Origin of the sequence: Halomonas sediminis (assembly GCF_044871105.1) — a bacterium.
Taxonomy (GTDB): Bacteria; Pseudomonadota; Gammaproteobacteria; order Pseudomonadales; family Halomonadaceae; genus Vreelandella; species Vreelandella zhuhanensis.
Map to the genome: position 1 here is coordinate 3,042,783 of NZ_CP085246.1, position 57,671 is coordinate 3,100,453.

At 56.9% G+C, this 57,671-nt stretch carries 49 protein-coding genes, 3 tRNA genes and 3 rRNA genes (2 of these 55 cut by a window edge); 30 read left to right on the top strand and 25 right to left on the bottom strand.

What is annotated here, in order from left to right; genetic code table 11:
- The 4 genes from dctP to LG290_RS14370 form a co-directional block, all read left to right on the top strand.
- Positions 1-1,087, top strand: the 3' portion of a protein-coding gene (gene dctP, locus LG290_RS14355; RefSeq protein ID WP_499835381.1) for a TRAP transporter substrate-binding protein DctP. The gene continues 17 nt to the left of window position 1, outside the view; only the last 1,087 of its 1,104 coding nucleotides appear in the window; its start codon lies beyond the left edge, outside the window; it ends in the stop codon at positions 1,085-1,087.
- A 67-nt stretch (positions 1,088-1,154) separates the two neighbouring features.
- Positions 1,155-1,655 (top strand): TRAP transporter small permease subunit, encoded by a 501-nt coding sequence (locus LG290_RS14360; RefSeq protein WP_499835382.1) that lies wholly within the window; start codon positions 1,155-1,157, stop codon positions 1,653-1,655.
- Complete coding sequence (locus tag LG290_RS14365; protein WP_499835383.1) at positions 1,652-2,983, top strand: TRAP transporter large permease; 1,332 nt, start codon at positions 1,652-1,654, stop codon at positions 2,981-2,983. Before LG290_RS14360 ends, LG290_RS14365 begins: the two co-directional genes overlap by 4 nt.
- Positions 2,984-3,293: 310 nt before the next feature.
- Complete coding sequence (locus LG290_RS14370; RefSeq protein ID WP_499837118.1) at positions 3,294-4,910, top strand: ABC transporter permease; 1,617 nt, start codon at positions 3,294-3,296, stop codon at positions 4,908-4,910.
- Here LG290_RS14370 and LG290_RS14375 read toward each other — a convergent pair.
- Positions 4,863-5,990 carry an ABC transporter ATP-binding protein gene (locus LG290_RS14375; RefSeq protein WP_499835384.1) on the bottom strand — a complete coding sequence of 376 codons (1,128 nt, stop codon included), beginning with the start codon at positions 5,988-5,990 and terminating at the stop codon, positions 4,863-4,865. The two genes, LG290_RS14370 and LG290_RS14375, sit on opposite strands and share 48 nt — an antisense overlap.
- A gap of 270 nt (positions 5,991-6,260) precedes the next feature.
- Here LG290_RS14375 and LG290_RS14380 point away from each other — a divergent pair, with 270 nt between their 5' ends.
- A complete protein-coding gene (locus LG290_RS14380) occupies positions 6,261-7,289 on the top strand; it encodes a Fe(3+) ABC transporter substrate-binding protein (RefSeq protein ID WP_499835385.1) in 1,029 nt (342 codons plus the stop codon).
- Positions 7,290-7,389: 100 nt separating this feature from the next.
- Here the strand turns inward: LG290_RS14380 and polA are convergent, their stop codons facing one another.
- On the bottom strand, positions 7,390-10,179 hold the full coding sequence (gene polA, locus LG290_RS14385; RefSeq protein WP_499835386.1) for a DNA polymerase I: 2,790 nt from the start codon (positions 10,177-10,179) through the stop codon (positions 7,390-7,392).
- Positions 10,180-10,349: 170 nt separating this feature from the next.
- Between polA and LG290_RS14390 the strand changes: the two genes are divergently transcribed.
- Positions 10,350-11,309 (top strand): homoserine kinase, encoded by a 960-nt coding sequence (locus tag LG290_RS14390; protein WP_499835387.1) that lies wholly within the window; start codon positions 10,350-10,352, stop codon positions 11,307-11,309.
- Positions 11,306-13,225, top strand: a complete 1,920-nt coding sequence (gene speA / locus LG290_RS14395; RefSeq protein ID WP_160419014.1) for a biosynthetic arginine decarboxylase — start codon at positions 11,306-11,308, stop codon at positions 13,223-13,225. Before LG290_RS14390 ends, speA begins: the two co-directional genes overlap by 4 nt.
- A 6-nt stretch (positions 13,226-13,231) precedes the next feature.
- On the opposite strand, the gene LG290_RS14400 is transcribed toward speA, so the two are convergent.
- From LG290_RS14400 to LG290_RS14440, 9 genes are all read right to left on the bottom strand, one after another.
- Entirely contained in the window at positions 13,232-13,897 is a 666-nt protein-coding gene (locus LG290_RS14400) for a fumarylacetoacetate hydrolase family protein (RefSeq protein ID WP_499835388.1), read from the bottom strand.
- A 114-nt stretch (positions 13,898-14,011) separates the two neighbouring features.
- A complete protein-coding gene (gene thpD, locus LG290_RS14405; protein WP_499835389.1) occupies positions 14,012-14,995 on the bottom strand; it encodes an ectoine hydroxylase in 984 nt (327 codons plus the stop codon).
- A 472-nt stretch (positions 14,996-15,467) separates the two neighbouring features.
- Positions 15,468-15,543: transfer RNA gene (locus tag LG290_RS14410), tRNA-Thr, on the bottom strand.
- Positions 15,544-15,603: 60 nt separating this feature from the next.
- Positions 15,604-15,678: transfer RNA gene (locus tag LG290_RS14415), tRNA-Gln, on the bottom strand.
- Positions 15,679-15,684: 6 nt separating this feature from the next.
- Positions 15,685-15,760, bottom strand: a tRNA-Phe gene (locus LG290_RS14420).
- Positions 15,761-15,842: 82 nt separating this feature from the next.
- Positions 15,843-16,115, bottom strand: coding sequence for an oxidative damage protection protein (locus LG290_RS14425; RefSeq protein ID WP_160419011.1), 273 nt, complete (start codon positions 16,113-16,115; stop codon positions 15,843-15,845).
- A gap of 34 nt (positions 16,116-16,149) precedes the next feature.
- Positions 16,150-17,244: an A/G-specific adenine glycosylase gene (mutY, locus tag LG290_RS14430; RefSeq protein WP_499835390.1), complete on the bottom strand. Its 1,095-nt coding sequence runs from the start codon at positions 17,242-17,244 to the stop codon at positions 16,150-16,152.
- Positions 17,245-17,363: 119 nt separating this feature from the next.
- On the bottom strand, positions 17,364-19,706 hold the full coding sequence (locus LG290_RS14435) for an AsmA family protein (protein WP_499835391.1): 2,343 nt from the start codon (positions 19,704-19,706) through the stop codon (positions 17,364-17,366).
- A 7-nt stretch (positions 19,707-19,713) separates the two neighbouring features.
- A complete protein-coding gene (locus tag LG290_RS14440; protein ID WP_499835392.1) occupies positions 19,714-20,205 on the bottom strand; it encodes an acetyl-CoA sensor PanZ family protein in 492 nt (163 codons plus the stop codon).
- A 208-nt stretch (positions 20,206-20,413) separates the two neighbouring features.
- On the opposite strand from LG290_RS14440, the gene hisB reads away from it, so the two are divergent.
- The 4 genes from hisB to hisF are packed head-to-tail and all read left to right on the top strand — an operon-like array spanning position 20,414 to position 23,245.
- Complete coding sequence (gene hisB, locus LG290_RS14445) at positions 20,414-21,007, top strand: imidazoleglycerol-phosphate dehydratase HisB (protein WP_499835393.1); 594 nt, start codon at positions 20,414-20,416, stop codon at positions 21,005-21,007.
- Positions 21,008-21,041: 34 nt separating this feature from the next.
- A complete protein-coding gene (gene hisH / locus LG290_RS14450) occupies positions 21,042-21,683 on the top strand; it encodes an imidazole glycerol phosphate synthase subunit HisH (RefSeq protein ID WP_499835394.1) in 642 nt (213 codons plus the stop codon).
- 39 nt (positions 21,684-21,722) lie between these two features.
- Positions 21,723-22,475, top strand: coding sequence for a 1-(5-phosphoribosyl)-5-[(5-phosphoribosylamino)methylideneamino]imidazole-4-carboxamide isomerase (hisA, locus tag LG290_RS14455; RefSeq protein WP_160419005.1), 753 nt, complete (start codon positions 21,723-21,725; stop codon positions 22,473-22,475).
- Entirely contained in the window at positions 22,472-23,245 is a 774-nt protein-coding gene (gene hisF / locus LG290_RS14460) for an imidazole glycerol phosphate synthase subunit HisF (RefSeq protein ID WP_499835395.1), read from the top strand. Before hisA ends, hisF begins: the two co-directional genes overlap by 4 nt.
- 10 nt (positions 23,246-23,255) lie before the next feature.
- On the opposite strand, the gene LG290_RS14465 is transcribed toward hisF, so the two are convergent.
- On the bottom strand, positions 23,256-23,846 hold the full coding sequence (locus LG290_RS14465; RefSeq protein WP_499835396.1) for a YjaG family protein: 591 nt from the start codon (positions 23,844-23,846) through the stop codon (positions 23,256-23,258).
- 123 nt (positions 23,847-23,969) lie between these two features.
- Here LG290_RS14465 and LG290_RS14470 point away from each other — a divergent pair, with 123 nt between their 5' ends.
- Positions 23,970-24,656 (top strand): type 1 glutamine amidotransferase, encoded by a 687-nt coding sequence (locus tag LG290_RS14470; protein WP_499835397.1) that lies wholly within the window; start codon positions 23,970-23,972, stop codon positions 24,654-24,656.
- 11 nt (positions 24,657-24,667) lie between these two features.
- Here the strand turns inward: LG290_RS14470 and mnmH are convergent, their stop codons facing one another.
- The 4 genes from mnmH to LG290_RS14490 all read right to left on the bottom strand — a co-directional run bounded on the left by mnmH (position 24,668) and on the right by LG290_RS14490 (position 28,771).
- A complete protein-coding gene (mnmH, locus tag LG290_RS14475) occupies positions 24,668-25,762 on the bottom strand; it encodes a tRNA 2-selenouridine(34) synthase MnmH (protein ID WP_499835398.1) in 1,095 nt (364 codons plus the stop codon).
- Positions 25,759-26,796, bottom strand: coding sequence for a selenide, water dikinase SelD (selD, locus tag LG290_RS14480; RefSeq protein ID WP_160419000.1), 1,038 nt, complete (start codon positions 26,794-26,796; stop codon positions 25,759-25,761). Before selD ends, mnmH begins: the two co-directional genes overlap by 4 nt.
- Positions 26,797-26,855: 59 nt before the next feature.
- Positions 26,856-28,232 carry a DNA repair protein RadA gene (radA, locus tag LG290_RS14485; RefSeq protein WP_499835399.1) on the bottom strand — a complete coding sequence of 459 codons (1,377 nt, stop codon included), beginning with the start codon at positions 28,230-28,232 and terminating at the stop codon, positions 26,856-26,858.
- An 89-nt stretch (positions 28,233-28,321) separates the two neighbouring features.
- Positions 28,322-28,771 (bottom strand): copper resistance protein NlpE N-terminal domain-containing protein, encoded by a 450-nt coding sequence (locus LG290_RS14490; RefSeq protein ID WP_160418998.1) that lies wholly within the window; start codon positions 28,769-28,771, stop codon positions 28,322-28,324.
- A gap of 195 nt (positions 28,772-28,966) precedes the next feature.
- Here LG290_RS14490 and hisC point away from each other — a divergent pair, with 195 nt between their 5' ends.
- Positions 28,967-30,028: a histidinol-phosphate transaminase gene (gene hisC, locus LG290_RS14495; protein WP_499835400.1), complete on the top strand. Its 1,062-nt coding sequence runs from the start codon at positions 28,967-28,969 to the stop codon at positions 30,026-30,028.
- Positions 30,029-30,272: 244 nt separating this feature from the next.
- Here the strand turns inward: hisC and rrf are convergent.
- The 4 genes from rrf to tyrS form a co-directional block, all read right to left on the bottom strand.
- Positions 30,273-30,388 (bottom strand): 5S ribosomal RNA (gene rrf, locus LG290_RS14500).
- A gap of 91 nt (positions 30,389-30,479) precedes the next feature.
- Positions 30,480-33,370: ribosomal RNA gene (locus LG290_RS14505) — 23S ribosomal RNA — on the bottom strand.
- A gap of 216 nt (positions 33,371-33,586) precedes the next feature.
- Positions 33,587-35,120: ribosomal RNA gene (locus tag LG290_RS14510) — 16S ribosomal RNA — on the bottom strand.
- Together the 16S, 23S and 5S rRNA genes form the textbook arrangement of a ribosomal RNA operon.
- A 470-nt stretch (positions 35,121-35,590) precedes the next feature.
- Complete coding sequence (gene tyrS, locus LG290_RS14515) at positions 35,591-36,790, bottom strand: tyrosine--tRNA ligase (RefSeq protein WP_499835401.1); 1,200 nt, start codon at positions 36,788-36,790, stop codon at positions 35,591-35,593.
- Positions 36,791-36,910: 120 nt separating this feature from the next.
- Between tyrS and LG290_RS14520 the strand changes: the two genes are divergently transcribed.
- Positions 36,911-38,059, top strand: a complete 1,149-nt coding sequence (locus LG290_RS14520) for an anhydro-N-acetylmuramic acid kinase (RefSeq protein ID WP_499835402.1) — start codon at positions 36,911-36,913, stop codon at positions 38,057-38,059.
- A 1-nt stretch (position 38,060) separates the two neighbouring features.
- Here LG290_RS14520 and LG290_RS14525 read toward each other — a convergent pair whose 3' ends face one another.
- The gene (locus tag LG290_RS14525) at positions 38,061-39,227 is read right to left on the bottom strand and encodes a PilT/PilU family type 4a pilus ATPase (RefSeq protein ID WP_499835403.1); all 1,167 of its coding nucleotides are present in this window, start codon (positions 39,225-39,227) and stop codon (positions 38,061-38,063) included.
- 42 nt (positions 39,228-39,269) lie between these two features.
- Positions 39,270-40,304: a type IV pilus twitching motility protein PilT gene (locus tag LG290_RS14530; protein ID WP_499835404.1), complete on the bottom strand. Its 1,035-nt coding sequence runs from the start codon at positions 40,302-40,304 to the stop codon at positions 39,270-39,272.
- A 35-nt stretch (positions 40,305-40,339) separates the two neighbouring features.
- On the opposite strand from LG290_RS14530, the gene LG290_RS14535 reads away from it, so the two are divergent.
- From LG290_RS14535 to LG290_RS14560, 6 genes are all read left to right on the top strand, one after another.
- The gene (locus LG290_RS14535) at positions 40,340-41,044 is read left to right on the top strand and encodes a YggS family pyridoxal phosphate-dependent enzyme (RefSeq protein WP_499835405.1); all 705 of its coding nucleotides are present in this window, start codon (positions 40,340-40,342) and stop codon (positions 41,042-41,044) included.
- 78 nt (positions 41,045-41,122) lie between these two features.
- On the top strand, positions 41,123-41,947 hold the full coding sequence (proC, locus tag LG290_RS14540) for a pyrroline-5-carboxylate reductase (protein ID WP_499835406.1): 825 nt from the start codon (positions 41,123-41,125) through the stop codon (positions 41,945-41,947).
- Between the two features lie 48 nt (positions 41,948-41,995).
- Entirely contained in the window at positions 41,996-42,589 is a 594-nt protein-coding gene (locus LG290_RS14545; protein WP_499835407.1) for a YggT family protein, read from the top strand.
- A gap of 30 nt (positions 42,590-42,619) precedes the next feature.
- Entirely contained in the window at positions 42,620-43,804 is a 1,185-nt protein-coding gene (gene metX, locus LG290_RS14550) for a homoserine O-succinyltransferase MetX (protein WP_499835408.1), read from the top strand.
- Positions 43,804-44,400, top strand: coding sequence for a methionine biosynthesis protein MetW (gene metW / locus LG290_RS14555; protein ID WP_114486833.1), 597 nt, complete (start codon positions 43,804-43,806; stop codon positions 44,398-44,400). Before metX ends, metW begins: the two co-directional genes overlap by 1 nt.
- A 27-nt stretch (positions 44,401-44,427) precedes the next feature.
- Positions 44,428-44,883: a DUF4426 domain-containing protein gene (locus LG290_RS14560; RefSeq protein WP_499835409.1), complete on the top strand. Its 456-nt coding sequence runs from the start codon at positions 44,428-44,430 to the stop codon at positions 44,881-44,883.
- Here the strand turns inward: LG290_RS14560 and sfsA are convergent.
- Positions 44,855-45,622, bottom strand: a complete 768-nt coding sequence (gene sfsA, locus LG290_RS14565; protein ID WP_499835410.1) for a DNA/RNA nuclease SfsA — start codon at positions 45,620-45,622, stop codon at positions 44,855-44,857. The genes LG290_RS14560 and sfsA overlap by 29 nt on opposite strands.
- Positions 45,622-46,782, bottom strand: coding sequence for an aminotransferase class I/II-fold pyridoxal phosphate-dependent enzyme (locus LG290_RS14570; protein WP_499835411.1), 1,161 nt, complete (start codon positions 46,780-46,782; stop codon positions 45,622-45,624). Before LG290_RS14570 ends, sfsA begins: the two co-directional genes overlap by 1 nt.
- 151 nt (positions 46,783-46,933) lie before the next feature.
- Between LG290_RS14570 and dksA the strand changes: the two genes are divergently transcribed.
- From dksA to LG290_RS14595, 5 genes are all read left to right on the top strand, one after another.
- Positions 46,934-47,371: an RNA polymerase-binding protein DksA gene (gene dksA / locus LG290_RS14575; RefSeq protein ID WP_114486795.1), complete on the top strand. Its 438-nt coding sequence runs from the start codon at positions 46,934-46,936 to the stop codon at positions 47,369-47,371.
- An 87-nt stretch (positions 47,372-47,458) separates the two neighbouring features.
- Positions 47,459-48,358, top strand: coding sequence for a tRNA glutamyl-Q(34) synthetase GluQRS (gluQRS, locus tag LG290_RS14580; protein WP_499835412.1), 900 nt, complete (start codon positions 47,459-47,461; stop codon positions 48,356-48,358).
- Positions 48,359-48,364: 6 nt separating this feature from the next.
- On the top strand, positions 48,365-48,541 hold the full coding sequence (locus LG290_RS14585) for a hypothetical protein (RefSeq protein WP_181870735.1): 177 nt from the start codon (positions 48,365-48,367) through the stop codon (positions 48,539-48,541).
- Positions 48,531-51,443 carry an ATP-binding protein gene (locus tag LG290_RS14590; RefSeq protein ID WP_499835413.1) on the top strand — a complete coding sequence of 971 codons (2,913 nt, stop codon included), beginning with the start codon at positions 48,531-48,533 and terminating at the stop codon, positions 51,441-51,443. Before LG290_RS14585 ends, LG290_RS14590 begins: the two co-directional genes overlap by 11 nt.
- A gap of 16 nt (positions 51,444-51,459) precedes the next feature.
- A complete protein-coding gene (locus tag LG290_RS14595; protein ID WP_499835414.1) occupies positions 51,460-52,836 on the top strand; it encodes a sigma-54-dependent transcriptional regulator in 1,377 nt (458 codons plus the stop codon).
- Positions 52,837-53,407: 571 nt separating this feature from the next.
- Here LG290_RS14595 and LG290_RS14600 read toward each other — a convergent pair.
- Complete coding sequence (locus LG290_RS14600) at positions 53,408-53,587, bottom strand: hypothetical protein (protein WP_499835415.1); 180 nt, start codon at positions 53,585-53,587, stop codon at positions 53,408-53,410.
- 96 nt (positions 53,588-53,683) lie between these two features.
- Between LG290_RS14600 and pcnB the strand changes: the two genes are divergently transcribed.
- From pcnB to panD, 5 genes are all read left to right on the top strand, one after another.
- Positions 53,684-55,078, top strand: coding sequence for a polynucleotide adenylyltransferase PcnB (gene pcnB, locus LG290_RS14605; protein WP_160418049.1), 1,395 nt, complete (start codon positions 53,684-53,686; stop codon positions 55,076-55,078).
- Between the two features lie 5 nt (positions 55,079-55,083).
- On the top strand, positions 55,084-55,614 hold the full coding sequence (gene folK / locus LG290_RS14610; RefSeq protein WP_499835416.1) for a 2-amino-4-hydroxy-6-hydroxymethyldihydropteridine diphosphokinase: 531 nt from the start codon (positions 55,084-55,086) through the stop codon (positions 55,612-55,614).
- Positions 55,615-55,711: 97 nt separating this feature from the next.
- A complete protein-coding gene (gene panB / locus LG290_RS14615; RefSeq protein WP_499835417.1) occupies positions 55,712-56,503 on the top strand; it encodes a 3-methyl-2-oxobutanoate hydroxymethyltransferase in 792 nt (263 codons plus the stop codon).
- 112 nt (positions 56,504-56,615) lie between these two features.
- The gene (panC, locus tag LG290_RS14620; protein WP_499835418.1) at positions 56,616-57,518 is read left to right on the top strand and encodes a pantoate--beta-alanine ligase; all 903 of its coding nucleotides are present in this window, start codon (positions 56,616-56,618) and stop codon (positions 57,516-57,518) included.
- 11 nt (positions 57,519-57,529) lie between these two features.
- Positions 57,530-57,671 carry the beginning of an aspartate 1-decarboxylase gene (gene panD / locus LG290_RS14625; protein WP_499835419.1) on the top strand. It continues 239 nt past the right edge of the window, so 142 of the gene's 381 nt are visible here — the first part of the coding sequence; the start codon lies at positions 57,530-57,532; its stop codon lies beyond the right edge, outside the window.

Consider the following 57,671-nt stretch of genomic DNA (forward strand, 5'->3'; position numbering starts at 1 on the left):
ATTTGCCATCACCGGCCTCGCCGCCGGTATCGCCCTTGCCGCCCTCTCCACAACCGCCCAGGCCCAGGAACGCTGGACCATGACTACCACCTGGCCGGACAACCTGGCACTGATCGAAATCGATCGTCACTGGGCTGAACTGGTCAACAAACTGGCCGGTGACGAGCTGGAAATCAACTTCCGTGCCGGCGGCACCCTGATGCCCGGCACCGAGGTGTTCGATGCCACCGAAACCGGCAGCATTGAAGCCGCGGGTGATTGGCCCGGTTACTGGGCCGGCCGCAGCCCGGCCTTTTCGCCGTTAGCCACTACCACCAGCCTGTTCAACGGCGTGGATTACCTGAACTGGATTCAACAATGGGGCGGTTTCGACCTCTACCAGGAAGTCTACGGCAACTACAATATGGTCTACCTGCCGTACGGGATCACCAATAACGAATCCGGTTTCATGGGACGTACCCCCATCGAAAGCCTGGCCGACCTCGACGGCAAGCGCATCCGTCTTTCCGGACGTGACCAAGGGCGCGTTCTGGAAGAACTCGGCGGCTCGCAGGTCACCCTCGCCGGCGGTGAAGTCTATCAGGCCATCGAGCGCGGTGTGATTGATGCCGGTGAATTTTCCACACCGGGCGTCGACTACGAGGCCGGTTTTGCTGAAGTGGCTGAATACTGGGCCACGCCGGGCTGGCACCAGTCTGCCAGTGTCTTCGGTGTCATGATCAACAAGGATGCCTGGGACGCACTTTCCGAAGAGACCCAAGACAAGCTGAAGATCGCTGCCGAAGCCACCATGGCCTGGTCGCTTTCCTGGTCCGAACGGGGTTCCACCGAAGGCACCATCAAGTTCCAGGAAGCCGGTGTCGAAATCAACCAGTTCTCTGACGAAGACCTCGCACGCATTCAGGACATCACCAATGAAGTGATCGTCCGCGGCGCCTGTGAAGATCCGATGCATGCCAAGGTTTATCATTCCATGGTCAGCTACATGGAGCATTATGCTAACTGGCGTGATATCACCGCGCCGTTCAACATGAGCCGTACCATCGACAACCTGCCCTCACTGGAAGAAATCGAAGCCTGCCTGTAAGGCGCTCAACGCCGCCTCGATGCCTGGCATCGGGGCGGTTTTTTCGTATTGATTGCGGAGTTCCTCCATGAATGCAATTGCCAAGGCGATCGATACGCTCAATGAAGTGTTCGGGCGAATCATTGCGCCGCTGATTGCGATTATCGCGCTCATAGTCCTTTACGATATTGCATTGCGCTTCTTCACCGGTCGCCCCAGCGACTGGGCTTTCGACATCACCAAGATGCTGTTCGGAGCGCATTTCATGCTGATGGCGGCCTATGGACTGCGCCATCATGCTCACGTCGAGGTCGACGTGGTCAAACGGTTACTCTCACGCAAGAAGCAGGCGATACTCGATATTATCGGCTACCTGATCTTCTTCGTGCCCTTCATGTGGATGCTGATCAGCCTCGGCTGGAGTTTCTTCATGCGTTCGTTCAGCCGTGGCGAAACCACCTATGGCATGGTCGCGATCCCGGTTTACCCGATTAAAGGCGTCATCTTCGTGGCGGCGGTACTGATCCTGCTGCAAGGCATCGCGATCTTCATCCGGGCTATTCAGCAACTGCGGGAGGAACAGGCATGAATTTAAGTCCGGAAATGCTCACTCTGGTGATGTTCGCCGGGTTGATGGTGGGGCTGTTCATGGGTCACCCCTTGGCGTTTGTGCTAGGCGGCGTTGCGGTCATTGGCGCCCTTGTGGGTCCTGGCCTGAATGTGATGGGTACCCTGATCAACAACATCTATGGCAATGCCATGGATAACTACGTACTGGTGGCGATCCCGCTGTTCGTGTTGATGGCGCGGTTTCTGAACGACTCGGGGGTCACCGAGAAGATGTTCGATGCCATGCGCCTGTTGCTCGCTAACCTGCAGGGCGGCCTGGCATTGACGGTGGTCATCGTGTCGGTGCTGCTGGCCGCAACCACCGGCATCGTGGGCGCCTCGATAGCCGTGATGGGCATGATCGCCCTGGTGCCGATGCTCAAGTATGGCTACAACAAGGAGCTGAGTGCCGGGGTGATCATGGCCAGCGGCTGTCTGGGCATCCTGATTCCGCCCAGCATCATGCTGATCCTGATGGCCAGCTACTCGCCGGTCTCGGTAGGAGCGCTGTTTGCGGGGGCCCTGGTGCCGGGGTTGATGCTGGGGGTGATGTACGCGCTCTATGTGCTGATCATCTGCTACATCAAGCCCGAGTACGGCCCGAAGGTGCCGGCGGAAGAACGCGCCCAGACTAGCACCGGCGAACTGCTGATCATGCTGTTCAAGTATGTTCTGCCGCCCATGGCATTGATCCTCGGGGTATTGGGGGCCTTGTTCACCGGGGTGGCCACGGCCACGGAAGCCTCGGCCATCGGGGTATTCATCGCCTTTCTGCTGTTCATGATCTTTGGCGACCGCAAACTCAAGACCTGCTACAACACCCTGATCGATGCCAGCAAGACCACCACCATGGTCATGCTGGTCCTAGTCGGGGCCACGGCCTTCACCGGGGTGTTCTCCCGCGGTGGTGGCATGAGCGTAATCAGCGACCTGGTGCTGGCCATGCCCGGTGGCACCACCGGGGCCTTGATCCTGATGCTGTTTCTGGTGTTCATCCTGGGCATGTTCCTCGACTGGACCGGCATCGTGCTGCTCAGCTTCCCGATCATGTTGCCCATCGTCGAGGCCATGGGGATCGATATGCTGTGGTTCGTGGTGATGGTCGCGGTGGTGCTGCAGACCTCGTTTTTGACACCGCCGTTCGGCTACGCCCTATTCTATCTCAAAGGGGTGGCACCGCCCGGGGTGGAAATCGTCGATCTGTACAAGGCGGTGATTCCGTTCGTGGCCTTGATCATCCTGGCATGCCTGTTGATGGCCTTCTTCCCCTGGTTGATTACCGGTTTGCCGGCCATCTTGCTGGGTTAATTGTTTTCTTTGGGTTGGCCCCATCCGAGTTGATGAGCAGGGATTAATAACCACAATGCCCGCCGCTGAAAAGCGGCGGGCATTGTGGTTCATGGTCCAGGTTGCGTTCATAGGCCTGACACAGGCTGCAGGCATAGACACTGAGTGATACTATTCTCATCCGCCATCCAATTACATTCAGCTGGTTTTCGCCCTACCTACCGGAAGGAGTTACCGCTTGGCCCGTTCAGCCGCTCTACGACGCCCATCACTTACTCGACGATTATCCCTGCGCTTCAATGCCTGGAGCGCTTTGACCATTGTCATTGCCATGATCGTAGCCCTGCCGGTGATAACGGTACTTGCGCATATTTTCATGCCCACCGATGGGATCTGGCAGCACCTCGCCAGTACCGTCCTGGGTCGCTATCTGAGCAATACCCTTTTTCTGGTGGTAACGGTGGGCATGGGCACTTTCGTGATCGGTACCGGCACCGCCTGGCTGGTGGTGATGTGCCGTTTTCCAGGGCGTCGACTTTTCGAATGGGCCTTATTGCTGCCGTTAGCGGTGCCGACCTATGTCATTGCTTATGCCTACACCGATTTTCTGCAGTATGCCGGGCCGTTGCAAAGCTGGTTGCGAGCGGTCTTCGAATGGGGTCGGGACGATTACTACTTTCCCAATATCCGTTCGCTGGGGGGTGCGGCCACGCTGATCACGCTAGTGCTTTATCCGTATGTCTATATGCTGGCGCGGGTCGCTTTTCTCGAACAATCGGTCTGCGTTCTGGATGTGGGACGAACCTTGGGACGCGGCCCTTGGCGGCTATTCAGCAGCGTCGCATTGCCCTTGGCGCGCCCGGCGATTGTCGGCGGGGTTTCGCTGGTACTGATGGAGACACTCAACGAATTCGGCGCGGTGCAATACTTTGGCGTGGATACCTTTACCACCGGGATCTATCGCACCTGGTTCGGCATGGGCGAACAAGTAGCTGCCGCCCAGCTGGCCGCCTGCCTGCTAGCGTTCATCATTGTACTTGTGCTATTGGAGCGCTGGTCGCGAGGCAAGCGGCGTTACTTTCATACATCAAGCCGCTATCAGCAACTACCTGAATACCAGCTCGACGGTTGGCGCAGCCTTGCCGCTTTTAGCGCCTGCAGCTTGCCAATATTGATCGGCTTTCTGATCCCCAGTGGCCTTCTGGGTCACCTTGCCGTGCGCCAGGGTGACAGACTGTTTGGCACACAGTTTCTTGAATTTGCCGCTAACAGCCTGGTGTTGGCGACAGCAGCCGCAGCAGTGGCCGTCGGCTTAGCGCTTATCCTGAGCTATGGGGTACGCCTTCATCCCGGCCCGGTAACGCGCAGTGCCACTCGCATTGCGGCCATGGGGTATGCCGTGCCCGGCTCGGTCGTCGCGGTAGGCATCTTGATCCCTTTCGCTTGGCTGGATGATCAGCTCAATAGTTTCTTGCGTGAGCATTATGGCATCATTGCCGGACTGGTATTCAGTGGCTCCGCCTTTATTCTGGTGTATGCCTACGTAGTGCGCTTTTTGGCCGTCTCGTTCAATACACTGGAAGCCAGTCTGGGCAAGGTAACTCCCAGTATGGATGCGGCCTCACGAACCTTGGGCCAAACGCCGGGTGGCACCCTGCGCCGAGTGCATACCCCCATCATGCGCGGCAGTCTATTGGCCGCCGGAATTTTGGTATTCGTCGATGTCATGAAGGAGCTGCCGGCAACGATTATTCTGCGGCCTTTCAACTTCGATACATTGGCGGTGCGTGCTCACAACCTGGCCGCGGATGAACGGCTTGCCGAAGCCTCCACCGCCTCATTGACCATTGTGGCGGTGGGTATCATTCCGGTCATTCTGCTGAGTGTGGCCATGCGCCGCTCACGCCCTGGAAGCGGCCAGGTCGAGAGGAAAGATAAACACCTGTGAAGGATCCAGTTGAATCGAAACCGGCTGTCCTTCTGCGGGAAGAAAAACCCCGGGCATCCGGGCATGCAGGTGCGCCTCATGGCCCTGTATATCGTGGGCACAGATATGTAACAAACTGGTGCGACCCAGCAATTTGGCCATGATGATGTGGCTACGCCGATGCAGCGCCGGCTCGTCAAGCTCGATTATATTCAGCGCTTCGGGGCGGATCATCACTTGCACGCGACAGCCTTCTTCTAACCCCGGGGCCGCCACCGACCCGACCGGGGTTTCCACCGCTCCATTCTTCACTTCGCCTTCCAGATCATTGACGTCGCCGAAGAAGGACACCACGAAAGGATGCTGGGGCGCACAGTAAAGCTCGCGGGGCGTTCCCATCTGCAGGACATGCCCTTCGTGCATCAGGGCGATGCGGTCGGCCATGAACATGGCTTCTTCGGGGTCGTGAGTCACCAACAGCGCACCCGCTCCTACCTTCTTTAACAAGTGCAGCGTATCGTCGCGGATGCGATCGCGCAGCCGCGCATCCAGACTTGAAAACGGCTCATCCAGCAGCATCAACTGCGGCTCCGGCGCCAATGCCCGGGCCAACGCAATACGCTGCTGCTGCCCCCCTGAAAGGGTGTGCGGATAGGTGGAGGCAAACTGCTTCATGCCCAGCTGCTCGAGTAGCTCCATACCGCGCCGACGACGCTCACGCCCGGGCATGGACTTGAGGCCGAAGGTAATGTTCTCGAGCACAGTAAGGTGAGGAAATAACGCTGAATCCTGGAATGCCAAACCCACGTTGCGCTTTTCCGGCGGCACATGCGCCATACCGGGAGCACTGATAGTGGTGCCATTGAAGGCCATGCTGCCCTGTTGCAGCACCTCAAGACCAGCAACGATACGTAACAAAGTGGTCTTGCCACACCCCGAAGGGCCGAGTAGGCAAACCACCTCCCCCGGCTGCATTTCCAGACTGATGTCTTCCAGGGCAACGTGCTGGCCATAAGCATGACGAATGTTGTGCATGGCGAGTACCGGCGCCTGGCCTGACGCAGGATGCTCGACAGCGGAGAGATTCAGTTGGCTATTCATAGTGAAATCGGCTCGACTGTACGAGAGAAATGTTGCTTTCCATGATAACGCGAAACGTTCGTAAATACGTTGCGATTGTACTCCCATTTACATTTACACAACACAGAGCGCTTTTAGGAGTCCCCGCTTATTAGCTGAGCGAAAACTGACTCATATCATTTTCGTGCGCAGGACATAGTTGACAAGATAGGAGACAAAGCGCTTCAATAGCAAAATCGAATGCAACGTATTATCATTCAACATTCAATACCCATTACCAAGAGGCTTACAATGTTCACGCACTCTCGTCTCGTCCTGCCGTTCGCGGCCCTGATCACCGGCGCTGCTTTTGCCACCAATGCATCCGCCGAGGAAGTGAACCTCTACTCCGCGCGCCACTACGACTCTGATCAAGCATTGTATGATGCGTTCACCGAAGAAACTGGTATCGAGGTCAACATTCTCGAAGGCGATTCCGACCAACTTATCGAACGTATTCTGCGTGAAGGCGCGGCTAGTCCCGCTGATGTGATGATGACCGTGGATGCTGGCCGCTTGTGGCGCGCCGAACAGGATGGCATCTTCGAAGGCATCGAATCCGAGGTTCTCAACGAGCGCCTGCCTGAAGCCATGCGTCACCCGGAAGGCAAATGGTTTGGTTTCAGCCAGCGCGCTCGCGTTATCTTCTATAACCGCGATGCCATCGATCCCAGCGAAATCACTCGCTACGAAGATCTCGCCGATCCCAAATTCGAAGGCCAGGTCTGCATTCGTTCCTCAAACAATATCTACAATCAGTCGCTCCTCGCCTCCATGATCGCGCACCATGGTGAAGAAGGTGCCCAAGAATGGGTGCAAGGCGTGGTCGACAACATGGCTCGCCAGCCGCAAGGTGGCGACACGGACCAGATTCGTGGCGTGGCCAGCGGCGAGTGCGACCTGGCGGTTGCCAACCACTACTATTACGTACGCCTGCTGGAATCCGACAACGAGGCTGACCGTGAAGCTGCTGAGAAAGTCGGCATCATCTTCCCCAACCAGGATGGCCGCGGCACTCACATTAACGTTGGCGGTGCCGGTGTAGTGAAAGATGCACCGCATCATGACAATGCTGTTCGCTTCCTGGAGTTTCTGGCATCCGACGACGCTCAGGAAATCTTCGCTGCCGGCAACAATGAATTCCCGGTCGTGGAAGGCGTGGAAAAAGCTGAGGTACTGGAATCCTGGGGCGACTTCAAGCGAGATGAGCTGAATATCAGCATCCTGGGTGAAAACAATCCTGAAGCCGTGCGCATTTTCGACCGTGTCGGCTGGCGCTAAGCGCTAGACCTTACCGGTTCGTCAAAAGGCCCGCAGAGCAATCTGCGGGCCTTTTGTTTGGAACAAGCGCGCTTGAGAAACAGGCCCTTTTGAGACAGCCCTAGTGCGCCTCATCCCAGTTGGCGCCACTTTGCGCTTCCACCAGCAGGGGAACGCTTAGCTGAGCGGCGTGCTGCATGCGTGTTTTGACTTCGTCGATAAAGTCCGCGACTTGAGCATCAGCCACTTCAAACACTAGTTCATCGTGAACCTGCATGACCATCAGGGCTTGAATGTTTTCTTTTGCGAGCCAGGCATGAATGTCGATCATGGCGCGCTTGATGATATCCGCAGCGGTGCCTTGCATGGGAGCGTTAATCGCCATACGTTCGGCACCTAGGCGACGATTACGGTTCTGGGCGTGAATTTCCGGCAGATACAGGCGGCGGCCGGACACGGTTTCCACGAAACCATCCGCTGCCGCCTGAGCTCGAATCCGGTCCATGTAGCGCGCCACACCGGGATAACGGTCGAAATAGCGGTCAATGTAGGTCTGGGCCTGGTTGCGCTCGATGTGTAACTGACGCGATAACCCCCAGGCACTCATGCCATAGATCAGCCCGAAATTGATGGCCTTGGCGCTGCGGCGCTGGTCACCGCTGACCTTGTCCAGTGCCACACCGAACACTTCCGCGGCGGTTGCGCTGTGAATATCGCGCCCCTCGGCAAAGGCATCGAGCAACCCCTTGTCTTCGGAAAGATGCGCCATGATGCGCAGCTCTATCTGAGAATAATCCGCGGCCACTATCTGGTAGCCGGGGCGCGCCACGAAGGCCTGACGAATCTTGCGACCCTCTTCGCTGCGAATGGGTATGTTCTGCAGATTAGGGTCCGAGGACGACAAACGCCCTGTCGCGGTGATCGCCTGGTGATAGCTGGTATGCACCCGGCCGGTGGCCTTGTTGATCAAACGCGGCAGCTTATCGGTATAGGTCGATTTCAGCTTGGCCAAGCCGCGATGCTCCATGATCACCTTGGGCAGAGGGTAATCCAGCGCCAGCTCTTCGAGTACCGCTTCGGCCGTGGAAGGCGCTCCCTTGGGGGTTTTCTTGTTGGCGGGAATTTTCAGTTCCTCAAACAGGATCTGGGCCAACTGCTTGGGCGAGCCCAGGTTGAATTCACGCCCTGCCAACTCATGGGCCTTGAGTTCCAGCTCACGAATACGTTCGGTCAACTGCAGGCTCTGCTCATGCAAGCGCTCGGTATCCAGGGCCACCCCGTTGCGCTCGATACGCGAGAGTACCTTGATCAACGGCAACTCCAGATCATCGAGCACCTGCGCAAGGCGCCCTTGCGCTTCCAGGCGGGGACGCAATTCGTGCTGAAGCCGCAGGGTGATATCCACATCCTCGCAGGCATAAGGCACCGCCTGTTCCAGAGCGACCTGATTGAAGGTGAGCTGCTTGGCACCCTTGCCGGCAACCTCTTCGAATGTGGTGGTCTTTTCGCCCAGATACTGCAGGGCGAGAGAATCCATGTCATGTCGCGTGGCGGTGGAATTGAGCACGTAAGAGGCCAGCATGGTATCGGCGAATGGCCCGACCACGTCAATGGCGTAATTGGCCAACACCGAAATGTCGTACTTGAGATTTTGACCGATCTTGGTTCTGGCGGGACTTTCCCATAACGGTTTGAGCGCGGCTAGCACCGCCTGGCGATCAAGCTGGGCGGGCACGTCCAGGTAATCATGCGCCAGCGGAATATAGGCTGCCTCACCGGCTTCAAGCGCCAGCCCCACCCCGACAATTTCCGCTTCCATGTAATTGAGGCTGGTAGTTTCCAAGTCGAAGCAGAAGCTATCCGCGGCCTCCAGACGCGCAAGCCAGGTATCCAATTTGCGCTGAGTCACGATCACCTGATCGAGGCGCTGACTGGACGTGGAACTCGTGCCAGCATTGGGCGTTGCGCTACCCCCCTCCTTGGCTACCCCCGGCACCGGCTTGCCGCCCGCCACATCATCCACGCCTTCATCCTTGCCTTCCAGCAACTCGCCAAGCCAGGCCTTGAATTCCAGCTCGCGGTAACGCTTCATCAGTGCTTCCCGATCCGGGTGCGCAATGTCAAGATCATCCAGCCCCACCGGCAAGTCGCAATCGGTCTTGATGGTAGCAAGCTGATACGACAGGAATGCCTGGTCGCGATGGGCCTCGAGCTTCTTGGGAAGGGTCTTGGCACCTCGAAAGTCCAACGTCTTGACCTTTTCCAGGTCGGCGTAGATGGCTTCCAGCCCGCCGCCGATACCCTGCAACAAACCCAGCGCCGTCTTCCCCCCCACACCGGGCACGCCGGGAATGTTGTCGACCTTATCCCCCATCAAGGCCAGGTAATCGATGATCAGCTCTGGCGGCAGGCCGAATTTTTCCTTTACTCCGGCCACGTCCAATGTTTCGTTCTTCATGGTGTTGACCAAGGTAATATGCTCATTGACCAACTGTGCCATGTCCTTGTCACCGGTGGAGATCACCGCCTCGCGCCCGGCCTGGGTGGCTTGGTGGGCAAGAGTCCCGATAACGTCGTCGGCCTCGACCCCTTCGATACATAAAAGCGGCAAGCCCAGTGCCTTGACGCAGGCATGCAGGGGCTCAACTTGGCTACGCAGGTCATCCGGCATCGGTGGACGGTGTGCCTTGTAGTCGGCATAGAGATCATCGCGGAATGTCTTGCCGGGAGCATCGAACACCACGGCCATGGGACTGTTCGGGTAGTCCTTGATCAAGCGCTTGAGCATATTGAGCACACCTTTGACAGCACCGGTCGGCTGGCCGTCGGAGGTCATCAGCGGTGGCAAAGCATGAAAGGCGCGGTATAGATAGGATGAGCCATCAACAAGAACGATAGGGACGCTGGCCATAAACAAGATCCGTCAATACAGGGAGAATAATGCGCTCATGATACGCGCTGATGTCACAGCCTGCAGCGTCAACCGTCATCTGAATCCCTGCATCGAGATGCAACACAGTGCTGCCAACTCAAGGAGCTAGCCGCTACAATAGCCGGCTTAGCAACCTGGGCGAGATTCTCATGGCTGTATTCACTCCGCTTGGCGACGCACAGGTCGCAGCGTTTCTGGAAAGCTTCGACGTCGGCACTCTGACAACGCTTAAAGGCGTGGCCGGCGGTACGGAAAATTCCACGTTTTTTGTCACCACTGACCGTCGTGAACTGGTGCTTACCCTGTTTGAACAGGGCGAGCACGAGGAACTGCCATTTTTCGTGGACCTGCTCGACTACCTCGACGAGCACCGGCTGCCGGTTCCCGGCACCATCCATGACCGTGAAGGCATTGCCTTGCATAGCCTGGCCGGAAAACCAGCGCTACTGTTCCCGCGGCTTCCGGGGCGTCATCCTGAGGCACCCAACCTGAACCAATGTCAGGCACTGGGCGATACGCTGGGACGCATGCATGTCATCTCTCAGCATTTTCCCGGCCATCGCCCGAACCCTCGCGACTTGCACTGGATGCGTGCCATGCATCATAAGGTGCTGATCTACTTGAGCCCGGACGACCAGAACCTGATGAAAGATGAGGTCGACGCCTTCGAGAGCGCTTTTATCGAGCATCCGGTGCTGCCCCAGGGCGCGCTGCACGGCGATCTATTCCGGGATAACACCCTGTTCGAAGGCGACAAACTCGGCGGCATCATCGATTTTTATAATGGCTGTACCGGCGACCTGCTGTTCGATCTGGCCATTGTCATCAATGACTGGGCTACCCAGGACGATGGGCATCTGAATGAAGAACGCCACGATGCCATCTTACAGGCTTATCAGGCACGTCGGCCGCTGAACGCGGATGAGCGGGCAGTGTGGCCGGTGATGCTGCGCATGACGGCATTGCGTTACTGGCTTTCGCGGCTGCTGGTGATCTACGTCGACCCACCGGCGCATGATCTGACCCCCCACGACCCCGAGCGCTTTCGCACCATCCTGACGTCGCGCCTGGCCCACGGCGCCCTTCCCCTTCCAGAGGCACCTTCATGAGTTTCATGGCATCCGCTTCCGGCCCTGCACAACGCGCCCGCCGCACCTGGAATATCGACCAATGGGGCAGCGGCTATTTCGATGTCAACGACCAGGGCGATGCCCTGGTGCGGCCCCTGGGTAGCGACATCCAAGGCCCGGCATTGCCATTGGCCGCCTTGGTGAAACAGCTCAAGGCCGCCGGCTTGCGCTTGCCGGTTCTGGTGCGCTTCAGCGATATCCTGCATGACCGTGTCGAGCAACTCTGTGCGGCCTTCGATAGCGCCATGGCGGATACCGACTATCAGGGAGGTTATACCGCCGTCTATCCGATCAAGGTCAACCAGCAGCGCCGGGTGGTGGAAGAAATTCTGGCCACTACCGAGCGCGGTAAGGGCCGAGTCGGTCTGGAGGCGGGTAGCAAGCCGGAGTTGCTGGCGGTATTGGCACTTTCCAGCGAAGGCTCCTCCTTGATCGTGTGCAACGGTTACAAAGATCGCGAATATATCCGCCTGGCCTTGCTGGGAGAAAAGCTCGGCCACCGGGTATATCTGGTCGTGGAAAAGCTCTCCGAACTGGAGATGATCCTGGAAGAAGGGCAACGCCTGGGCGTCACGCCGCGTATCGGACTGCGGGCACGCCTGGCCTCGGTTGGCAAGGGTAAATGGCAGAATACCGGCGGCGAGAAATCCAAGTTCGGCCTTACCGCCGCCCAGATTCTCAAGGTGGTGGAAACCCTACGCGAACAGGATGCCTTGGGTAGCCTGCAGTTGGTGCATTTTCATCTGGGGTCGCAGATTGCCAATATCCGCGATATCCAACGCGGCCTGCGCGAATGCGCGCGTTTCTATCAGAACCTGCTCGCCTTGGGCGCACCCATCGACAGCGTCGACGTAGGGGGTGGCTTGGGTATCGACTACGAAGGCACGCGTTCGCGCAGCTTCTGTTCAGCCAACTATTCGATGCGGGAATATGCGCGAAATGTGGTGACCGCTTTTGCCCAGCTGTGTCGCGAAGAAAATCTACCGCACCCCCATTTGATCAGCGAGTCCGGCCGGGCCTTGACGGCCCATCATGCGGTGTTGATCACCAATGTTATCGGTGAAGAGCGCATTGCCGAGTCTCCGCCTGAAAAGCGCCTGGCCGACGATATTCACGTCGCCGAGCTGTGGCAAGTTTACGAGCGTCTGGCCGACGATCAGGAACCTCGCGTCCTGGCGGAAGCCTGGCACGACCTGCTGCAAACCGTCAGTGAGCTACAGGAACGCTTCGTGATGGGCCTGAGCGATATTTCCGCTCGCGCCGAAGGCGAAGGCGTCTACCTCGCCGCCTGTGTGCGACTGCGCGCCAAACTCGATACGCGTAACCGTGCCCATCGTGAAATTGCCGACGAGCTCGCCGAAAAGCTCGCCGACAAGCTATTCGTCAACTTCTCACTGTTTCAGTCGGTGCCCGATGTGTGGGGAATCGAACAGATATTTCCGGTACTACCGTTGACCGGGCTGGATAAGGAGCCCACCCGGCGCGCGGTGATTCAGGACATCACCTGTGATTCCGACGGGAGAATCGATAGCTACGTCGATGGCCAAGGGGTGGAAAGCACCCTTCCGCTACCCGAATGGAAAAACGCTGACGAGCGCTTGCTCGGATTTTTTCTGGTCGGGGCTTACCAGGAAATTCTCGGCGACCTGCATAACCTCTTCGGCGATACCGATTCCATTGATGCCGCCCTTGATAATAATGGCGACTGGGTACTCTCCAACCCCTTGGCTGGGGATACCGTGGCCGATGTCTTGGCCTACGTGAATTTCGATGCCGAAGCACTCAAGGCCAAGCTTGCCCAACAGCTCGCTGCAAGCCGGTTGCCTGACACCGAGCAGGCCCGCCTGCTCGCCGACTTGGGTGAGAGCCTCGAGGGTTACACCTACCTGGAGTGAAACGCCTTATTCGATCACTCTCGTGGCCACGTCAAGTCCTCCGGTCAAGGATAGACGCAACTCGGCACCCCGCGGCAACTCACCGACACCCGCGGGGGTGCCGGTGAGAATGACATCACCGGGCTGCAGGGTGAAGTGGCGGCTCATTTCGGCCACCAGTATCGGCACTGAAAACAGCATGTCCGAGCCTTCCCCGTGCTGGCGTTCTTCGCCATTGATTTCCAAGCTGAAGGCCAAGGCATTCCAGTTGGGCACCCGCGACAGCGGCAAGAAGGCAGACAGCGGGCAGGCACCGTCAAATCCTTTGGCGACTTCCCAGGGATGTCCCTTTTCCTTCAACTGGCTCTGCTTGTCCCGCAAGGTAAGGTCGAGGGCCAAGCCAATCCCGACAATCGCTCGCTCGGCTTCGTCACTACTGGCCTGAGTCAATGTTTCGCCTATCAACAGCGCCAACTCAACTTCGTAATGCACGCTCCCACGTGCAAACGGTGGGTCCAGCGTTTCCGTTAGATCCACCGCACTGGTTGACGGCTTGATGAACAAAAGCGGCTCGGTGGGTATCGGATTGTTCAATTCCTTGGCGTGGTCAGAGTAATTGCGACCCACGCAGACGATTTTGCCCAAGGCGTGGGGGAACACCTGGCCATCGGTAAACTGTGGAACAAAGTGCATGGTGGGTAGCCTCCTTATCATTATACGGCCGCGCTCATGACGACGGACGCAACAGTCTACTCCACCTGAGACAAGGTTCCACAGCCCGGCAGGTAATTCGCCACCACCGATGTATCAGGCGTGCCAGCACTCGCCCGGTTCATGCGCCAGAAAGCGTGGCCGCGACTGTCTCGCGGCAAAGGGTTTCTGGCAGCGGTTATCCACCCGATTATAAACAAAGAACGCATTGCTACGCGGATCCGGCGACATATTGGCATTGGAGGCATGCAAGACGTTGCAATCAAACAATAACAGTCCTCCCGCTTCCCCCGTCGCCGCTTCGATGCCACCCCCTGCCTCAATCAGCCGGGTAAGTGCTTCATTGTTCGGCACCCCGGCTTGCTGATTTTTGAGGGAGTTACGGTAGTTGTCTTGCGGCGTTTCTCCCAGGCATGGCACGAATACCTTGTGTGAGCCGGGAACCAGCATCAAAGGGCCGTTGAAGTGATGATTATCGGTAAGAATCAAGGAGGCACTTACCGCATGCATGGCCGGCATACCATCTTCGGCATGCCAGGTTTCAAAGTCCGAATGCCAGCTAAATCCTTTACCCGCAAACCCCGGCTTGTAGTTGATCCGGGACTGATGCACATACGCCTCGCCGCCGAGTATCTGCTCCACTCTATCCGTCAAACGCTTGTCACGCGCCAACTGGCTCAACCGCTCCGAGAGGAAATGTACCGCAAACAGGGAGCGAATTTCCTTGCCTTGCGGCTCGGTAACACTGAAATCACGCCCCGGGTAATCCTCATGGCGCATTAAATACCGTAATTCTTCACGCAGGCCTTCAAGCTCTTTCCCGCTGACAAAATTGGGCAAAAATAGAAAGCCTTTCTCTTCAAACTCATCCAGCTGCGCTTGGGTGAAGGGACCGGGAAGTGCTTGCCCCTTGACCACCTCTTCGCGACGCTTTAACCAGAGCGATTCAGGCGGGCGAGAAAGCCGCGTGGGATAAGGGTCCGGCGAGCGCACGTCGGTGTTCTGCCAAGCCAGCAAATCGGACGTTTCCGTGTACTGTTTCTGGGTAGAAAATCTGAGTGATGTCTTTGGCAATGGCATCTTGCTCAACTCCTTGTCGGTTTGTCATACATCCGCCAGTCAGTTGTTTCTAAAAACAATGCCACGCAAGGCCTACGCCACTTTCTCTCTGACGCTTTACCTTACGTTGTCCTTTTTTCATCAAGCATCCAAAAAGCCTGGGCTCAACGAATTTCATCGACAGGATATGTAACTGCATGAACTCAGCAACAGCTAATGGAGATGCGTAGAGTCTTCTGTGACTCAGCTACTACGCTAGGGAGCTTTCGCCTAAAAAACATTAACTCACGTTATGAGATGCGCCAGGAACGAGGAATTTCAGCTAAAGATGTTCTAACCAAACGAGCGGAGAAAGTAATATTTATTCCGTCCGGCCATGCTTGGAATGCTGCCTTCAATCAATGTGTGGACACTTTGTAGACAAACACAAAAAAACCGCCATCGAGGGCGGTTATTTCTTCTTCTGTAACTCATTGAGTTATCAGGTTTTTCTTGGTGCCGACACCAGGAGTCGAACCCGGGACCTACTGATTACAAGTCAGTTGCTCTACCAACTGAGCTATGTCGGCTTTTGCACTTTACAAAGCCGGAACGTCACACAGTTCCAACTCTAAATTCTGTGTTGACGATGGCTGGGGTACCAGGACTCGAACCTGGGAATGCCGATACCAAAAACCGGTGCCTTACCACTTGGCTATACCCCAGCAGTGTGGTGGCCAGAGACGGAATCGAACCGCCGACACGGGGATTTTCAATCCCCTGCTCTACCGACTGAGCTATCTGGCCGCTGCCAACGGTGCGTATTAAACTAAAAATCCGGTTCTTCGTCAACACTTTTGTGCAACTTTACTCCTGTCCTGCGTTCCGTTCATTTCTCGCGCGGGACGTAACCCTCCGCCTGATCGGTTTCTTGATTATCAAGAAAGCGCTCCATCTGTTCCATCAGGTAGGCTCGCGCTTCGGGCTCAAGCATGTTGAGATGTTTTTCATTGATCAGGCGTGTCTGCAAGGCCTGCCATTCATCCCAAGCTTTTTTGGAGACGGTGGCTTGGATCTCCTGACCTTTCTTGCCCGGTAAGGGCGGAAACGGCAATGCTTCCAAGTCTTGCTGATACTTACGGCAAAATACCGTTTGGCTCATGAATCTCTCCTTGCTGTTTATGCGGTGCGACATCTCAGGCATGGCCCGGCAGTGGGTTAAGGGCAAACGGTAGCTGGCGCTCAAGCAGCGCTTTTACCGGGGCCGCCAACCCTAGTTCCGGCGGTCGTTCCAGGTCGTACCAGACACCGCCTTCTCTTACTTCATTCAGCGTATCGCACTCCGCCGGTCGCGGGGTAATTTCCAGACGAAAATGACTGAAGGTATGGGTAAACATTGGCTCCGCGGAGCCGAGTGACGGATTGATCGTGTGCTGAGCAAGCCACTCCCACAGCTGGGACTCCTCCTCGAACTGAGGCAGGCTCCAGAGTCCTCCCCATAATCCTGCTGGCGGCCTCTGTTCCAGCCATATGCGGCTCCTGGCATCCTGTAGCACCAACATCAGAGTCTGGCGTACCGGCAATGCCTTCTTGGGTTTGGAAACCGGAAAACAATGTGTTTCATGGCGAGCATAGGCGAGGCACTCTTGCTGAAAAGGACAACGTCCGCACTCAGGCTGGCTACGCCGGCACAGGGTGGCCCCGAAATCCATCATCGCCTGGGTGTAATCGGCAACTCGGCGTTGGGGGGTATAGTGGTCCGCCAACGCCCATAACCGGCGCTCCACCGCAGGCTTGCCCGGCCAGCCCTCTACCGCATGTAGCCGGCTAAGCGAACGTTTGACATTGCCATCAAGAATCACTGCACGCCGTCCGGCACTCTGAGCAATAATCGCACCGGCAGTTGACCGACCTATACCTGGGAGAGCTGTCAATGTCTCGACGCTTTCAAGGGGCATCTCGCCGTCATGTTGCGCAACAACAATGCGCGCAGCCCGGTGCAGATTGCGCGCACGTGCGTAATAACCCAGGCCCGTCCATAAGTGCAGCACTTCGTCCTGATCGGCCTTCGCTAACATCTCCAAGGTGGGAAAGCGCGTCATGAAACGGTCGAAATAGCCAATCACGGTGGCAACTTGGGTTTGCTGCAACATGATTTCCGACACCCAGACCCGGTAGGCTGTCCGTGGCTGTTGCCAAGGTAAGTCATGTCTGCCGTATTGATCGAACCAGTGCAGCAACCGCTGTTGAAATGTAGCAGGCGCCATGATCGGCGCCGGTTCCTGAGCCATGCTGTCTCCTCGCGTTATGGCACCACTCTCGAAAACCCACTGCTATAAAACAGTGCCGGCCTTCAAGCCGGCACGAAACCTATTTTCAAGCACTCACTTTTTCAGATGCTCACTTTGTTTCAGTTAAACAAGCGCCGTAAACCGTCGCGAATTTCTTCAGCGGCTCCTTCACCCAGTTTCTCGTCCAACCGTTCAAGCGCATCGTCCATGCGACCTTCAACCTCTTTATTGATCCGTTCACCGGCTTCAGTACGTAGAAGCTCCGTCAGCGAGTCTTGAAAGGCATTTCGATCAAACCGGCACCATTGATCGCGCGCGTCATTGACATGCCCTTCACAGCGAACCGGTAACGTGAGACGTTCAAGCTGAGGGCTGACACGGCAAGCGGCATCAGCGGTATTTACAATACGGGTATTGGCACGGGCATCGAAACGCAGGCTATTGAGATCGAACTCTCCTTCTCCCTGTACTTGAATGCCCGGCAAGGCAATCAGCAGGTCTTTACTTTGTATCAACCCGTTGCTTACATCGAAAGTGGCATCAAAACGTTCAAAGCGCGTGTCGCTATGCCATTCACGGGCGGTGCCTTCGCCTTCAAGTTGGGCCACGAGCTCGCATACTTCGCGCGAGACGTTGATATCGAGTATCGCACCGTCGCTAAGCCGGGCGTCAATCGTGCCGTTTAAATGGCGCACCAGTGAATCGCGGGTATTGCCCCTTGAGGTAAGGTCTCCTTCCAGTTCTACACGACCCCCTATAGGAGAAGCCTCTTCACTGAGGGCTTCAAGCAAGGCGTCCACCTGTACTCTTGAAACACTCGGTTGCAATGCCCATTGCAAAATAGTATCTCGGCTATCCAGGCGCCCGGTAGCGCTCAACTGACCGCCGTAAAAAGCAGCGTTGAATGCACTCAATCGATGCAGCCCGGGCTCGCCGTCCATGGCTAGTTCGGTCTGGGTAAAGTCCAGCCCACCCAATATCAACTGTTCAATGGAAAGCGCTCCTTCCAGGGTCAACCCGGACAGCCAACGCTGTGGCAATAACTCGGCGGGATTGGAGGGTTCATTGGCGAGGGCTGTCGACACACCCACCACACGGCTGGCTTGGGAGTTATCATTGGCAGGCGGTAGGTAACTGTCCAGGTTCAACTCATCGCCTTCCAAATTGAAGGACAGACGCTCACCCTCCAGACCTACCTCTAAACGGCCGGTATACGTCCCGTTATCCACTACCAAGGAAAGTCCGCTGAAGGCTAGTTGTTGCATGTCACCTTCGATGGGACTCGTCAATGCCACATCGGACAGCGCTGCTTCGTTGGCGGTTTTCAGCTCGATACCCGCACGCTTTAACCATGGACGCAGATTAAAGGGTGCCATGTTGAGCTGGCCGTGATAACGCGGCGCTTGGCGCACTTCTTCCAGGTTGAGATGACCACTCAGACGCAAACCGTCGGGGCCGGTCAATTGGAGGTTCTTGAGCCGCGCGGTCTCTGCCTGCCAATCCCCTTCCAAGCCATAAGCCAGGGAAAGCGTCAGCGCTCCCTGCCAATTTTCAGAATGGCGCAAGCTCGCTTCGATGTTACCCTCAAGAACGCTGAGCTGCTGTGAGGACAAATTGGCCACAATCTCGGCGGCCCGAAAATCCACCTGTTGGACTTCGCTCTCTTCCTGGCGTCGTGAGCGCGTAGTCAGGGTAGTGTTTTCCAACACATAGCGCCGTTCGGCAAGTGCCAGCTTGAGACGCGTTTCCAGGTTTACTTCAGTTGTAAGGTCCGGGCTACGCTCAAGCTTTTCGGCATCCAGCCGGTTGTGCGACGTCAAGGTGAACATGGCTTTCAGAGGAAACGCACGCACTGGATTGACGTTGCTTCCGGAAATATTCATCTGTTGAAAATGCAGAAGTCTATTCGTCATCTCATCGCGAAAGCGAATATCCGCTTTTCTGACTTCGACACTGGCAATATTGAGTACCACCGTCAGGTTACCGGCATCTGTATTGGGACCGGCACTCGCGGGAGCAAGCACGGTTTCAGCGTCTTCTTCACTCTCAGCAAGCCGTTCGATCAAGGGCTCCCAGTTACCTTCACCTTCGGCGTCACGCTCCAGATTCAAGCGCAACCCTTCAAGGGTCAGGCCATCCACTGCGATTTCCCCGCGTAACAAGGGGGCAAAAGCCAGGCTCACCTCGGCACGATTAATCGCTGCAAAAGCCTCTTCGTTATTCTCCTGTTCGGGCAACCATGCCTGGGCATTTTCTACACTGACCCCGATGCGCGGATAAAACGACCAGGAAAGCGGCCCTTCCAACGCCAGTTCCAACCCGGTATGTTCTTGCACCACTGCAGTGAGACGTGGCTTGAAATCTTCAGGATCTAAAAATGTCGTAACGTAAACCACTGCACCAACGGCTACAATGGCTAGCATTCCTACTGCCGCCAGCAAGATTCTCAATAATCGCTTCATTAACCTTTTACCCTTTTCCTTGTGGATCCAGCTCGACATAATCACTGGCGATCGGTTGGCTCGGCTCTTGCTCGCCCGCATTGGGATCTGAAACACGAGGAATAGGCCGATAGCCCAACCGAGAAAGCAGTACCCGGTCCGCCAAGGGCAACGAGTGGGTGGCAATACGCAACACCTTGCCTTCACTCGCCGCCTGCTCAGCCAACAGGGCCATCAGGCGCGAACCCACGCCTCTTCGCCGTGTAATCTTGCGCACACAGAGGTCCGTCAGCCATAAAGCGTCGGCTTCAGCGGTAATAGCCACGGCACCTAGAAGCCGGTCATTGAAATGCGCACAGGCGAAGCAATGTCCGTCCTTCAAATGGCGTTCGATGAAGGATTCAACATGACACGCCATCCGGTCCGGCGGTGCATCACGATAGATTCGGACGATATCCAGTCGAATCTGGGCATCAGCCTCCCAGCTCATCTGGTCGACATACTGAAGCGTCACCGGCATGGTGCATTCCTCTTGGCCAAAAGCAGCCTGGCTGCCATTTTTGTCGTTGGCGGGGGGCGGACTCACTCGCTGCATTGTAGCGGATGGGCAGGCCGATTCACTATAATGTCCGCTTTGCCGATAGACTTCACCTTGCTCGCCCGGCCGGCACTCACGCTACAGTACGCTGGCCGACACCTTGAAGGCGCTTCGGCGCAGGAGATGTAACATGTCAGAGCGTATCGCCACGGTAAGCCGTGATACCCAGGAAACCCAGATCACCGTCACCGTCAACCTTGACGGAGAAGGCCGCTTGAATTGTGAAACCGGCGTTCCCTTTCTGGATCACATGCTCGACCAGGTAGCACGCCACGGCCTGATCGACTTGGATATCAACGCCATCGGGGATCTGCATATCGACGATCACCATACCGTGGAAGACCTGGGCATCACCTTGGGGCAAGCCTTTGCCGAAGCCATCGGCGACAAACGCGGTATTTATCGCTATGGCCATGCCTACGTGCCGCTCGACGAAGCGCTTTCCCGAGTGGTCATCGACTTTTCCGGCCGCCCCGGTCTATACATGAACGTCGATTTCACGCGCGCCACCATCGGACGTCTGGACACTCAACTGTTCTGGGAGTTCTTTCAAGGTTTCGTCAATCATGCTCGCGTCACGTTACATATCGACAACCTGAAAGGCTTCAATGCCCATCATCAGGCCGAAACCATCTTCAAGGCATTCGGGCGTGCGCTACGCATGGCCGTTGCCCCGGATGCGCGCATGGCGGGGCAAATGCCTTCCACCAAGGGGAGCCTGTAATGTCAGCCGTCACACTATCAACCAGGAGCGCCGTATGACCATTGCCGTGATCGATTATGGAATGGGCAACCTGCATTCCGTCGCCAAGGCGCTTGAGCACGTTACTCACGAAAATGTCATCATTACCCGCGACCCACGCTGTATTCTAGGCGCCACCCGTCTGGTGCTGCCCGGCCAGGGCGCCATGCGTGACTGCATCGGAGAATTGGAGCGCACGGAACTACGTGGGTTGGTGGAAGATATTCTAAAGCGTCAAGCCAAGCCGTTGCTGGGCATTTGCGTCGGTCAGCAAATGTTGCTGGAGCATAGCGAAGAGAATGGCGGCATTCCCTGCCTGGGCTTTTTCGCGGGTGAGGTCAGACGTTTTCCCACCGATATGCGCGATGATCGCGGGCAACGCCTGAAGGTGCCGCACATGGGGTGGAACCTGGTTCACCAGAACCAGTCCCACCCACTATGGGAAGGGATCGATTCCCAAGAGCACTTTTATTTCGTGCACAGTTACTATGCCGACCTGACCGACGAAACCAAGATTTTCGGAACCACGGGGTACGGTAAGGTCAGTGCTCATGTGGCGATTGGCCATGAAGCGACCTTCGCCGTGCAGTTCCATCCCGAAAAAAGCTCCCGCGCCGGCCTGAAATTGCTGGAAAACTTTGTCAACTGGGCGCCCTGAACGGCGCTAGACCCATTGGGCACCCGAGAGGATTTATTCATGTTGGTTATTCCCGCGATTGATCTCAAGGACGGCCAGTGCGTCCGGCTCAAGCAAGGCCGTATGGAAGACGCTACCGCCTACGGCGATGATCCGGTTGCGATGGCGGCTCGCTGGGTGGAAGCCGGTGCCCGACGCCTGCACTTGGTCGATCTCAACGGCGCCTTTGAAGGCAAACCGGTCAACGGCGAGGCGGTGACCGCCATTGCCCGCGCCTACCCGGACTTGCCCATCCAGATCGGTGGTGGCATCCGCACTGCCGCCACTATCGAGCATTACCTCAATGCCGGCGTTTCCTACGTCATTATCGGCACCAAGGCAGTCAAGGAACCGGCATTCGTTGGCGAGATGTGCCGCGCCTTTCCCGGCCATGTCATCGTAGGGCTGGATGCCAAGGATGGTTTTGTGGCCACCGACGGCTGGGCCGAGGTCTCCACGGTCAAGGCCACGGAGCTTGCCAAGCGTTTCGCCGATGATGGCGTCTCCAGCATCGTCTACACCGATATCGCTCGTGATGGCATGATGGGCGGCGTCAATGTCGAAGCGACCGCCGAGCTTGCTCGAATGGGAGGATTGCCGGTAATCGCCTCCGGCGGAGTGACCAATCTCGATGACATCCGCGCGCTGAGCGCCGTGGCCAAGGATGGAATTCTCGGCGCCATTACCGGGCGGGCGATCTACGAAGGTACGCTGGACGTGGCCGAAGCCCAGCGCCTAAGCGATCAACTTACCCAATCAGGGGGCGTTTCATGAGCCTGGCCAAACGTATCATTCCCTGCCTGGACGTCGATGCCGGTCGCGTGGTCAAGGGTGTCAATTTCATCGGTATCCGCGATGCCGGTGACCCGGTGGAAATTGCTCAACGCTACAATCAGCAAGGGGCCGATGAGATCACCTTCCTCGACATTACCGCCAGCCATGAAGACCGCGATACGACGGTGGAAATGGTCGAACGCATTGCCGGAGAAGTGTTCATTCCTCTGACGGTGGGCGGTGGCATTCGCAGCTGTGACGATATTCGTACCATGCTCAATGCCGGTGCCGATAAGGTTTCGATCAATACCGCAGCGGTGAATAATCCCGAGTTCGTGCGCGAAGCCGCCGATCGTTTCGGCAGCCAATGCATTGTCGTGGCTATCGATGCCAAGCGAGTTTCCCTTGAAGGGGAAACGCCGCGCTGGGAAATCTTCACCCATGGCGGCCGTCGCCCGACGGGGCTAGATGCCGTGGAATGGGCCAGGAAGATGGTCGAATACGGCGCCGGTGAGCTACTGTTGACCAGCATGGACCGTGACGGCACCAAGATAGGTTTCGATCTTGGAGTCACGTATGCCATCAGTGAGGCGGTGACGGTACCGGTGATCGCTTCCGGCGGGGTGGGCAACTTGGATCACCTGGTCGAAGGTGTTACCAAAGGCGGCGCGGATGCGGTACTCGCCGCGAGCATTTTCCACTTTGGTGAGTACACCATTCCCGAAGCCAAACGCTACATGGCCGAACGTGGCATCGAGATGCGGCTCTGAGACTCAACAGCTAATCCAGTGAAAGCCCCAGATTACTGATTCCGCCATTGCGTCCTAGCTTGCGAGCTTCTTTTAATACCGCTTTATCCAACGGTTCGCTTACGACTTCCAATACGGCGTCTTGGAAGTCGTTCTCGTCGGCCATCAATGGATGATCCCGGATAATCAACGCCAATGCCTGAGCATCGACCTCGCCTTCGGTGAGCTCTATAAACGCGCGTACGCCCGCACGTGATGTACGGCTAACATCTAGTACGGCCTCTGGAGACTCGTCTTGTAGCGTATCCAGCAGTGCCGAAACAGATACCACAGCATCCAGAGCCCGCCGAGCGCCAAAGCTATCATCCCCTTCGGGCGGCTCGCATTCGGCTAGCTTTTCCGCTTGGCGGGCAAAGTCGATGCTGGCATTAGGCACATTCAGCCGCTCCCAAACCAAACTCAGCACGGTTTGCAGGGTATGACCATCACCCTGTCCCGTGGTTTGCTCATACAGGGCGTAATTGGGCAGCAAACGCTCGCATAGCGCCGCCATAAAGGCTTGCTGGGCTGGCAATGGGAGCTCTTGCAGCCGCTGATAAAATCCTTGGGGTTTGGACACCATGCTGAATTCCTGAAGCTTCTTATACGAAATTTTGGTGAAAAGTAGTCGGTACGTTATCGTCAATACAGGCGGTTGGGTGATCCCCAATGCTTAAATGAGTATACGGCCGGCGAGGAGATTACCATGCATATTCATCTACTACAGCACGGCCCTGACCATGGCCCCGCCCGTTTAACCGACTGGCTAACCAGTATGGGGCATAGTTACACCGTATTTCATCTCTATGCGGGAGAATTGACACCCCGCCCAGGCGAGTGCGACGCGCTGATCGTTCTCGATGGGCCGGAAGAGTTCCTCAGCCATCCACCCACGTGGTTCAAGGCAGAAGATAAACTCATCAATCGCTGTTTGGATGGACGAAAACCCTTGTTGGGTATCGGCTTGGGCGCCCAACTGATCGCCAGCGAACTGGGCGCGGTAGTGGCTCCCGGCACCTTTGCCGAACTTGGCTGGCATGAGGTCGAGTTGGCTGATGAAAGCCCTTTCGATCTACCTGAGCGTTTTCAGGCTTTCATGTGGCACCGTAATGTTTTCAGCTTGCCCGAAGATGCGTTACCACTCGGCGGCAGCCAGGCAGCCCCCTTGCAGGGGTTTGCCTGGGATGCGGGGCGCGTGGTCGGCTTGTTATGTCATCTGGAAATCACCCAGCTCAATATTCGCGAGCGTATTGCCCACCTTTCTTTTCCGGAAGGCAGCGATACGAGTGCTTTTGTACAAACGCCTCAAGAGATTCTCGCCGAGCCTCGGCGCTTCGACCAGCTCGCACCCTTGCTGGATCGTTTACTCAGCCAATGGCTACGCGCGAACTGAGTAAACGCAACCTACTGTCTGGCAGCACTCCACTCGCGCGCCACCGCCAGACAGCTGTCCCAATCGCCAACATGCACCACGGGGGGCGCATCCTCGTGTTTATTCAGCTGATAGCGATACATGGGGTCGTAATATTCCGTGAGGAGTGGTGCCAGCCAGGCTTCATGCGCTTGACGGTTACCTCGTTCATGCTCACGGAAGGCCAGTTGTTGAAGGCGCTGCAAGCGTGCTAGACGTGCGCTACCGAGACGTTTTTTCAGGCGTCCCAATGCAGTCACCAGATGCTTGCGCATCAATGTCCAACCCAGCCAAGGCCCGTATTGGCCGGCATAGATATCCCAAAGCTCATCGATATAATCCCGATGAATCTGCGCCAACCGCCAATCCAGCGGCATTTCCACGCGCACACGCGGCGCTTGTTGCATGGCCCGCCAGAACGTCAGGGGTACATTGGCTGTGCCAATCTGACGGGATTCGTCTTCAAGCACGAGGGGGCCGGGTAGCGACAGCAATCGCCGGGCCATGGCATGTTCGAAATCGATCTGGGAGGGGGGAGAAAAGGGGTGACGACCAAACGCCGAACCTTTGTGACGTGCGAAGGCCTCCAGGTCCAGGCTATTGGCGAGACGCTCAATCAAGACAGTCTTGGCGCAGCCGGTAAGCCCTCCCACTATTAACATCGGCTGTTCTGCCGCGGCATCAATACGGGCGCACAATGCGTGACGCATCGCTTTCCAACCACCCCGAATGCGCGGACGCGTCACTCCGGCATCCTGTAACCATTGCTGAGCCACCTGTGAGCGTAGCCCACCACGAAAGCAATAGATGACCGCATCCGGATGCGCTTTTACATAAGTTTTCCATGCTTCAACACGGGTTTCCTTGAGCTGCCCGCTGACCAGCCGCTCGCCTAGAAAAATTGCCGCCTGCTGGCCTCGCTGCTTATACTCGATGCCGACGCGTTGGCGTTCCTCGTCGTCCATCAGGGGTAAATTAACGGCACCCGGCAGCGTTCCTTGGGAAAACTCCACCGGTGCCCTAACGTCAATCAAGGGACGTGCTTCCCGCAACAACTCAAGCGTCGGCTCGATCAATGGCAAACTCACCCGCGCACCTTTATCAGTGCCTCACCTTCCTGGGCGACCATCTTGCCGAACGGCTGCAGCTCAAGACCGAATTTTCGGCCGATGCGCTCTACATCGTCCTCCCAAGCAGGATCCACACTGACCAATAGACCGCCGGAAGTCTGGGGGTCACACAGCCATTGCCAATGGGTCTCATCCATGGCAGGTAGGGCGTTACCCAAGGCATTGCGATTGCGCAAACTGCCCCCGGGCACTGCGCCTTGGCGGCGATAGGCCTCCGCTTCGGCAAGCCTGGGAAGGCGACGAAAATCAATTTGCGCCGCAACATGACTGGCCTTGCACACTTCCGCCAAATGCCCCGCTAAGCCGAATCCCGTCACATCGGTCATGGCATTGACGCCTTTGACTTTGGCAAGCTCAACACCAATGGTGTTGGGTTTCAGCATGGTTTCACGCGCCAAGCCATGGTGCCCAGGTTCAAGCAGGCCCTTTTTTTCGGCCGTGGTCAGCATACCGACACCCAGTGGCTTGGTCAGAAATAAAAGATCTCCCGCCTTGGCGCCGCTATTAAGCTTGAGGTGCTCAAGATCCACCAAACCGTTGACCGCGAGTCCAAACATCGGCTCGGGAGCATCGATCGAATGGCCACCAGCCAGTGCCACACCCAGCTCGCTGCATACGGACTGCGCTCCCGCCACGACATCCCCTGCGATATCAGCCCCGAGTTTTTCGATCGGCCAACCTAGAATTCCTAAGGCCATGATCGGCGTTCCGCCCATGGCGTAGACGTCGCTAATGGCATTGGTCGCAGCGATACGACCGAAATCAAAGGGGTCATCGACAATCGGCATAAAGAAATCCGTCGTGGCAATCATTCCACGACCATCACCCAAGTCATAGACTGCCGCATCTTCACGGCCTTGATTACCCACTATCAGGCGCTTATGCGAGGCGCCAGGGCCAGCTTTGGCCAGAATACCATCGAGCACGTCAGGCGCTATCTTGCAGCCGCAACCGGCGCCGTGGCTATACTGAGTCAAGCGGATAGTGCTCATGGTGTCTCTCCTTGGCTTACTAATAAAATATCTGCGAGGCTGCAACTCTCCCAAAGCGGTCAAAGCGCTTCGAGGGCATCGCTTAATTTATCCACGGCAATGACTTCCATGCCCGCTGGCGGTCGCTTGGGTGCGTTACCTCGCGGCACGATGGCACGTTGAAAACCATGCTTGGCCGCCTCAGTGATACGTTCCTGGCCACTGGGGACTGGGCGAATCTCCCCCGATAGACCGACTTCGCCAAACACCACCAGCTCACGAGGAAGCGGTCGGTTCTGCAAGCTGGAAACCACTGCCAGCAATACTGCCAGGTCCGCGCTGGTCTCCAGCACTTTAACGCCACCTACGACATTGAGAAAGACGTCCTGATCGCCGGTAAATAAGCCGCCATGGCGATGAAGTACCGCCAGCAGCATGGCCAGCCGATTATGGTCCAGCCCAACAGCAACGCGGCGTGGGTTACCCAATGCCGAGTCGTCCAGCAATGCCTGAACCTCCACCAGAAGTGGGCGCGTACCCTCCCAGACCACCATTACCAAGCTGCCGGAAGCCAGTTCTTCGCTGCGTGAAAGAAAGATGGCACTGGGATTCTTGACCTCTTTCAACCCTTGTTCAAGCATAGCAAAGACGCCCAGCTCATTGACCGCACCAAAACGATTCTTCTGACCACGCAGAGTGCGAAAGCGCGAATCCGCGCCTCCCTCCAGCAACAAGGACGCATCGATCATGTGCTCAAGCACTTTGGGACCGGCCAGGGTGCCATCCTTGGTTACATGCCCGACCAATAACAGCACGGTATTAGTCTGCTTGGCGAAGCGAGTCAAGGCTGCGGCGGACTCACGCACCTGAGCCACACCGCCGGGAGTGGAGCTGATATCTTCCAGATGCATCGTCTGGATAGAGTCGATTACCAGAATTTCGGGATGTTCGCGCTCAGCCACTGCCAGAATGGTTTCCACGCTGGTTTCCGCCAGCATTTTCAGCCCTTGGCTGGGCAGTTGCAGACGCTGCGCGCGCATCGCGACTTGGGATAAAGATTCTTCCCCGGTGACATATAGAATGCGTCGTTGCTGCGCCAATTTACAGGCAGTTTGCAGCAACAGCGTAGACTTGCCTGCCCCGGGATTACCCCCTAGCAGTACCGCTGAACCAGGCACCAGTCCCCCACCCAAGACGCGGTCAAACTCTTCAAAGGTGGAGGACAGTCTCGGGACTTCGCTGAGGTCGACACTTCCCAGATCCACCACCTCCCGGGAGAGATCTCCTGTATAACCATTTCGGCCCGAGGCATTCGCGGCGCCTCCTCCTGGACGCGCGCTGGCCAGGCGCACTTCACTTAAAGTGTTCCACTCTCGGCAACTATTGCATTGCCCTTGCCATTTTCGATATTCCGCACCGCACTCGGTACAGACAAAGGCGCTTTTGGCTTTAACCACAGAATTTCCGCCTCCTCATCAGCCCAGGCAATAGATTACCTACAAAAAAGGCGGCACTCAGGCCGCCTCGCTCATGTATTACGAGTGAATTACTGACGTTGCAATCGCAGCATTTCCCCATTCTGAAAGCGCCGACGTTCGGGATCGATCAATTCAAGCGTCTGCTCATCAATACGCAGGAAGTAATAGGTCTGGCCATCTCCGTCCGGTGTCAGCTCATAAACAGTGGCATCCGGATCAGAGGGAGTCCCTGTCAAGACTTCCCAATTACCTTCATAATTTTCAGCGGGAGGCGATTCAGGATGGTTGCGATAATCCGCCTGCAGCGTAAAGGTACGCTCTTCCAAGGCCCCGTATTCCTCACCCATCATGGTAACATCAAGCTCAATGCCATCGCAGTTACGACACGGCAAGGTGCCTTGGTAGTTGACTTGCGCCGACTCGGCAACTGCTGTGTCAGGCTGATCGGTAGGGCCAGTGGCACAACCAGCTAGCAGGGCTAACATGGCCGAACCGACCAACAGACTCCGAAGTTGCATAGGGGGTGTCTCCTTATGGTGTGGAATATTGTTCGTTACGTGATACGTAACTCACAGTTAGGACAGCATAACTGCTACAAGGTGCAACGCACAGCCTCCATGTTTCATTCGCTCCTATCGATATTAGCCTGCTTGCGCTTGGATAAGCTTCAGGCGACCATATCTACCAATCAGCTTTTTCACTCGGGACAATTTATGAGCAAACTTTGGAGCCCGGAACTCTGGGCGCTTACTCCTTATGTTCCCGGCGAGCAGCCGCGTGAACGTTTGGTCAAATTGAATACTAACGAGAACCCATACCCTCCGGCCCCTGGAGTGGAAGTGGCTCTGCGCAACTACCCTGCCGATCATCTTCGTCTGTACCCTGACCCAACATCGTTAGCATTGCGTCAAGCCCTGGCTCGGGTGCACGCAGTGGAACCAGCCCAAGTATTTGTTGGCAATGGATCGGATGAAGTGTTGGCTTTTGCATTCCAAGCTTTTTTTCGCCATGGCAAGCCTGTCGATGTGCCATCGATTACTTACAGCTTCTATCCCGTTTATGCCAAACTTTACGCAATCGAACTGAGAGCACACCCACTCACTGCTTCCTGGGAAGTCAATTTCTCGGCTCTTGCGGCTGACAGCAAGCGCAGTGGCATTATTTTTGCCAACCCCAATGCACCGACAGGCCATGCTCATTCGCTTGAGGCTATCTCCGCCTTACTCGATAAAATCACTGACAATGTGGTAGTTGTCGATGAAGCCTACGTGGATTTCGGTGCAGAAAGTGCAGTAGCGCTGGTTTCACGTTATCCAAACTTATTGGTTACAAGCACCTTCTCCAAGTCACGCAGTCTGGCAGGATTGCGTCTAGGCTACGCTATCGGCTCGCTTGAATTAATCGAAGGCTTGCAGCGCGTAAAGGATTCATTCAATTCCTATCCAGTAGATAGCCTGGCAAGTGCTGTAGGCATTGCAGCCCTTGAAGATGACGTGCACTTTACCGCTTGCCGTGAACGCGTCATGACGACTAGAGAGCGTACACGCCAACGTTTGGAAGCCTTGGGGTTTGAGGTACTGCCTTCAAAAGCTAATTTTGTCCTCACCCGCCATCCAGAGATGGAAGGTGCTCAATTATTTGCTGGTCTTCGTGAGCGAGGCATTCTGGTGCGACACTTCAACACGCCCAAACTCAGTGATTTCTTGCGTATTACCATAGGAACAGAGGATGAAATGGATAGCCTGATGGAGGCACTCGAGGTACTTTGTGCATGAGGATTCTAGAGAGAGATTTCAAGCACTTCTATATAACCAGTAGGTGGTGCTAAATCGTCTGTCACAGCTTCGCACAAGTACACCTTTCTTATCCTTTGTAGTGGTCCAATGAACATCTCCCGGCCTGCCCGCCATGAGCAACAGGCCGGGAGACCGGCTATAAATAAAAACCTCCGGGCATCCTTTTTCGGGCACAAAAAAACGCCCCTGCGGCAAGGCCGTGGGGGCGTTTTTTCGAATAGGTGCCTGACGATGACCTACTCTCGCATGGGGAGACCCCACACTACCATCGGCGCGGAACGGTTTCACGACTGAGTTCGGCAAGGGATCAGGTGGTTCCCGGACGCTATGGTCGTCAGGCAAAACTTTAATGTCTATCATGCTGAGGGCACGTCGCCTGGGCGACGGGCTGATTGTCTGTTGTCCTGCGATCAGACCCCTTGGGTGTTATAGGGTCAAGCCTCACGGGCCATTAGTACACGTTAGCTCAACGCCTTGCAGCGCTTCCACACCGTGCCTATCAACCAGCTGGTCTCGCTGGGCCCTTCAGGAGGCTCAAGGCCTCGGGGACGTCTCATCTTGAAGGGGGCTTCCCGCTTAGATGCTTTCAGCGGTTATCCCGTCCGACCATAGCTACCCGGCAATGCCACTGGCGTGACAACCGGAACACCAGAGGGTCGTCCACTCCGGTCCTCTCGTACTAGGAGCAGCCCTTCTCAAACGTCCAACGCCCACGGCAGATAGGGACCGAACTGTCTCACGACGTTCTAAACCCAGCTCGCGTACCACTTTAAATGGCGAACAGCCATACCCTTGGGACCGACTTCAGCCCCAGGATGTGATGAGCCGACATCGAGGTGCCAAACACCGCCGTCGATGTGAACTCTTGGGCGGTATCAGCCTGTTATCCCCGGAGTACCTTTTATCCGTTGAGCGATGGCCCTTCCATACAGAACCACCGGATCACTAGAACCTGCTTTCGCACCTGCTCGACGTGTCTGTCTCGCAGTCAAGCACCCTTATGCTCTTGCACTCAATGCACGATGTCCGACCGTGCTGAGGGTACCTTCGTGCTCCTCCGTTACGCTTTGGGAGGAGACCGCCCCAGTCAAACTACCCACCACACACTGTCCTCGATCCCGATAAGGGACCTGAGTGAGAACGCCAATGATGCCAGGCTGGTATTTCAAGGTTGGCTCCCCCCGAACTGGCGTCCGGGGTTCCTAGCCTCCCAGCTATCCTACACAGGCAACATCAGCGTCCAGTGTGAAGCTATAGTAAAGGTTCACGGGGTCTTTCCGTCTAGCCGCGGGTACACCGCATCTTCACGGCGATTTCAATTTCACTGAGTCTCGGGTGGAGACAGCGTGGCCATCATTACGCCATTCGTGCAGGTCGGAACTTACCCGACAAGGAATTTCGCTACCTTAGGACCGTTATAGTTACGGCCGCCGTTTACCGGGGCTTCAATCAAGAGCTTCGCCCGAGGGCTAACACCATCATTTAACCTTCCGGCACCGGGCAGGCGTCACACCCTATACGTCCGCTTGCGCGTTGGCAGAGTGCTGTGTTTTTAATAAACAGTTGCAGCCACCTGGTATCTTCGACCGGTTCGGGCTCAGGGAGCAAGTCCCGTCACCCTACGCCGGCGTGCCTTCTCCCGAAGTTACGGCACCATTTTGCCTAGTTCCTTCACCCGAGTTCTCTCAAGCGCCTTGGGATTCTCTCCCTGACCACCTGTGTCGGTTTGGGGTACGGTCGCACATGATCTGAAGCTTAGAGGCTTTTCCTGGAAGCGTGGCATCAGTGACTTCCTGACCGTAGTCAGTTCATCTCGTGTCTCGGCGTTAAGGTCCCGGATTTGCCTAGGACCTCGGCCTACTCACTTTCACCAGGACAACCAACGCCTGGCCCACCTAGCCTTCTCCGTCCCCCCATCGCAATCATGTCCGGTACGGGAATATTGACCCGTTTTCCATCGACTACGCCTTTCGGCCTCGCCTTAGGGGCCGACTCACTCTGCTCCGATTAGCGTCGAACAGAAACCCTTGGTCTTCCGGCGAGGGCGTTTTTCACGCCCTTTATCGTTACTCATGTCAGCATTCGCACTCGTGATACCTCCAGCAGACTTCTCAATCCACCTTCATCGGCGTACACGACGCTCCTCTACCGCGCATTCCTAAGAACGCACCCGTAGCTTCGGTACCTGGTTTAGCCCCGTTACATCTTCCGCGCAGGCCGACTCGACTAGTGAGCTATTACGCTTTCTTTAAAGGGTGGCTGCTTCTAAGCCAACCTCCTAGCTGTCTGAGCCTTCCCACATCGTTTCCCACTTAACCAGGATTTGGGGACCTTAGCTGACGGTCTGGGTTGTTTCCCTTTTCACAACGGACGTTAGCACCCGCTGTGTGTCTCCCACGCTGCACTCACCGGTATTCGGAGTTTGCCTCGGGTTGGTAAGTCGGGATGACCCCCTAGCCGAAACAGTGCTCTACCCCCGGTGGTGATACATGAGGCGCTACCTAAATAGCTTTCGAGGAGAACCAGCTATCTCCGGGCTTGATTAGCCTTTCACTCCGATCCACAAGTCATCCAAATCTTTTTCAACAGATCCTGGTTCGGGCCTCCAGTTGATGTTACTCAACCTTCACCCTGCTCATGGATAGATCGCCCGGTTTCGGGTCTATTTCCAGCGACTAGCGCGCCCAGTTAAGACTCGGTTTCCCTACGGCTCCCCTATACGGTTAACCTCGCCACTGAAAATAAGTCGCTGACCCATTATACAAAAGGTACGCCGTCACCCAACAAGTGGGCTCCGACTGCTTGTACGCACACGGTTTCAGGATCTATTTCACTCCCCTCTCCGGGGTTCTTTTCGCCTTTCCCTCACGGTACTGGTTCACTATCGGTCAGCCAGGAGTATTTAGCCTTGGAGGATGGTCCCCCCATGTTCAGTCAAGGTTTCTCGTGCCCCGACCTACTCGATTTCACGTGATCAGATTTTCGACTACGGGGCTATCACCCGCTACGGCCAAGCTTCCCAGCTTGTTCGCCTAATCAGTCACACGCTTAAGGGCTGGTCCCCGTTCGCTCGCCGCTACTAGGGGAATCTCGGTTGATTTCTTTTCCTCAGGGTACTTAGATGTTTCAGTTCCCCTGGTTCGCCTCGTACACCTATGTATTCAGTGCACGATACTCATCTTGTGATGAGTGGGTTTCCCCATTCAGAAATGCCCGGGTCACAGGTTGTTTGCCACCTCGCCGAGCCTTATCGCAGGCTGCCACGTCTTTCATCGCCTCTGGCTGCCTAGGCATCCACCGTGTGCGCTTCATTGCTTGACCCTATAACCCGAAGGAGTCTGGGTCGCAATGACAACATGCAGAAGACTTGCGTCTTCTGCGTTCATCAGCATGATATACATTGTTAAAGAGCGACTGCTGATAAGCAGTGAAAAAGCATCTATCGCTAACCGCTTAGATGGTTGTTCACTGCTTACTCTCAGCGTCTTGATCAGGTAATTCATTGTGAGCGCTTGCCGCAAGGGCTGACGTGTCGTTTAAGGAGGTGATCCAGCCGCAGGTTCCCCTACGGCTACCTTGTTACGACTTCACCCCAGTCATGAACCACACCGTGGTGATCGCCCTCTTGCGTTAGGCTAACCACTTCTGGTGCAGTCCACTCCCATGGTGTGACGGGCGGTGTGTACAAGGCCCGGGAACGTATTCACCGTGACATTCTGATTCACGATTACTAGCGATTCCGACTTCACGGAGTCGAGTTGCAGACTCCGATCCGGACTGAGACCGGCTTTCTGGGATTCGCTGACTCTCGCGAGCTCGCAACCCTTTGTACCGGCCATTGTAGCACGTGTGTAGCCCTACCCGTAAGGGCCATGATGACTTGACGTCGTCCCCACCTTCCTCCGGTTTGTCACCGGCAGTCTCCTTAGAGTTCCCGGCATGACCCGCTGGCAAATAAGGACAAGGGTTGCGCTCGTTACGGGACTTAACCCAACATTTCACAACACGAGCTGACGACAGCCATGCAGCACCTGTCTCTGCGCTCCCGAAGGCACACCAGAATCTCTTCCGGCTTCGCAGGATGTCAAGGGTAGGTAAGGTTCTTCGCGTTGCATCGAATTAAACCACATGCTCCACCGCTTGTGCGGGCCCCCGTCAATTCATTTGAGTTTTAACCTTGCGGCCGTACTCCCCAGGCGGTCGACTTATCGCGTTAACTTCGCCACAAAGTGCTCAAGGCACCCAACGGCTGGTCGACATCGTTTACGGCGTGGACTACCAGGGTATCTAATCCTGTTTGCTACCCACGCTTTCGCACCTCAGCGTCAGTGTCAGTCCAGAAGGCCGCCTTCGCCACTGGTATTCCTCCCGATCTCTACGCATTTCACCGCTACACCGGGAATTCTACCTTCCTCTCCTGCACTCTAGCCTGACAGTTCCGGATGCAGTTCCCAGGTTGAGCCCAGGGCTTTCACAACCGGCTTATCACGCCGCCTACGCGCGCTTTACGCCCAGTAATTCCGATTAACGCTCGCACCCTCCGTATTACCGCGGCTGCTGGCACGGAGTTAGCCGGTGCTTCTTCTGCGAGTGATGTCTTTCCTGGCGGGTATTAACCGCCAGGCGTTCTTCCTCGCTGAAAGTGCTTTACAACCCGAAGGCCTTCTTCACACACGCGGCATGGCTGGATCAGGGTTGCCCCCATTGTCCAATATTCCCCACTGCTGCCTCCCGTAGGAGTTCGGGCCGTGTCTCAGTCCCGATGTGGCTGATCATCCTCTCAGACCAGCTACGGATCGTCGCCTTGGTGAGCCATTACCTCACCAACCAGCTAATCCGGCATAGGCTCATCCGATAGCGCAAGGCCAAAAGGCCCCTGCTTTCTCCCGTAGGACGTATGCGGTATTAGCCTGAGTTTCCCCAGGTTATCCCCCACTACCGGGTAGATTCCTATGCAGTACTCACCCGTCCGCCGCTCGTCAGCGCCCCGAAGGGCCTGTTACCGCTCGACTTGCATGTGTTAGGCCTGCCGCCAGCGTTCAATCTGAGCCATGATCAAACTCTTCAGTTTCAAATCATTGTGATCCTTGCCTGTCACTCGAAAGTCACAGAAGTGGATCAAACTTGGCTCAAGGTTCAAACGATTTCATTCAACACAGGTTCCGAAAAACCTTATTGCTTGAGTCGCTTGCCTTGATTTTCGGTGACATTGTCACCCTCATCGGCAAGCGCCCACATGAATTACCTGATCAATTGTTAAAGAGCATCTCGCGGTCGCTGTCCGGCTTGCGCCTCATCAGCACCCGGCGAGGAAGACGTATTCTACGCCGTTAACCGAGAATGTCAAGGACCGATTGAACTGAAGGCGATCATTTCATCTCCTTCCTTCGGCGAGCCAGGCTTTGAAAAAAAGCGCTAACCCCTTGACACTGCTTGCTTTTCAGCAAGCTCCACCGCTGGAAACGCCTGGCGTTCCCGGCAGCGGATGCGTACTCTACCCCCTGGCCGGGACACTGGCAAGCCCTAGGGGGTAAAAAAACTTCAGCGGACACTGACACGGGCATAACGCTTCTTGCCTGCCTGGATGACATAACTGCTTCCCACCTCAAGCATATGGTCGCGCTCGATCACCTCGCCATTCACCTTGACTCGTCCATTGCCCAGCATATCCTTGGCTTGAGCACTGTTGTTGGCAAGGCCTGCGCGGTTGAGTACGGCAGCAATCGGCACTCGATCAATACCTTCGAAGTCCACCTCGACTTCCGGAAGGTCTTCCGGGAGCTCGCCTTCGGCCAGCTGATTGCCGGAAAATTTATGTGCATTGGCTGCGGCTTCTTCGCCGTGATAACGACCAATCAATTCACGTGCCAGGGTCATCTTGATGTCTCGCGGGTTCGCTCCGGCCTCGACGTCACCCTTGAGCCCTTCGATTGCCTCGTTGGATTTCAGCGAAAGCAATTCGAAATAACGCCAGATCAAGCTGTCAGGCATCGACACGAGCTTGTTGAACATTGAGCCTGGCGATTCATCGACTCCCACATAATTGCCCAACGACTTGGACATCTTCTGCACGCCGTCGAGACCTTCAAGCAACGGCATCGTGATGACCACCTGGGGTTCTTGGCCAAAATGTTTCTGGATCTCGCGCCCCATCAATAAATTGAATTTCTGATCAGTGCCCCCCAGTTCCACATCGGCTTTCAACGCCACGGAGTCATAGCCCTGGACTAGCGGGTAGAGAAACTCATGGATTGAAATGGATTGCCCAGATTTATAGCGTTTCTCGAAATCATCCCGTTCAAGCATACGTGCCACAGTTGTCTGGCCGGCAAGTTCGATCATATCCGCCGCACTCATCGCCGAGAACCACTCAGCATTGAATCGCACTTCGGTCTTTTCCGGGTCGAGAATCTTGAACACTTGCTCTTTATAGGTCTGGGCGTTGGCTTTAACTTCTTCTTCGGTGAGCGGCTTGCGTGTGACGTTCTTGCCGGTGGGATCGCCGATACGCCCGGTGAAATCCCCAATCAGGAAAATCACTTCATGCCCCAATTCCTGGAACTGGCGCATCTTGGTCAGCAGCACGCTATGCCCCAGGTGCAGATCGGGTGCCGTAGGATCGAACCCCGCCTTGATGCGCAGCTTACGCCCGGACTCAAGCTTTTTTCTTAACTCATCTTCCAGCAAGATTTCTTGCGTACCGCGCTGCAATAGCGCCAAGGCCTGTGCCACCTCACTCATTAGATGCTCTCCAGTTTGACCATGTTGCCCGCCAAGGCGGTTCAAGGGATAAATAGCGCATGATGTTACCATGTCAGACCCCCATGGTTGAGCCTACGGACAGCAGGAATGACACTACCGATGCCACAAGATCCAACTCACTACTATATAGGACTGATGTCCGGCACCAGTATGGATGGAATCGATGCCGCCCTCGTGGCCATTCGCAACAATACGCCTCCTGAGCTGATTGCCACCCATGACGAAGGCATGCCGGACGCCTTACGACGGTCGTTGCTTGAACTCTGCCATGCCGACCAGACAAGCTTTGCCCAACTGGCCGAGGCCGAAACCGCTTTTTGCGAGCTTCAAGGTAAGGCGATACGCAAAGTGCTGTCCAAAGCCAACATGAAGAGCGAACGCATTACCGCCATCGGCAGCCATGGCCAGACGATTGAACATGCGCCTTACGGTCATGGCGAGGGACCGCCGTACACCTTGCAGCTGGACAACCCCAGCCTGCTAGCAGAATTGACGCATTGCACGGTAGTCGCCGATTTTCGCCGCCGTGATCTCGCCGCAGGCGGGCAAGCCGCGCCCTTGGCTCCCGCGTTTCATCAAGCTGTCTTTGCCGCAGACGAGAAGCACCACCTGGTGCTCAATCTGGGCGGCTTTGCCAACATTACCTGGCTTGCCCCGCGAGACAGCGATATTGCTCCCCTGGGATTTGATACCGGCCCGGCCAACGCATTGATGGATGCCTGGCACGCCTATCATCACCCTGGCGAGCGCTTCGACAAGGATGGCGCCTGGGCGGCGTCAGGCAAGCTCGATGAAACGCTACTGGAACGCCTGCTGAGCGAGCCTTTCTTCCATCGACCACCGCCACGTAGCACCGGCCGCGAAGTGTTCAATATGGACTGGCTGATGACGCACCTCAGCGGTAACGAAGCACCGCAAGATGTCCAGGCTACCCTGGCTGAACTGACCGCCACCAGCGTGGCTCTCGGCGTAGAAATGGCCAGAGAAGAACTGGACGCCCCGCCGGCTGCAACATTGATCGTATGTGGTGGGGGCGCTCACAATACTCACTTGCTCGCTCGCCTAGGCCGGCGAATGCCCGAAACAGCGCTGGTCGAAAGCACCGATTGGGGTTGGCCCGCCGACTGGATAGAAGCCGGCGCTTTTGCCTGGCTGGCTCATCAGCGGCTTGCACAATTGCCCGGAAACCTGCCGTCGGTAACCGGCGCCAAGGGCTTACGCGTATTGGGAGGAATTTATTCAGCCTGAGTCAGAAATCGTCTTCATCACGCAGGGCCAGACCACTGGGGGCATTATCCACCGAGGAACCCCCTCCTTCCTCCGCTTCGCCATACTTGATCATCATGCGCAGTTCATTGGCGGAGTCGGCATGCGATAGCGCGACCTCAGCACTTATCTTTTGCTCGCGATACAAGTCATACAGGGCTTGGTCGAAGGTCTGCATGCCCATATCTCGCGCACCGGCCATGGCTGACTTGATGTCGCCAGCATTGCCCTTGCTGATCAGATCGGCGATGCGTGGCGATTGCAGCATGATTTCGATTGCCGCGCAGCGCCCACCGTCTCGGGAAGGCAACAACTGCTGAGCGATGATCGCACGCAGGTTCAACGACAGATCCATCCAGATCTGCTGGTGACGCTCGTGGGGGAAGAAATTGATAATCCGGTCCAGCGCCTGATTAGCATTGTTGGCATGCAGGGTAGCCAGGCACAGATGCCCTGTCTCGGCAAAGGTCAGCGCATGTTCCATGGTTTCACGGGTACGAATCTCGCCGATCAGAATCACGTCCGGCGCCTGACGCAGGGTATTTTTCAGCGCCACTTCAAAGGACTCGGTATCAATCCCTACTTCACGCTGATTGACGATGGCCTTCTTGTGCGGATGAAGGTATTCGATCGGGTCTTCCACACTGATGATGTGGCCGCCTATTGTTTCGTTACGCTGCTGAATCATCGATGCCAGCGTGGTCGATTTACCCGTGCCGGTTCCCCCCACGACCAGCACCAGCCCGCGCTTGGCCTGCGCCAGCTCAGCCAATTGCGGCGGCACGCCCAGGGCCTCAAGCTCCGGGATCTCCAGCGAGATACGCCGGACCACCATCGCCAGCTGATTGCGCTGCTGAAAGGCACTGACGCGAAAACGCCCTTTTTCCCCAAAACTCAGCGCAAAGTTGGCTTCACGCTCCTGTTTGAAGCGTTCACGTAACCCTTCGGGAACGGTGACGCTAACCAGCTCGTTCACTTGATGACTCGACAAACGCTGCTTGCCCAGCGGCACCACCCCTTCGGCCATCTTGAGACTCGGTGGTGCATCCACCGAAATCAACAGGTCCGAGGCCTGCTGAGCCACCATGATATCCAGTAATTGGTGCAGCCATTGCGTTGCCGTCACACGGTCGGCTTGCGATTCACTCATGCTCTCTCCCCTTGCGTTTCATCGCAGTTAATCAACCGAAATCTACAAAGCAAGCTCACCTTTGGCTCGCGCCTGGGCGGCTTCCACACTCACCAGCCCCTCTTTAGCCAAACGTGCAAGAGACGAATCCAGGGTCTGCATGCCCAAGTTCCCCCCGGTCTGAATGGCGGAATAAATCTGCGCCACCTTGTCTTCACGGATCAAGTTACGCACTGCCGCAGTAGCTATCAGAATTTCGTGAGCGGCCACCCGACCGCCGCCTTGACGCTTGAGCAGTGATTGCGACACTACCGCCTGCAAGGATTCCGAGAGCATCGAGCGCACCATGGCTTTTTCCTCGCCGGGAAACACATCGATGATTCGGTCAATGGTCTTGGCCGCCGAGGTGGTATGCAGCGTACCCAGCACCAAGTGGCCGGTTTCGGCTGCGGTCAGGGCAAGGCGGATTGTTTCCAGGTCACGTAGTTCCCCCACCAGGATTACATCGGGGTCTTCACGCAAGGCGCTGCGCAGAGCTTCGGCAAACCCATGCGTATCGCGATGCACTTCGCGCTGGTTGATCAAGCAGCGTTTGCTGGTATGCACGAATTCCACCGGGTCTTCAATGGTGAGAATATGCTCGTAGCGATTGTCATTGATGTAGTCGAGCATTGCCGCCAAGGTGGTACTTTTGCCCGAGCCAGTAGGTCCGGTTACCAGTACCAGTCCGCGTGGCAGCATGGCGAGTTGTTCAAACGTGGTGCCCAGTCCCAACTCCTCCATGCTCAAGACCTTGCTGGGAATGGTACGAAAGACAGCGCCAGCGCCCCGGGCCTGGTTGAAAGCATTGACACGAAAGCGCGCTACCCCTGGCACTTCGAAGGAGAAATCGACTTCCAAGTGCTCTTCGTAGTCACGGCGCTGTCGATCGCCCATGATGTCGTAGATCAGTTTCCGGACCTCAGTATTGTCCATGGCGGGCACATTGAGACGGCGAATATCGCCATCAACGCGTATCATCGGTGGCAAACCTGCCGAAAGATGCAAGTCCGAGGCATTCTGCTTTGCCGAGAACGCCAGCAGTTCGGTAATATCCATGTCACTTTCCCAGCTGCGGTAAGGTTGCCTTGAGTATGACAGACATCACACTCCCAGCGTCACTCGCCAGTGCTCGCGAACGCCTTCACCTTGCTCTGGAGCAAGCCGGGCGCCCTCTCAATGCAGCGCGACTTCTGGCGGTGAGCAAGACCAAACCTGCCGAACTGATCCGCCAGGCCCGGCAACTCGGCCAACGAGAATTCGGTGAGAACTATCTTCAGGAAGCCTTGGAGAAGCAGACGCAACTTGCCGACCTTGACGACATCATCTGGCATTTTATCGGCCCTTTGCAGTCCAACAAAACGCGTGCCGTGGCCGAACATTTTGCCTGGGTGCACAGCGTCGACCGTGAAAAGATTGCCCGGCGTCTCAATGAGCAACGACCGAAAAATCTGCCCCCTCTGAATGTATGCTTGCAGGTCAACATCAGTGCGGAGCCCTCGAAATCCGGGGTTAGCCTTGAGGCGCTTCCCGACTTGGCTCGGGAAGTCGCCAACTTGCCCAACCTGCGGCTACGCGGCCTGATGGCCATTCCCGCCCCGACAAACTCCTTGGCGGAACAACGCCGACCTTTTGCAAGGCTGCGCCATGCGCTGGAGCAGCTACAGCAAGCGCTTCCCGAAACACCCTTGGACACGCTCTCCATGGGCATGAGTGACGACCTGGAAGCCGCGGTCCAAGAAGGTGCCACGCTGGTTCGGCTGGGAACCGCGATTTTCGGAGCGCGCGAGACGCATTAACATAGTTCGTCAAGACCACAGCCAAACGCTCGGCTTTGCGCCGACTCGCTAACGACTCGACACAGGACACAGCACTTCATGGCGACCCAGATTACCTTTATCGGTGCCGGCAACATGGCCGGTGCCATCATCGGCGGCTTGATCGACAGCGGCATGGCGCCCTCCTCGATTACTGCCACCTCACCCAGCGATGCTGCGTTGGCGCCGGTCAGTGAACGCTTCGGCATCAACACTCAGACCGACAATTCAACCGCCGTGGCCAACGCTGATGTGGTGGTGCTGGCGGTCAAGCCGCAAATCATGCGCGACGTATGCGAGAAGATGCGTGACAGCATCCAGCATCAGCGGCCCTTGATCATCTCGATTGCCGCCGGGCTCGATGCCACCACCATCGACACCTGGCTGGGCGGCGGCCTGGCCGTGGTACGCTGCATGCCCAACACCCCTTCATTGGTTGGGTGCGGCGCCAGCGGCCTCTACGCCAACGCAGCGGTCAGCGAACAACAGCATCAGACCGCCACTCAACTGATGGAAGCCGTGGGCCTGGTGGAGTGGGTGGAAGAAGAACACTTGCTCGACGCCGTCACCGCGGTTTCCGGCAGCGCGCCGGCGTATTTTTTCTTGATGTTCGAAGCCATGGAAGCCGCCGGGATCAAGCTCGGTTTGCCTGCCGCCACGGCTCGCCGGTTGGCGATTCAGACCGCCCTGGGTGCTGCCCGCATGGCACAGCAAAGTGAGCACGACCCCGCCACGCTGAAGAAAAATGTCATGTCTCCCGGTGGCACCACCGAACGGGCCATCGAACATATGGAAAATGCCCAGCTGCGCCAAACCATTCAAGACGCCATGGATGCCTGCGCTCATCGCGCTCAGGAAATGGGCAAAGAGCTTGCCGGTAAATAAGCACCTGGTGCCAAATAAGCCAACGGACGACTGTAACGGAGGAGCCTCATGGGCAACCAATTGGGAAGCGCCGGGTTGATGCTGGTCAATACCCTGATCAATATTTACCTGTTCTTGTTGATGCTGCGCTTTTTGCTGCAAGCCTCACACGCCGATTATTACAACCCGATCAGCCAGTCGGTGGTCAAGCTCACACAGCCGGTGGTCGGGCTCTTTCAGGGCTTTCTCGGCCCGGTAGCCGGGCGCTTCGACCTAGCCACGCTTGCCGCCGGTTTCGTACTCAAGGTCATCAGTATCGTGGTGATCTTTCAAGTGATCGGCGTGGGATTGCCGCCAATCGGCGGCTTGGTCATCGCCGGTGTGGCAGCCTTGGCCAATGCCATTTTGAAGATCTATTTCTTCGCCTTGATCGTGATGATAATCCTGAGCTGGGTGGCGCCCAATGCCAGCCATCCCGGCGCATTGCTGGTCATGCAATTGGTCGAACCCATCATGGCGCCGGTACGCAAGGTGATTCCACCGCTGGGCATGATCGATCTCTCCCCCATCGTGGTGTTCATCCTCATCAACTTGATTGATGGCCTGGTGGTTGGATCCTTGATTCGCGCTGCCGGCATTTCCGGCTCCTTGGTGGGCCTGTGATTCGACTTATCAGTGGGACATACATTTTCGATGCCTGATTCACACCCAAGTGCCGTCACTGAACCGATACCGGCCGACTCCGTCGGTCTGATAACCCCAGAGGTAGCACACTTCGACACGCCTCTGGCGCTAGCCTGCGGCAAGGTGCTTCCGGCTTATGACCTGGTTTATGAGACCTACGGCACCTTGAATGCGCAGCGCAACAATGCGGTATTGATCTGTCACGCGCTGTCCGGCCATCACCATGCCGCCGGCTATCACTCCCTGGAAGACCCTAAACCAGGTTGGTGGGATGCGCATATCGGCCCCGGAAAATCGATCGACACCAACCGATTTTTCGTGGTGTCGCTCAACAACCTCGGCGGTTGCCACGGCAGTACCGGCCCGGTCAGCCATAACCCGGAAACCGGGCGCCAGTGGGGGCCGGACTTTCCCATGGTCACGGTCAGCGACTGGGTCAATAGCCAGGTACGCCTGGCCGACTACCTAGGTATCGAGCGCTTCGCCGCGGCGGTGGGCGGAAGCCTGGGCGGCATGCAGGTCATGCAATGGACAACGGCCTACCCGGAACGGGTAGCCAATGCGGTGGTGATCGCCGCCACACCACGCCTTTCGGCCCAGAACATTGCCTTCAACGAAGTGGCTCGCCAAGCCATTCGCTCGGACCCCGAATTTCACGATGGCTGGTATGCCGAGCATGACACCGTACCCAGGCGCGGCCTCAAACTGGCGCGCATGGTGGGGCATATCACCTACCTTTCCGAAGATGCCATGGGCACCAAATTCGGGCGGGACCTACGCACCAATGACCTGAATTTCGGCTATGAGGTGGAATTTCAGGTGGAGTCCTACCTGCGCTATCAGGGTGACACTTTTTCCAATTCCTTCGATGCCAACACCTACCTGCTGATGACTAAGGCACTGGATTATTTCGACCCTGCGGCGATCCACTGCGGTGATCTGGCGCGCGCTCTGGCCCCGGCACAGTGTCCGTTTCTAGTGGTCAGTTTCACTACCGACTGGCGCTTCCCCCCTCCGCGTTCGCGCGAATTGGTCGATGCCATGGTGAGTGCCGGAAAACCCGTGAGCTACGTCAATATCGACTCACCTCACGGCCATGACGCCTTCCTGCTGCCGGAAACGCGTTATCAGGCGATTTTCAGTGGCTACATGTCACGTGTGGCCCGTGATCTCGGCATTAGGGAGGCAAGATGATGCGTGCGGACCTGGAATTGATCTACGACTGGGTACCGCAAGGGGCTCATGTTCTCGACCTGGCTTGCGGCGACGGCACACTGCTGGAGACGCTCTCACAACAGAAAAACGTTTCGGGTTACGGTCTGGAGATTGCGCCGGATGGCATTACCGCCTGCATCGCCCGGGGGGTTAGCGTCATCGAGCACAACCTGGACGATGGCCTTGGCGCTTTCGCCGACCAAAGCTACGATCTGGTGATCATGACGCAAGCGCTCCAGGCCCTGCGCCGCCCGGATAAGATGCTCGATGAAATGCTGCGCGTTGGCAAAGAGGGCATTATCACTTTCCCCAACTTCGCCTACTGGCGGCATCGCGTCCATTTGGGAATTCGCGGCTACATGCCGGTGTCCAAATCACTGCCCCACGCCTGGTACGACACACCCAACATCCATCTCTCCACCTTCAATGATTTTGAACACCTGTGCCGTGACAAGGGTCTGATGATTGTCGATCGCGCCGTGGGTGTGGGAGACCACCGCGGTCACTGGACATCGCGACTGTGGCCCAACCTGTTTGGTGAAATCGCCATCTTCCGGGTCTGCCAGCGCACCTAACTCAATCCTTACAGGAGCAACACCCTCATGCTGCGACGTTTCATGGCTTGCGCCGGCCTTGCCGTTAGCTTGACGCTTGGGCTAGGCAGTCACGCCCTTGCCCAGCAATACACTCAGGTAGGCGATTACGAGATTCATTACAGCGCCGTCAATACCAGTTTCCTGACGCCGGAAGTTGCCCAGGCTAACAACATTCAGCGTAGCCAAGGCATCGCCTTGCTCAATGTCAGCGTACTTGAAACACAACCTGACGGGAGTAGCCGCCCGGTCAGCGCCAGCGTTCAAGGCAGTGTCAGCGGCTTAACCGACACACCGCGCAACCTGGCATTTCGCACGGTTCACGACGGCGATTCCACTTATCAGCTGGCAACGTTCCGTATTCAGGAAGACGAACCCATGCGCTTCGACCTGGACGTACGTTACGATCGCAATCAGGCCCCGGCGGAAGTCAGCTTCATTCAGCGATTTTACCTGAATCGCTGAACCCCGGCCCGGCGACCCGCACCGGCAAGGCCCGTTCCAGTGAAATACTGATGGGCCTTGGCCCCTCTCGTGTCACGCTGATGCCATAAGCCAGTATCTCCACACCGCTGGCTGCCGCCTCGCGTAAAGCCACCGCGTAGGCGGCATCCAGATGCGCCGCCGGCGCCACATCCTCAATGCCCTCATGGGCCACGCAAAACACCAATACCGCCCGCTCCCCCTGGCGTGCCAGAGCGCTCAATGCCTTTAAGTGTTTGGTACCGCGCACACTGATGGAATCCGGAAAATAGCCATGATCATCGGTTTCCTTGAGGGTTACCTGCTTGACCTCCACGTAGGCGCTACCGCGCTGCGGATCATCCAGTTTGAAATCCAGCCGTGAATCCGCCACTTTCACTTCCCGATGCAAGCTGGCATAGCCACGTAACGGCGCCAAATGCCCGGCAAGCAAGGCTGCTTCGACGATACGATTGGCGCGGCCGGTATGCACCGAGGCGAGCGCCAAGCTGCCGTCGGTTTGTGACAGCTCGATCAACTCCCAGGTCCAGGCCAACTTGCGTTTGGGATTATCGCTGGGCGAGAGCCATACCCGACAACCCGGCACATTGACCGCGCGCATGGAGCCGGTATTGGGACAGTGCGCCACTACTTCGCGTCCATCATCCAGGCGCACATCGGCCAGAAACCGCTTATAGCGCTTGAGCAGCACGCCCGGAACCAGTTCAGGATAGACCAGCATTACAGCCGGCCCACGAAGCGGCTTAGACGCGAGACGGCTTCTTCCAGGCGCGCCACCTCATTGGTGAAGGCGATTCGCACATGGTGCTCACCCCCCCGCACGGCGAAATCGATACCCGGGGTAATCGCCACGTTTTCTTCTTCCAATAAGCGTTCACAGAAAGCTTGGCTGTCGCGGCTGTAGCGCGAGATATCCAGCCATAGATAAAACGCCCCCTGAGGCGGCAAGGACGGCGCCAACCCCAGCGGCACCAAACCAGCCAGTAGCGCATCGCGGCGAGCTTTCAGCGTTTCTCGGCGGGTTTCGAGAATCGCGCGACACTCCGGGGTAAACGCAGCCAAAGCGGCATACTGCGCCGGTGTGGAAGCTGCCAGGAAGACATTCTGCGCCAGCCGAGTCAACGGCTCAACGGCAGCTTCCGGCGCCACCAACCACCCCAGGCGCCAACCGGTCATGCCGAAATATTTGGAGAAACTGTTGACCACGAAGGCGTCCGGCGTCAATGCCGTGGCCGAAAGCGGGGCGTCATCGTAATTCAGCCCCTGATAAATCTCATCGACCACCAACTCCCCACCCTTGGCGAAGACCCCTTCGGCCACGGCGTTGAGCTTAACGGCATCCAGGGTGTGACCGGTGGGGTTGGAGGGGGTGGCCAGCATCGCCAAACGGGTGGAGGTCTGCCAATGCTGTTGGATAAGCTCGGCATTCAGCTGCCAGCCGCTTTCCGGCCCTACCGAGACGGTATCCACCTCGGCACCGGCCAGTGCCATGAAATGCCGGTTGCAAGGGTAGTTGGGGTCGGCCATCAACACCCGGTCACCAGGACCCGCGAGCAATTGGCTCGCGAGCAGCAAGGCGCCGGAAGCCCCCGGAGTCACCAGGATTCGCTCGGGAGCCACTGTGGCAGCGAAATGCTCGGCATAGTGGCGTGAAATCGCCTCACGCAAGGCAGGAAGGCCGGCTGCCGGCGTATAACGCGTGCGCCCCTGCGCCAGGGCCTGCTGTCCGGCAGCCATCACCGGTGCCGGCGTGGCGAAATCCGGCTCGCCGACTTCAAGGTGAATCACATCATGCCCCGCCGCTTCTCTGGCCTGGGCTAATTCCAGTAAATGCATGACCCGAAAAGGGGCAACAAGATTGACGCGTGGATTCCAGGCCATGACGGCCTCCTTTTGGATAATAAACTAACGTATTAAATACATCATTAGGCTTGCAAAGCCTGTGTTTTTCAGATAAACAAGCATCCCTTTGGCGTGAGATCATTGACGCGTCGATGATTGATCAGCAGTCACTTACGTAAGAGGCAGTCCCATGCCAGTAGCGGAAAAGCAACAGGAAGCGTCCAAGCCATTCACCCCTTACCAGCCGGCACCGGGTGAAGAATACATGAACGAGCAGCAGCTGGAACACTTCCGGCAGCTCTTGTTGGATTGGAAGCAGGACCTCATGGAAGAAGTGGATCGCACCGTGCGCCACTTGCAGGAAGATGCCAACAATTACGCCGACCCCGCAGACCGCGCGACTCAGGAAGAAGGTTTCAGCCTGGAATTGCGCACCCGGGATCGAGAACGCAAACTACTCAAGAAGATCAACGAAACGCTGGATAAGATCGACGAAGACGATTACGGCTTCTGCGAGGCATGTGGCGTGGAAATTGGTATTCGACGCCTGGAAGCAAGGCCCACAGCCACGCTGTGCGTTGATTGCAAAACCTTGGCCGAACTCAAGGAAAAGCAGCTAGGCAGCTAAGCTTATCCTTGAATGTTGATCGCTTGCACGGGCACCTCAGGGTGCCCGTTTGCATGTTACTCCGAACGCATCAAACGAGGACAGCGCATGCCTCACACCGCCGGTTATCGCGGCCGCTTCGCGCCCACGCCTTCCGGCCCGCTGCACTTCGGTTCGCTGGTAGCCGCCCTCGGCAGTTATCTCGATGCTCGCGCCGTGGGAGGGAAATGGTTTCTGCGCATCGAGGATATCGACCCGCCCCGCTGCCCGCCAGGGGCTGCCGATACGATCCTGCGTCAGCTCGAAGCGTTCGGCCTGCACTGGGATGGTTCGGTGAGCTATCAAAGCCGTCATGAGGCGGCGTATGCCGCGTCACTCCTGCGCCTTGAACATCTTGGCCTGGCCTATCCTTGCAGCTGCTCACGCAAGCAGTGGCGCCAGTACGCCATCTACCCCGGCTGGTGCCGTGACGGCGTTCGTGAATCTGGCAAACCGGTGGCCTGGCGCCTGCGCAGCGACCTGGGATTGCGCCCCGTAGAGTGGCACGACCGTTTATTCGGCACGCAGTCCTTCGATCCCGCCACCCTGGGCGATGTGGTGCTCAAACGTAAAGACGGCCTCTGGGCTTATCAGCTGGCCGTGGTGGTCGACGACGCCGAGCAACACATTACCCATGTGGTGCGGGGGCTGGACCTGCTCGACAACACGCCCTGGCAGCGTCAGTTGCAAGAGGCGCTGGGGTTTGCCGAGCCCCGTTACTTGCACTTGCCCTTGATCGTGAGCACCGAAGGGCAGAAGCTTTCCAAACAGAACCTGACGCCGGCATTGCCGGAAGAAGGTGACGCCGTTCGCAGCCGGCTGTTTCAAGCCTTGCAGGTGCTGGATCAAGCGCCGCCTATGACACTTGCCGGGGCATCGGTTGAATCCCAGCTTGAATGGGCGATCTCCCATTGGTCGGTTTCTCGCCTGAGCGCCACCCCTTCCCGCCCATGGAAGCACTCGGAGTAAGTGGCCATGTACGTGTATCGCATCATGTTATTTCTGGTATTCGGCGGTTATCTGCTCTCGCCCCTGTTGATGAATGGCTGGGGCGACCCGGATATCGCCTGGTACCGCCCCTTTGTTATCTGGGGGGGGTTGATCGCTTTGACGCTGTGGCTGGAACAGAAAAGGAAGCTCGATGAGCGTTGAGTTAGTCGGCCTTTTGCTGCTCGGTTTCGGATACCTTGTCTTACTGTTCGGCTGTGGCTTCGTCATCGAACGCGGCTGGGTACCGGTGCGTGTTGTCCGCCACCCGGTGGTCTATATCCTGGCAGTGGGGGTTTATGCCAGTGCCTGGGCGATTTATGGCAGTCTTGAGCTGGCTGCTCATGCCGGCTACGGTTATCTGGCGTATTACCTGGGTGCCGCCGGTGCCTTCCTGTTGGCACCGGTGTTACTGGTACCCATTCAGCGCATCACTCGCACCTATCAATTAGCATCCCTCGCCGACCTCTTTGCCTTTCGCTTTCGCTCACGCTGGGCCGGTTCCCTGGTAACGTTGGTCAGCCTGCTGGCAGTACTGCCCCTTCTGGCCTTGCAGGTGAAAATCCTGGGTGAAGCAACCCATCTCATGACGGGCAGCGACTCACCGGCCCTCATTGCCCTGTTATTCTGCGCTGCCATCGCTTTGTTCGCCGTGGTTTTCGGTGCCCGTCACAGCCAGCTTCATGCACGTCACGACACGCTTCTGGCAACGATCGCGCTTGAATCCATCGTCAAGCTTCTGGCCATGTTAGCGTTGGGCGGCATTGCCCTGTTTGGGGTATTCGACGGCCCAGGCGATCTGCAACAGTGGCTGGAAGGGCCGGGGCTGGCCTATCAAGCTGCCACACCTCAGCTGGAACCGGCTCAGTGGCGCACCTTGCTATTATTGTTCTTTGCCGCAGCCTTTCTGATGCCGCACCTGTTTCACATCACCTTTGCCGAAACGCTTTCCCGGCGCACTTTGCTGCAGGCGAGCTGGACTCTGCCGCTGTTCTTGCTGCTGATGGCGCTGCCGATTCCGCTGATTTTATGGGCCACTCAGGCACGCGGCACTTTCGATGTTTCCATCGCGGCCTATTCAGCTTTCGCCTTATCGGAAAGCTGGTGGGTGGGGGCGCTGGTGTTCATTGCCGGTCTGGCCGCCGCCAGCGGCACCATGATTATTATTTCCCTGGCACTTTCAGGCATGATCCTCAACCATGTGGTGCTGGTAGCTCACCCGCCCGAAGCCCGTGCCGATCTCTACGGCTGGCTGCGCTGGCTGCGTCGCGCCCTGATCGGTGCAGTGATTTTCGGTGGCTGGCTATTCTATCGCACCGTGGGAATGCACAATGACCTGACCACTCTGGGTCTGGTCGCCTTTGTGGGAATGGCCCAGTGCCTGCCCGGCATGCTGGCGTTGCTGTACTGGCCAGGAGCCAACCGTAAAGGCATGGTCAGCGGGTTATCGATAGGCGTGATGATATGGCTATGGGGGCTGTGGTTACCCTTATTGTTTCCGACAGTCATTCCGGCCTTTCCTGTTACGCCCCTGGCACCCGCCGATGCGCCGTTGTGGTATCACGTCACCTTGCTCGCCCTGGTCTTGAATATCATGGCATTGATTGTGGTGTCGCTATTTACCCGGACCTCCACAGGCGAAAAATCCGCCGCAGAAGCCTGTTCGGTGGACGCGGTGATTCGCTCCAAACGACTGCCACTAGATGCCGCCACGGCGAAGGACTTCCCCCAACACCTGGCTCAAGCCTTGGGTGACGAAGCCGCCCAACGTGAAGTCATTCGTGCATTGAAGGATCTGGGGTTAGCCGTTAATGAGCGCCGCCCTTATGCGCTGCGACGCCTAAGGGATCGAATTCAGGCCAATCTCTCCGGCTTGATGGGGCCGTCCGTGGCCCGTGATATCGTCGACCGCTACCTGCCTTATCGCCATGACGATCAGCCCGCCACCGATGATATACATTTCGTTGAAAGCCGCCTGGAAGCTTACCGCTCACGGCTAACCGGCCTGGCTAGGGAACTCGACGGCCTGCGTCGCCACCATCGTCGCACCCTTGCCTACCTACCTATCGGGCTCTGTGTGTTCGGCGATGATGAGGAATTGCTGATGTGGAACCAGGCCTTGACCGCCCTTTCCGGCATCGAGGGCGACAGTGTCATCGGCGCACGGCGAGACAGCCTCCCCACCCCCTGGGCGGAGTTGCTGGGTCAGGCCCTGGCACTGGATCATACCCCTCTCTACAAACAGGCCGTCACGCTGCATGGAAAAACTTACTTTCTGACACTGCATAAAGCGGTACTCAGCGACCATGATAGTCGCGGCGGCAGCGTCATACTCATCGAAGACCATACCGAGATGAAGTGGCTTGAAGATGAACTGGTCCATGCCGCCCGCCTGGCATCAATCGGTCAATTGGCCGCCGGCGTGGCTCACGAGATCGGCAATCCAATTACCGGGATTTCCTCACTGGCGCAGAACTTGCGCTATGACACCGACGACCCAGCGTTACTCGAGACCGCCGATCAGATCCAGCAACTTACTCAGCGAGTGACGCGAATCGTCAATTCCCTGGTAGGATTCGCCCATGGCGGGCGCCAGGCGACTCCCCTGCCGGTAGAACCCGTCGCCTTGTCGAGCATCACCGAAGACGCCTTGCACTTGATCCATCTGGCCCGGACGGGCGACGATGTCACATTCGAAAACAACTGCCCTGACCAGCTGGTGGTGCGCGGCGATGCACAGCGTCTGACTCAGGTAATGGTCAATCTATTGAGTAATGCCCGTGACGCCTGCCAGACACAAGGCCATATTCGTATTGAGGCCGGCGCTCAACACGCTCAAGCCTGGTGGCGGGTGACCGATAACGGCCAGGGTATCGACCCAAGGGTACGTGACCGTTTGTTCGAACCGTTCATTACCACCAAGGCCGCTGGCCAAGGTACCGGTCTGGGGCTCGCACTGGCTTATCAGATCGTGACCGAACACCAAGGCAAGATCGAGATTACCTCACCCCCTCTCGGCCATTCCCGTGGCACCGCCATTACGCTCTGGTTGCCGCTCTACTCATAGGATGATCAGCTCAGCGATGCGTCGAATACTGATTGTTGAAGATGAAGCGATTATTCGCAGCGCGCTCAAGCGATTGCTTGAGCGCCACGACTACCATGTCCAGGAAGTGGAAAGCGCGGAGGATGCCCAGGCCTTGGCGCTAAACCAATTTGACCTGATCATCAGCGACCTGCGCCTGCCCGGCGAACCGGGCACCAGCTTGATTACAGCCGCTGCTCCCGCACCGGTATTGATAATGACCAGCTACGCCAGCATGCGCTCGGCGGTGGATGCTCTGAAGCAAGGCGCAGTGGATTATATCGCCAAGCCGTTCGATCACGACGAGCTGCTCGAGACGGTTTCGCGGATCCTGCGCCAGCAGGCCATCCAGCACAGCGAGCCACCGGATGTTACCGATAAAGGAGGTGGCCGCCAGACCATGATCGGCGAATGCGTGGCCATGCAGCAGGTCTATACCCGTATTCGCAAGACCGCTCCTGCCGATGTCACGGTATTGATTCAGGGCGAATCGGGTACCGGCAAGGAACTGGTGGCTCGGGCGTTACACCAGCAAAGCAAGCGCGCCCGCGCGGCGCTGATCTGCGTCAATTGCGCCGCCATTCCGGAAACTCTGATCGAATCCGAGCTTTTCGGTCATGAAAAAGGCGCTTTTACCGGGGCCAGCGCCGCCCGTACCGGCCTGGTCGAAGCGGCCGATGGCGGCACCTTGTTTCTGGATGAAATCGGCGAACTGCCGCTGGATGCGCAGGCGCGTCTGCTGCGCGTGCTTCAGGAAGGCGAGATCCGCAAGATCGGTTCGGTGGAAACCCGGCATGTCGATGTCCGTCTGATCGCCGCCACCCATCGCGATCTGCGGGCATTGTCGAAAAGCGGTGAATTTCGCCTCGATCTGTATTACCGCTTGAATGTCATGCAGATTGACCTTCCCCCCTTACGGGAACGCGAGGATGATGTTTTGCAGATTGCCGACATTCTGTTGAGCAAGGCTTGCAAGCGTCATTCCCGTGAGGGGCTGCGCTTGTCCAAATCCGCACGCAGTGAACTCCAGGACTACCCTTGGCCAGGTAATGTGCGAGAGCTGGAAAACGCCCTGGAGCGTGGCGTCATTCTCGCCGAAGGCCATCTGATTCACACCGACGACCTTGGGCTTGCCCCCACAGGGCTATCCATGCGCCCGGCACCGGTTAGTTCGGCACCCACCAGCCCAACGGAGCCTCCCAACGAGGATGACCTCTCGCTGGAGGATTACTTCCAGCACTTTGTGTTGGAGCATCAGGATCAAATGAGTGAAACGGAGCTCGCCCAAAAGCTGGGAATCAGCCGCAAGAATTTGTGGGAGCGCCGCCAACGTCTAGGCATACCTCGCAAGAAGACGGCTCGAAGACCTACTTGATGCTTGTCGTAACAACTTTTGTAATGAATGACTTAATATTTATTTAGACCAAAGTCTAAATAACTGATCTATAAACGTAGTTTTCCTCTAGTGTTACTTCGTAACTGTTACCTTCCCACACATCGATTGCCAAAAGCACCGATTCGGCGGTAACACTATTGCTCTTCTCATTGTTCAGCCTGACCCATAAAAATTTAACCAATTGAAATATATTGATAAAAAAATACATGGCACAGGGCCTGCAGTATTACTAGGTAAGAAAAACAACCCGGGCATAGCGGCAGTCCTCTCACAATAACAACAGGACAACACCCGCCGGTTTGAACACCAACAATAACAATGCTTCAAGCCTTTTGAGATAGCGGCGCCAACAAGAACAACCGCCAATGCCATCTCGACGATCACTTGTCCGCGCCAATGTGTGCGGCTAATAACAACAACAAGTCCAACAAGTGAGTGGCCCGATAATCAGAATACGATGTACAGCGAGACGTCCAATAACAACAAGCGTCTCAATAAGTACCTACCGGTAACAAAAACAACTCGCCGGGAGAAAAACATCGTAGTTGGTTTATTGTTTTGAATACGAGACGGTCGGATCAATAGCAATAATGACTTTTCCTGACTGTGGTGCGTATTCAGGGCGATGCCCATCACAAAGAAAAACACCGGCATGGACGCCGAGCAACCACTTGATAGGGGAGGCCCAAAAGCCTCCCTTTTGTGCGTTTGGCGTCTTGGTTTTTGTCACTGCGTGCCTCCCGCACTTTGCAAGGCATTGGGGGTCGGCTACACTCAGCGCCCTGCATCGTTTATTTTTCTGCACTCTGCGAGTCGACAACGCCGCATGTTCAAAGGATTTACCCGTTTTCTACAAAGCCCGAGTGGGCGCCTAAAGTCGCTGTTCGAGCCCCAGGAGAGCCCATCCGGCCCCATGGTTCCCCAAGTGATTCCTCGTGACGAGCACCCCGTCTCACGTCAACATTTCAGTGAGGCCGCGCTCAAGGTGCTTTATCGCCTAGATAGTGCAGGCTTCGGTGCCTACTTGGTGGGCGGCTGCATTCGTGACGCCCTCTTGGGTAAAATGCCGAAGGATTTTGATGTTGCCACTAATGCCACACCTGAACAGGTACGGGATTTATTTCGCAACTCACGCTTGATCGGTCGTCGCTTTCGTATTGTGCATGTGCGCTTCGGTCGTGAAGTGATCGAGGTCACTACCTTCCGTGGCAAGCCGAGTGATGATCATGGCAACCACATCGCCCATCAATCCGAGAATGGCTTGCTGCTGCGAGACAATGTCTGGGGAGATATCCAGGAAGATGCCATACGCCGCGACTTCACCATAAATGCCCTGTACTACAACATTGCCGATTTCTCGATTCACGACTTCGCTGGCGGCGTGCACGACATCGAAACCCGTACGCTGCGATTGATTGGCGATCCGGCCACGCGCTATCGCGAAGATCCGGTACGCATGCTGCGCGCCGTCCGCTTTGCCGCCAAGCTCGATTTCCATATCGCTGCCGATAGTGAAGCACCTATCCATGAACTGGCGCCGCTGTTGTTGCAGATTCCCCCGGCACGCCTGTTCGATGAAGTGCTCAAGTTATTCATGGCGGGGCATGGTTTGGCGACATTCCGACTGCTTAGCCATTACGGCTTGTTTGCCATGCTCTTCCCCGAAGCTGAAGAAGCCATGGTCGACTTGCCTTGGGCAGAGCCCTTGATCGAACAGGCGCTCCAGAACACCGACAAGCGCATTGCCGAAAATCGACCGGTCACACCGGCGTTTTTGCTTGCCGCCTTTTTATGGGCGCCGGTAGTCCAACGCCTGGCCGAGCTGGAAAATAGCGGTATGCCGCCGATCCCGGCCCTGCAAGCGGCTGCGCAACAGGTTATTTCGCGCCAACTGCATCACACCTCGATTCCCAAACGTTTCGGCATGCCGATGCGCGATATCTGGGAGTTGCAACAACGTCTCCCCCTACGCCGGGGCAAGCGTGCCTTTCAGACTCGCGAGCATCCACGCTTTCGTGCCGCCTATGACCTCTTGCTGCTGCGTGAACAAGCCGGTGAGCTGGAACCGGGGCTAGGTGATTGGTGGACGGCATTTCAGCAAGGCGACGAGCATGAGCAGCGCCGCTTACTGCAAAAGGTGGGAGGCGATCCCGCCAGCCAAGGCTCGGGCCAACGTAAACGTCGGCGACGCCGTAAGCCACGCCCCACTCAGGACAGCTGATCGCGGTGAGTCCTACTTTTCCTCATTGTGCCTATATCGGCCTGGGCAGCAACCTGGATGACCCCCGCGCTCGGGTTATCCAGGCCTTGGAGGCGCTGAACCGGCTACCCCTCACCTCCCTGGTAAAAGCCTCACAGCTTTACCTTAGCCGCCCGGTCGGCCCACAGGATCAACCAGACTTCATCAATGCCGTAGCGGCCCTTCACACCCGGCTTTCGCCCCTGGCATTGCTGGATCAGTTACAGGCGCTGGAGCAACAGCATCGACGTCGGCGTACGCGCCACTGGGGGCCCCGCACCCTGGATCTCGACCTTTTGCTGTTTGATACACAGGAACTAGCCTTGCCGCGGCTTTGCGTCCCTCATCCCCACATCCAGCAGCGCGGTTTTGTCCTGTTACCCCTGCAGGAAATCGCCCCCACTCTGTCGATCGGCCAGTGTCCTTTACACGCTTGGCTGGCAGCACTCCCTCCCGAGGCAATACCCCAAGCGCTACCCCTGGACACACATCTCGACAGCGGTGGTGAATTCAGGTAACAATTGCCGGTTACGCTCCGAGTGCCATGTACATTCGGCTGGCGACTTCCATCACGCTCGGCTCCTTGCGCCGGCCTCAGAAAAACGAGAGCACGCCATGAAAACTGTCACCCTGAGCACATTGCAAGCGTTCAAGCGCGCTGGTGAGACGTTCAGCTGCCTGACCGCCTACGATGCCTCCTTTGCTCACGCTGCCAGTCACGCCGGTATAGAAGTACTGCTGGTGGGCGATTCCCTGGGCATGGTACTGCAAGGCCATACCAGCACCCTTCCGGTCACCCTGGACGATGTCTGCTATCACAGCCGCTGCGCCGCCCGTGGCAAAGGGGCGAGCCTGTTGATGGTGGATTTGCCGTTCATGAGCAACTCGAGCACCGAACGCTTGCTACAGGATGCGGCCGCATTGATGCGCACGGGTGCCGAGCTGGTCAAGGTGGAAGGCGAAGCCTGGATGGCCGATGGCGTTCGCGAATTGACTCGCCGCGGCGTTCCCGTCTGTGCCCACCTGGGGCTGACACCGCAGTCTGTCTACCAACTGGGAGGCTATAAGGTGCAGGGCCGCGAATCTGAGCAAGCCGGGCAGATTCTTGCCGATGCCCGCATCCTGGTAGAGGCCGGTGCGTCGGTGATTCTGCTGGAATGCGTCCCCGCGAGCTTGGGCAAGGCGATAACCGAGGCGCTGGATGTACCGGTTATCGGTATCGGTGCCGGTCCTGATGTCGACGGCCAAATCCTGGTGATGCACGACGTTCTTGGGGTGACCCACGGCAAGACCCCGCGTTTCGTTAAAAACTTCCTCCAGGAAGGCGGGTCTATTCAGCAAGCGTTCAAGGCCTATCATCAGGCTGTCAAGGCACGAACCTTTCCGGCGCCTGAACATTGTTTTTAAGGCCGCTTTTAAGAGCGTTTTTTAGATCGTTCCTGTGAGCGTGTTTGAGACTGCTTGCAAGAACGTTGCTGAGCATATGCCTTTTCAAGGTTTTCACTCCTAGGAGCCTTTGATGCGTACCTTGCGAGACATTCAAGCCTTGCGTGATGCCCTCGGTGAATACCGTCGTCGCGGACAACGCATTGCCTTGGTGCCTACCATGGGCAACTTGCATGCGGGACACCTCGCCTTGGTGGAGCGTGCTCGCCAACATGCCGATGTGGTAGTGTCCAGCCTGTTTGTCAATCCCATGCAGTTTGGACCGGGCGAAGATCTCGATGCCTACCCGCGCACTTTCGAGGCCGATCAGACCCAACTCGAAGCCGCCGGTTGCGATGTGCTGTTTGCTCCGACGACCACGACTCTCTACCCTGATGGGCTAGAGGGACAGACGCGCGTGCATGTCACCGAGGTTAGTCAAGGGTTGTGCGGTGGTTCACGTCCCGGTCACTTTGACGGCGTCTCGACGGTGGTCACGATGCTCTTCAATCTGGTGCAGCCGGATGTGGCTTGCTTTGGTGAAAAGGATTACCAACAGCTTGCAGTGATTCGCAAATTGGTGCGCGACCTGCATCTGCCTATCGAGATTATCGGGGTACCGATCGTTCGCGCTGAAGACGGTTTGGCACTGTCGTCACGCAATGGTTATTTGAGCCTCGAACAGCGTGAGATCGCCACCAGGCTTTACCGCACCTTGTGCGATATGCGGACGGCGCTGGAAGCGGGCGACTCATTAAAAAAGGTACTACACCAAGGCTATTGCGCCCTGTATGATGCCGGCCTTACTCCCGATTATCTTGAGCTGCGCGATACCTTGCTCGGCCCTGTCGACGCCGAAACCCGGGAGGCCGTCTTGCTGGCGGCGGTACAGCTTGGGCCTACGCGCCTGATCGACAACCTCAGCCTGCGTTTACCCGAAACGCCTGTCGACACCACTGATACCACCCCAGGCGCAAACCCGCCCGGGTCGCAATAAAGGATATTTTCATGCATACCATTATGCTCAAGGCCAAGCTTCACATGGCCCGTGTAACGCACGCGGTACTCAATTACGAAGGTTCTTGTGCCGTTGACGGCGACTTGCTCGATATGGCCGGCATTCGTGAAAACGAACAGATCCAGATCTACA

Coding starts and splice junctions, on each gene's coding strand:
- LG290_RS14360 (WP_499835382.1), top strand. CDS start 1,155: ATGAATGCAATTGCCAAGGCGATCGATACGCTCAATGAAGTGTTCGGG.
- LG290_RS14365 (WP_499835383.1), top strand. CDS start 1,652: ATGAATTTAAGTCCGGAAATGCTCACTCTGGTGATGTTCGCCGGGTTG.
- LG290_RS14370 (WP_499837118.1), top strand. CDS start 3,294: ATGATCGTAGCCCTGCCGGTGATAACGGTACTTGCGCATATTTTCATG.
- LG290_RS14375 (WP_499835384.1), bottom strand. CDS start 5,990: ATGAATAGCCAACTGAATCTCTCCGCTGTCGAGCATCCTGCGTCAGGC.
- LG290_RS14380 (WP_499835385.1), top strand. CDS start 6,261: ATGTTCACGCACTCTCGTCTCGTCCTGCCGTTCGCGGCCCTGATCACC.
- polA (WP_499835386.1), bottom strand. CDS start 10,179: ATGGCCAGCGTCCCTATCGTTCTTGTTGATGGCTCATCCTATCTATAC.
- LG290_RS14390 (WP_499835387.1), top strand. CDS start 10,350: ATGGCTGTATTCACTCCGCTTGGCGACGCACAGGTCGCAGCGTTTCTG.
- speA (WP_160419014.1), top strand. CDS start 11,306: ATGAGTTTCATGGCATCCGCTTCCGGCCCTGCACAACGCGCCCGCCGC.
- LG290_RS14400 (WP_499835388.1), bottom strand. CDS start 13,897: ATGCACTTTGTTCCACAGTTTACCGATGGCCAGGTGTTCCCCCACGCC.
- thpD (WP_499835389.1), bottom strand. CDS start 14,995: ATGCCATTGCCAAAGACATCACTCAGATTTTCTACCCAGAAACAGTAC.
- LG290_RS14425 (WP_160419011.1), bottom strand. CDS start 16,115: ATGAGCCAAACGGTATTTTGCCGTAAGTATCAGCAAGACTTGGAAGCA.
- mutY (WP_499835390.1), bottom strand. CDS start 17,244: ATGGCTCAGGAACCGGCGCCGATCATGGCGCCTGCTACATTTCAACAG.
- LG290_RS14435 (WP_499835391.1), bottom strand. CDS start 19,706: ATGAAGCGATTATTGAGAATCTTGCTGGCGGCAGTAGGAATGCTAGCC.
- LG290_RS14440 (WP_499835392.1), bottom strand. CDS start 20,205: ATGCCGGTGACGCTTCAGTATGTCGACCAGATGAGCTGGGAGGCTGAT.
- hisB (WP_499835393.1), top strand. CDS start 20,414: ATGTCAGAGCGTATCGCCACGGTAAGCCGTGATACCCAGGAAACCCAG.
- hisH (WP_499835394.1), top strand. CDS start 21,042: ATGACCATTGCCGTGATCGATTATGGAATGGGCAACCTGCATTCCGTC.
- hisA (WP_160419005.1), top strand. CDS start 21,723: ATGTTGGTTATTCCCGCGATTGATCTCAAGGACGGCCAGTGCGTCCGG.
- hisF (WP_499835395.1), top strand. CDS start 22,472: ATGAGCCTGGCCAAACGTATCATTCCCTGCCTGGACGTCGATGCCGGT.
- LG290_RS14465 (WP_499835396.1), bottom strand. CDS start 23,846: ATGGTGTCCAAACCCCAAGGATTTTATCAGCGGCTGCAAGAGCTCCCA.
- LG290_RS14470 (WP_499835397.1), top strand. CDS start 23,970: ATGCATATTCATCTACTACAGCACGGCCCTGACCATGGCCCCGCCCGT.
- selD (WP_160419000.1), bottom strand. CDS start 26,796: ATGAGCACTATCCGCTTGACTCAGTATAGCCACGGCGCCGGTTGCGGC.
- LG290_RS14490 (WP_160418998.1), bottom strand. CDS start 28,771: ATGCAACTTCGGAGTCTGTTGGTCGGTTCGGCCATGTTAGCCCTGCTA.
- hisC (WP_499835400.1), top strand. CDS start 28,967: ATGAGCAAACTTTGGAGCCCGGAACTCTGGGCGCTTACTCCTTATGTT.
- tyrS (WP_499835401.1), bottom strand. CDS start 36,790: ATGAGTGAGGTGGCACAGGCCTTGGCGCTATTGCAGCGCGGTACGCAA.
- LG290_RS14520 (WP_499835402.1), top strand. CDS start 36,911: ATGCCACAAGATCCAACTCACTACTATATAGGACTGATGTCCGGCACC.
- LG290_RS14525 (WP_499835403.1), bottom strand. CDS start 39,227: ATGAGTGAATCGCAAGCCGACCGTGTGACGGCAACGCAATGGCTGCAC.
- LG290_RS14530 (WP_499835404.1), bottom strand. CDS start 40,304: ATGGATATTACCGAACTGCTGGCGTTCTCGGCAAAGCAGAATGCCTCG.
- LG290_RS14535 (WP_499835405.1), top strand. CDS start 40,340: ATGACAGACATCACACTCCCAGCGTCACTCGCCAGTGCTCGCGAACGC.
- proC (WP_499835406.1), top strand. CDS start 41,123: ATGGCGACCCAGATTACCTTTATCGGTGCCGGCAACATGGCCGGTGCC.
- LG290_RS14545 (WP_499835407.1), top strand. CDS start 41,996: ATGGGCAACCAATTGGGAAGCGCCGGGTTGATGCTGGTCAATACCCTG.
- metX (WP_499835408.1), top strand. CDS start 42,620: ATGCCTGATTCACACCCAAGTGCCGTCACTGAACCGATACCGGCCGAC.
- metW (WP_114486833.1), top strand. CDS start 43,804: ATGCGTGCGGACCTGGAATTGATCTACGACTGGGTACCGCAAGGGGCT.
- LG290_RS14560 (WP_499835409.1), top strand. CDS start 44,428: ATGCTGCGACGTTTCATGGCTTGCGCCGGCCTTGCCGTTAGCTTGACG.
- sfsA (WP_499835410.1), bottom strand. CDS start 45,622: ATGCTGGTCTATCCTGAACTGGTTCCGGGCGTGCTGCTCAAGCGCTAT.
- LG290_RS14570 (WP_499835411.1), bottom strand. CDS start 46,782: ATGGCCTGGAATCCACGCGTCAATCTTGTTGCCCCTTTTCGGGTCATG.
- dksA (WP_114486795.1), top strand. CDS start 46,934: ATGCCAGTAGCGGAAAAGCAACAGGAAGCGTCCAAGCCATTCACCCCT.
- gluQRS (WP_499835412.1), top strand. CDS start 47,459: ATGCCTCACACCGCCGGTTATCGCGGCCGCTTCGCGCCCACGCCTTCC.
- LG290_RS14585 (WP_181870735.1), top strand. CDS start 48,365: ATGTACGTGTATCGCATCATGTTATTTCTGGTATTCGGCGGTTATCTG.
- LG290_RS14590 (WP_499835413.1), top strand. CDS start 48,531: ATGAGCGTTGAGTTAGTCGGCCTTTTGCTGCTCGGTTTCGGATACCTT.
- LG290_RS14595 (WP_499835414.1), top strand. CDS start 51,460: ATGCGTCGAATACTGATTGTTGAAGATGAAGCGATTATTCGCAGCGCG.
- pcnB (WP_160418049.1), top strand. CDS start 53,684: ATGTTCAAAGGATTTACCCGTTTTCTACAAAGCCCGAGTGGGCGCCTA.
- panB (WP_499835417.1), top strand. CDS start 55,712: ATGAAAACTGTCACCCTGAGCACATTGCAAGCGTTCAAGCGCGCTGGT.
- panC (WP_499835418.1), top strand. CDS start 56,616: ATGCGTACCTTGCGAGACATTCAAGCCTTGCGTGATGCCCTCGGTGAA.